The 44900-nt window shown below is 74.9% G+C and carries 45 protein-coding genes and 3 pseudogenes; 28 read left to right on the top strand and 20 right to left on the bottom strand.

The window, feature by feature from the left end; genetic code table 11:
* Positions 1 to 254: 254 nt before the first annotated feature.
* From Q3W71_RS30585 to Q3W71_RS30575, 3 genes are all read left to right on the top strand, one after another.
* On the top strand, positions 255 to 701 hold the full coding sequence (locus tag Q3W71_RS30585; protein ID WP_302922940.1) for an SRPBCC family protein: 447 nt from the start codon (positions 255 to 257) through the stop codon (positions 699 to 701).
* Positions 698 to 1699, top strand: a complete 1002-nt coding sequence (locus Q3W71_RS30580) for an SDR family oxidoreductase (protein ID WP_302922939.1) — start codon at positions 698 to 700, stop codon at positions 1697 to 1699. Before Q3W71_RS30585 ends, Q3W71_RS30580 begins: the two co-directional genes overlap by 4 nt.
* 131 nt (positions 1700 to 1830) lie before the next feature.
* Positions 1831 to 2598 (top strand): polyprenol monophosphomannose synthase, encoded by a 768-nt coding sequence (locus tag Q3W71_RS30575; RefSeq protein ID WP_302922938.1) that lies wholly within the window; start codon positions 1831 to 1833, stop codon positions 2596 to 2598.
* A gap of 140 nt (positions 2599 to 2738) precedes the next feature.
* Here the strand turns inward: Q3W71_RS30575 and Q3W71_RS30570 are convergent, their stop codons facing one another.
* Positions 2739 to 4343, bottom strand: a complete 1605-nt coding sequence (locus tag Q3W71_RS30570) for an NAD(P)/FAD-dependent oxidoreductase (protein ID WP_302922937.1) — start codon at positions 4341 to 4343, stop codon at positions 2739 to 2741.
* 72 nt (positions 4344 to 4415) lie between these two features.
* Here Q3W71_RS30570 and Q3W71_RS30565 point away from each other — a divergent pair.
* Positions 4416 to 5846, top strand: a pseudogene (locus Q3W71_RS30565) (aldehyde dehydrogenase); the annotation flags it as partial.
* Positions 5847 to 5862: 16 nt separating this feature from the next.
* Here the strand turns inward: Q3W71_RS30565 and Q3W71_RS30560 are convergent.
* The gene (locus Q3W71_RS30560; RefSeq protein WP_109905607.1) at positions 5863 to 6282 is read right to left on the bottom strand and encodes a ChaB family protein; all 420 of its coding nucleotides are present in this window, start codon (positions 6280 to 6282) and stop codon (positions 5863 to 5865) included.
* 175 nt (positions 6283 to 6457) lie between these two features.
* Here Q3W71_RS30560 and Q3W71_RS30555 point away from each other — a divergent pair, with 175 nt between their 5' ends.
* The 4 genes from Q3W71_RS30555 (at position 6458) to Q3W71_RS30540 (ending at position 8843) form a co-directional block, all read left to right on the top strand.
* A complete protein-coding gene (locus Q3W71_RS30555) occupies positions 6458 to 7438 on the top strand; it encodes a YihY/virulence factor BrkB family protein (RefSeq protein WP_302922936.1) in 981 nt (326 codons plus the stop codon).
* 46 nt (positions 7439 to 7484) lie between these two features.
* Entirely contained in the window at positions 7485 to 7901 is a 417-nt protein-coding gene (locus tag Q3W71_RS30550) for a DUF2795 domain-containing protein (RefSeq protein WP_302922935.1), read from the top strand.
* A 52-nt stretch (positions 7902 to 7953) separates the two neighbouring features.
* Positions 7954 to 8415: an SRPBCC family protein gene (locus tag Q3W71_RS30545; protein WP_302922934.1), complete on the top strand. Its 462-nt coding sequence runs from the start codon at positions 7954 to 7956 to the stop codon at positions 8413 to 8415.
* 167 nt (positions 8416 to 8582) lie between these two features.
* Positions 8583 to 8843 carry a hypothetical protein gene (locus Q3W71_RS30540; protein ID WP_302922933.1) on the top strand — a complete coding sequence of 87 codons (261 nt, stop codon included), beginning with the start codon at positions 8583 to 8585 and terminating at the stop codon, positions 8841 to 8843.
* A gap of 86 nt (positions 8844 to 8929) precedes the next feature.
* Here the strand turns inward: Q3W71_RS30540 and Q3W71_RS30535 are convergent, their stop codons facing one another.
* Positions 8930 to 10177, bottom strand: a complete 1248-nt coding sequence (locus Q3W71_RS30535; protein ID WP_302922932.1) for a sugar MFS transporter — start codon at positions 10175 to 10177, stop codon at positions 8930 to 8932.
* A gap of 153 nt (positions 10178 to 10330) precedes the next feature.
* On the opposite strand from Q3W71_RS30535, the gene Q3W71_RS30530 reads away from it, so the two are divergent.
* On the top strand, positions 10331 to 10543 hold the full coding sequence (locus tag Q3W71_RS30530; RefSeq protein WP_302922931.1) for a hypothetical protein: 213 nt from the start codon (positions 10331 to 10333) through the stop codon (positions 10541 to 10543).
* On the opposite strand, the gene Q3W71_RS30525 is transcribed toward Q3W71_RS30530, so the two are convergent.
* Positions 10540 to 10989, bottom strand: coding sequence for a hypothetical protein (locus tag Q3W71_RS30525; protein WP_302922930.1), 450 nt, complete (start codon positions 10987 to 10989; stop codon positions 10540 to 10542). The genes Q3W71_RS30530 and Q3W71_RS30525 overlap by 4 nt on opposite strands.
* A gap of 163 nt (positions 10990 to 11152) precedes the next feature.
* Between Q3W71_RS30525 and Q3W71_RS30520 the strand changes: the two genes are divergently transcribed.
* The gene (locus Q3W71_RS30520) at positions 11153 to 11530 is read left to right on the top strand and encodes a DUF6401 family natural product biosynthesis protein (RefSeq protein ID WP_302922929.1); all 378 of its coding nucleotides are present in this window, start codon (positions 11153 to 11155) and stop codon (positions 11528 to 11530) included.
* Positions 11531 to 11591: 61 nt separating this feature from the next.
* Here Q3W71_RS30520 and Q3W71_RS30515 read toward each other — a convergent pair whose 3' ends face one another.
* Positions 11592 to 12434 (bottom strand): hypothetical protein, encoded by an 843-nt coding sequence (locus Q3W71_RS30515; RefSeq protein WP_302922952.1) that lies wholly within the window; start codon positions 12432 to 12434, stop codon positions 11592 to 11594.
* 189 nt (positions 12435 to 12623) lie between these two features.
* Between Q3W71_RS30515 and Q3W71_RS30510 the strand changes: the two genes are divergently transcribed.
* The 3 genes from Q3W71_RS30510 to Q3W71_RS30500 all read left to right on the top strand — a co-directional run bounded on the left by Q3W71_RS30510 (position 12624) and on the right by Q3W71_RS30500 (position 16872).
* Positions 12624 to 14753 (top strand): SpoIIE family protein phosphatase, encoded by a 2130-nt coding sequence (locus tag Q3W71_RS30510; RefSeq protein ID WP_302922928.1) that lies wholly within the window; start codon positions 12624 to 12626, stop codon positions 14751 to 14753.
* A gap of 45 nt (positions 14754 to 14798) precedes the next feature.
* Positions 14799 to 15476 carry an HAD family hydrolase gene (locus tag Q3W71_RS30505; RefSeq protein ID WP_302922927.1) on the top strand — a complete coding sequence of 226 codons (678 nt, stop codon included), beginning with the start codon at positions 14799 to 14801 and terminating at the stop codon, positions 15474 to 15476.
* 106 nt (positions 15477 to 15582) lie between these two features.
* Positions 15583 to 16872 carry a sodium:proton antiporter gene (locus Q3W71_RS30500; RefSeq protein WP_302922926.1) on the top strand — a complete coding sequence of 430 codons (1290 nt, stop codon included), beginning with the start codon at positions 15583 to 15585 and terminating at the stop codon, positions 16870 to 16872.
* A 27-nt stretch (positions 16873 to 16899) separates the two neighbouring features.
* On the opposite strand, the gene Q3W71_RS30495 is transcribed toward Q3W71_RS30500, so the two are convergent.
* Positions 16900 to 17835, bottom strand: a complete 936-nt coding sequence (locus Q3W71_RS30495) for an NAD(P)/FAD-dependent oxidoreductase (RefSeq protein ID WP_302922951.1) — start codon at positions 17833 to 17835, stop codon at positions 16900 to 16902.
* A 190-nt stretch (positions 17836 to 18025) separates the two neighbouring features.
* Between Q3W71_RS30495 and Q3W71_RS30490 the strand changes: the two genes are divergently transcribed.
* A complete protein-coding gene (locus Q3W71_RS30490; protein ID WP_302922925.1) occupies positions 18026 to 18241 on the top strand; it encodes a DUF3072 domain-containing protein in 216 nt (71 codons plus the stop codon).
* 4 nt (positions 18242 to 18245) lie between these two features.
* Here Q3W71_RS30490 and Q3W71_RS30485 read toward each other — a convergent pair whose 3' ends face one another.
* Positions 18246 to 18746: a metallophosphoesterase gene (locus Q3W71_RS30485; RefSeq protein WP_302922924.1), complete on the bottom strand. Its 501-nt coding sequence runs from the start codon at positions 18744 to 18746 to the stop codon at positions 18246 to 18248.
* A 146-nt stretch (positions 18747 to 18892) separates the two neighbouring features.
* On the opposite strand from Q3W71_RS30485, the gene Q3W71_RS30480 reads away from it, so the two are divergent.
* From Q3W71_RS30480 to Q3W71_RS30465, 4 genes are all read left to right on the top strand, one after another.
* Positions 18893 to 20251: a glycoside hydrolase family 6 protein gene (locus Q3W71_RS30480; protein ID WP_302922923.1), complete on the top strand. Its 1359-nt coding sequence runs from the start codon at positions 18893 to 18895 to the stop codon at positions 20249 to 20251.
* A 256-nt stretch (positions 20252 to 20507) separates the two neighbouring features.
* Positions 20508 to 21089 carry a general stress protein gene (locus Q3W71_RS30475; protein WP_302922922.1) on the top strand — a complete coding sequence of 194 codons (582 nt, stop codon included), beginning with the start codon at positions 20508 to 20510 and terminating at the stop codon, positions 21087 to 21089.
* Positions 21090 to 21338: 249 nt separating this feature from the next.
* Entirely contained in the window at positions 21339 to 21827 is a 489-nt protein-coding gene (locus tag Q3W71_RS30470) for a MarR family winged helix-turn-helix transcriptional regulator (RefSeq protein WP_302922921.1), read from the top strand.
* Between the two features lie 11 nt (positions 21828 to 21838).
* A complete protein-coding gene (locus Q3W71_RS30465) occupies positions 21839 to 22825 on the top strand; it encodes a pirin family protein (protein ID WP_302922920.1) in 987 nt (328 codons plus the stop codon).
* 68 nt (positions 22826 to 22893) lie between these two features.
* On the opposite strand, the gene Q3W71_RS30460 is transcribed toward Q3W71_RS30465, so the two are convergent.
* Entirely contained in the window at positions 22894 to 23022 is a 129-nt protein-coding gene (locus Q3W71_RS30460; RefSeq protein ID WP_302922919.1) for a hypothetical protein, read from the bottom strand.
* 142 nt (positions 23023 to 23164) lie between these two features.
* On the opposite strand from Q3W71_RS30460, the gene Q3W71_RS30455 reads away from it, so the two are divergent.
* A complete protein-coding gene (locus tag Q3W71_RS30455; RefSeq protein ID WP_302922918.1) occupies positions 23165 to 24754 on the top strand; it encodes a phospholipase D-like domain-containing protein in 1590 nt (529 codons plus the stop codon).
* On the opposite strand, the gene Q3W71_RS30450 is transcribed toward Q3W71_RS30455, so the two are convergent.
* Complete coding sequence (locus tag Q3W71_RS30450; RefSeq protein WP_302922917.1) at positions 24703 to 25500, bottom strand: hypothetical protein; 798 nt, start codon at positions 25498 to 25500, stop codon at positions 24703 to 24705. The genes Q3W71_RS30455 and Q3W71_RS30450 overlap by 52 nt on opposite strands.
* 378 nt (positions 25501 to 25878) lie before the next feature.
* On the opposite strand from Q3W71_RS30450, the gene Q3W71_RS30445 reads away from it, so the two are divergent.
* Positions 25879 to 26700, top strand: a complete 822-nt coding sequence (locus Q3W71_RS30445; protein ID WP_088994961.1) for a SigB/SigF/SigG family RNA polymerase sigma factor — start codon at positions 25879 to 25881, stop codon at positions 26698 to 26700.
* A 135-nt stretch (positions 26701 to 26835) separates the two neighbouring features.
* On the opposite strand, the pseudogene Q3W71_RS30440 reads toward Q3W71_RS30445, so the two are convergent.
* The 3 genes and pseudogenes from Q3W71_RS30440 to Q3W71_RS30430 form a co-directional block, all read right to left on the bottom strand.
* Positions 26836 to 27021 (bottom strand): annotated as a pseudogene (locus tag Q3W71_RS30440) (N-acetyltransferase); the annotation flags it as partial.
* A gap of 4 nt (positions 27022 to 27025) precedes the next feature.
* Positions 27026 to 27223: pseudogene (locus Q3W71_RS30435) on the bottom strand (hypothetical protein); the annotation flags it as partial.
* Between the two features lie 220 nt (positions 27224 to 27443).
* Positions 27444 to 28052, bottom strand: coding sequence for an ABATE domain-containing protein (locus Q3W71_RS30430; RefSeq protein WP_302922950.1), 609 nt, complete (start codon positions 28050 to 28052; stop codon positions 27444 to 27446).
* Between the two features lie 80 nt (positions 28053 to 28132).
* On the opposite strand from Q3W71_RS30430, the gene Q3W71_RS30425 reads away from it, so the two are divergent.
* The 4 genes from Q3W71_RS30425 (at position 28133) to hrpB (ending at position 33037) form a co-directional block, all read left to right on the top strand.
* The gene (locus Q3W71_RS30425) at positions 28133 to 28927 is read left to right on the top strand and encodes an MBL fold metallo-hydrolase (RefSeq protein ID WP_302922949.1); all 795 of its coding nucleotides are present in this window, start codon (positions 28133 to 28135) and stop codon (positions 28925 to 28927) included.
* A 427-nt stretch (positions 28928 to 29354) separates the two neighbouring features.
* Positions 29355 to 30197 (top strand): helix-turn-helix transcriptional regulator, encoded by an 843-nt coding sequence (locus tag Q3W71_RS30420; RefSeq protein ID WP_302922916.1) that lies wholly within the window; start codon positions 29355 to 29357, stop codon positions 30195 to 30197.
* 43 nt (positions 30198 to 30240) lie between these two features.
* Complete coding sequence (locus Q3W71_RS30415) at positions 30241 to 30441, top strand: DUF397 domain-containing protein (protein ID WP_302922915.1); 201 nt, start codon at positions 30241 to 30243, stop codon at positions 30439 to 30441.
* 28 nt (positions 30442 to 30469) lie between these two features.
* Complete coding sequence (gene hrpB / locus Q3W71_RS30410) at positions 30470 to 33037, top strand: ATP-dependent helicase HrpB (RefSeq protein ID WP_302922948.1); 2568 nt, start codon at positions 30470 to 30472, stop codon at positions 33035 to 33037.
* Between the two features lie 40 nt (positions 33038 to 33077).
* Here hrpB and Q3W71_RS30405 read toward each other — a convergent pair whose 3' ends face one another.
* Entirely contained in the window at positions 33078 to 33803 is a 726-nt protein-coding gene (locus Q3W71_RS30405; RefSeq protein ID WP_302922914.1) for a PP2C family serine/threonine-protein phosphatase, read from the bottom strand.
* Positions 33804 to 34023: 220 nt separating this feature from the next.
* Here Q3W71_RS30405 and Q3W71_RS30400 point away from each other — a divergent pair, with 220 nt between their 5' ends.
* Together Q3W71_RS30400 and Q3W71_RS30395 are read left to right on the top strand one after the other, a co-directional pair.
* Positions 34024 to 36633, top strand: a complete 2610-nt coding sequence (locus Q3W71_RS30400; RefSeq protein WP_302922913.1) for a glycoside hydrolase family 9 protein — start codon at positions 34024 to 34026, stop codon at positions 36631 to 36633.
* Between the two features lie 210 nt (positions 36634 to 36843).
* The gene (locus Q3W71_RS30395; RefSeq protein WP_302922912.1) at positions 36844 to 37386 is read left to right on the top strand and encodes a GNAT family N-acetyltransferase; all 543 of its coding nucleotides are present in this window, start codon (positions 36844 to 36846) and stop codon (positions 37384 to 37386) included.
* Positions 37387 to 37398: 12 nt separating this feature from the next.
* Here Q3W71_RS30395 and Q3W71_RS30390 read toward each other — a convergent pair whose 3' ends face one another.
* Genes Q3W71_RS30390 through Q3W71_RS30370 form a run of 5 tightly spaced genes read right to left on the bottom strand, consistent with a single transcriptional unit; the run spans position 37399 to position 41976 of the window.
* Positions 37399 to 37656 (bottom strand): UBP-type zinc finger domain-containing protein, encoded by a 258-nt coding sequence (locus Q3W71_RS30390; protein ID WP_302922911.1) that lies wholly within the window; start codon positions 37654 to 37656, stop codon positions 37399 to 37401.
* Entirely contained in the window at positions 37656 to 39227 is a 1572-nt protein-coding gene (locus Q3W71_RS30385) for a Na+/H+ antiporter (RefSeq protein ID WP_302922910.1), read from the bottom strand. Before Q3W71_RS30385 ends, Q3W71_RS30390 begins: the two co-directional genes overlap by 1 nt.
* Positions 39228 to 39264: 37 nt before the next feature.
* Positions 39265 to 40230, bottom strand: coding sequence for a TIGR03885 family FMN-dependent LLM class oxidoreductase (locus tag Q3W71_RS30380; RefSeq protein ID WP_302922909.1), 966 nt, complete (start codon positions 40228 to 40230; stop codon positions 39265 to 39267).
* A gap of 57 nt (positions 40231 to 40287) precedes the next feature.
* The gene (locus Q3W71_RS30375) at positions 40288 to 41700 is read right to left on the bottom strand and encodes an NADP-dependent succinic semialdehyde dehydrogenase (RefSeq protein WP_302922908.1); all 1413 of its coding nucleotides are present in this window, start codon (positions 41698 to 41700) and stop codon (positions 40288 to 40290) included.
* 12 nt (positions 41701 to 41712) lie between these two features.
* Positions 41713 to 41976: a DUF6343 family protein gene (locus Q3W71_RS30370; protein WP_302922907.1), complete on the bottom strand. Its 264-nt coding sequence runs from the start codon at positions 41974 to 41976 to the stop codon at positions 41713 to 41715.
* A gap of 217 nt (positions 41977 to 42193) precedes the next feature.
* Here Q3W71_RS30370 and Q3W71_RS30365 point away from each other — a divergent pair, with 217 nt between their 5' ends.
* Both Q3W71_RS30365 and Q3W71_RS30360 read left to right on the top strand, forming a co-directional pair.
* Positions 42194 to 42802, top strand: coding sequence for an antibiotic biosynthesis monooxygenase (locus Q3W71_RS30365; RefSeq protein WP_302922906.1), 609 nt, complete (start codon positions 42194 to 42196; stop codon positions 42800 to 42802).
* 136 nt (positions 42803 to 42938) lie between these two features.
* Positions 42939 to 43778, top strand: coding sequence for a GDSL-type esterase/lipase family protein (locus tag Q3W71_RS30360; RefSeq protein WP_302922905.1), 840 nt, complete (start codon positions 42939 to 42941; stop codon positions 43776 to 43778).
* Positions 43779 to 43889: 111 nt separating this feature from the next.
* Here Q3W71_RS30360 and Q3W71_RS30355 read toward each other — a convergent pair whose 3' ends face one another.
* Together Q3W71_RS30355 and Q3W71_RS30350 are read right to left on the bottom strand one after the other, a co-directional pair.
* Positions 43890 to 44633 carry an EcsC family protein gene (locus Q3W71_RS30355; protein WP_302922904.1) on the bottom strand — a complete coding sequence of 248 codons (744 nt, stop codon included), beginning with the start codon at positions 44631 to 44633 and terminating at the stop codon, positions 43890 to 43892.
* A gap of 40 nt (positions 44634 to 44673) precedes the next feature.
* On the bottom strand, positions 44674 to 44817 hold the full coding sequence (locus tag Q3W71_RS30350) for a hypothetical protein (RefSeq protein ID WP_302922903.1): 144 nt from the start codon (positions 44815 to 44817) through the stop codon (positions 44674 to 44676).
* Positions 44818 to 44900: the final 83 nt, after the last annotated feature.

Genomic DNA, 44900 nt, shown 5'->3' with positions numbered 1-44900 from the left:
AACAGGACGGGCGCGGACCGGCCAGCACCGGCGTTCACCCCGGCTGACCTGCACTGATCCGGCTCCACCTGGTCCTGTCGCACAGCCGGCGGGTTCCCTGCGCCCCGGGGAGTAAACATCATCTTCGACGCGGTGCCGCACCGCGCGCGCCCGGGGCGTCCACCCGTCCGCCCGCGCTGGCCTTACCCGCCGCCCCGGAGAAGCTAACCCGGCCCGGTCGTTAGCGAGGGCGGCCACGCGGGTATGGGAGCGCAGTGGCGATTGTGGAGAAAGTGATCGACGCCCCGCCGGAGCAGGTGTGGGCGGTGCTGGCCGACGGCTGGACGTACAGCGACTGGGTGGTCGGGACGGTGCACGTCCGCGACGTGGACGACGCCTGGCCGCGGGTGGGCAGCGAACTGCACCACCGGGCCGGGCCGTGGCCGTTCTCGCTGGAGGACTCGTCGACGGTGCTGGCCTGCGAACCGCCGCACCGGCTCACCATCTCCGCCGGGCTCTGGCCGGCGGGTGAGGCGATCGTGGCCTTCACCCTGGAGCCGGTCGGCGACGGCAGGACCCGGGTCCGCATCGGTGAGGACTTCGCGGCCGGACCGCTGCGCTGGGTGCGCAACAAGCTCAACGACCTGGTGCTGCACCAGCGCAACAAGGAGACGCTGCGCCGCCTCGCCGACATCGCCACCCGGCAGAAGGCGGACGAATGACGCAGACGGTGGTGGTCACCGGGGCGAGCGCGGGCGTGGGCCGGGCGGTGGCCCGGGCGTTCGCCGCGCGGGGCGCGCGGTTGGCGCTGCTGGCCCGGGGCGCGGCCGGGTTGGCCGCCGCCGAGCGGGACTGCCGGGCCCTGGGCGCCGCCGACGTCAGCACGCACCCGGTCGACGTGGCCGACGCGGGCGCGGTGCAGCAGGCCGCCGACGCCGTGGTGCACCGGTACGGCGGCATCGACGTGTGGGTCAACAACGCCATGGTCTCGGTCTTCGCGCCGGCGTGGGAGATCACCGCCGCCGAGTTCCGGCGGGTCACCGAGGTGACCTACCTCGGCACCGTGCACGGCACGCTGGCCGCGCTGCGGCACATGCGGGCCCACGGCCGGGGCGCGATCGTGCAGGTCGGCTCCGCGCTCGCCTACCGGGGGATCCCGCTGCAGTCCGCGTACTGCGCGGCGAAGCACGCCGTGCAGGGCTTCAACGACTCGCTCCGGGCCGAACTGCTGCACGACTGCCCGGGGGTCACGCTGTCGATGGTGCAGCTGCCGGCGATCAACACCCCCCAGTTCTCCTGGGTGCGCACCCGGCTCCCCCGCCACCCGCAGCCGGTGCCGCCGATCTTCGCCCCGGAGGTGGCCGCCCGGGCCATCGTGTGGGCGGCCGACCACCGGCCGCGCGAGCTGAACGTGGGTGGCCCGACCTGGCGGGCCCGGCTCGGCGACGCGCTGCTGCCCGGCCTGCTGGACCGCAAGCTCGCCCGCGACGGCTACGACAGCCAGCAGACCGGCACCCCGGTCGACCCGGACACCTGGCGGGACAACCTCGACCACCCCGGCGACGACGAGCGGGACCGGGGCGCGGCCGGGGTGTTCACCGACCGGGCCCGCGGCCGCTCCGCCGCGCTCTGGGTCGGTACGCACAAGCCCGCCGTCTCCGGCCTGCTCCTCGCCGGTGTCGGGCTCGCCCTCACCGGGCTGGCGCGTCGGCGTCGCTGACCGGCCGCCGGCGCGCCGGCGGCTGGTGTTCGGCCCGGCGCCGGCCGCCCGGACGGGGAGCCTTTTCCACCGTGATGTGGCAAGTGGCTACCCTCTCAGGGAGCCCTGTCCGCAAACCGAGGATGTCCGACATGATCGAACCCGTGCAGTTGCCCTCGCCCTGGCGGGACGCACGCCTGACCGTCGTGGTCCCCACCTACAACGAGGCGGGCAACCTTCCGGTGCTGGTCGAGCGGCTCCTCGCGCTGCCGCTGCCGGGCCTGCGGATCCTGGTCGCCGACGACAACTCCCCCGACGGCACCGGCGAGGTGGCCGACAAGCTGGCGATCGAGCACCCGGAGCGGATCGAGGTCGTGCACCGGGCCGGCAAGGAGGGCCTGGGCCGGGCGTACGTGGACGGGATCGGGCGCGCGCTCGACGGCGGCGCCGAGTACGTGGCGCAGATGGACGCCGACCTGTCGCACCCGCCGGAGGCGTTGCCCGGCATGCTCGGCGCGCTGCTCTCCACCCAGGCCGGCGTGGTCATCGGCTCCCGGTACGTGCCCGGCGGCGAGCTGGACGAGAACTGGCCGCTGTACCGGCGGGCGCTCAGTGGCTGGGCCAACCTCTACGTGCACACCCTGCTGCGGGTGCGGATCCGCGACCTCACCGCCGGTTTCAAGATCTGGCGGGCGGACGCGCTGCGGGACATCGGGCTGGAGCGGGTGCAGTCCAACGGCTACAGCTTCCAGGTGGAGATGCACTACCTCGCCACCAAGCTCGGGCACACCATCCTCGAGGTGCCGATCCGCTTCGAGGAGCGCCGCGACGGCGCGTCCAAGATGACCACCGCCACCAAGATCGAAAGCGCGCTGATGCCGTTCAAGCTGCGCAGCAAGCACCGCCACATCGAGCGCTGACCGGGCGGCCGGGTCGGCGCCGGGCGCCGACCGGCGCTGGTCCGGTCACGGCTTCACGGGGCCCGGCCGGGCAGCGGGCGCCAGCGGGTTGCCGGGTTCGGCCCGCGCCGCTGCCGGCGGGACGCCGCCGACGGGCGGGATCAGCGGTAGATGGCACGGTGGGCGGCGTCGACGACCGCCGCGTACAGCCGGCCGGTGCCGGCCCGGTCGCGGGCCAGCGCGGCGCGCGCCGCGTTCGCGCCCGGCGCGCCGTGCACCCCGCCGCCCGGGTGCGCCGACGCGCTGGCCAGGAACAACCGGTCCACCGGCGTGTCCGCGCGCCCCAGGCCGGGGATCGGCCGCAGGAACAGCTGCTGGTACGCGGCCGAGGTGCCACCGCCCACCGCGCCGCCGACCAGGCTCGGATCGCCCGCCTCCAGATCCGCCGGGCCGGCCACGTGCCGGCCGACGACCAGGCTCCGGAAGCCGGGGGCGGCCGCCTCCAGCACGTCCTCCATCCGCTCCACCTGGGCCAGCATCTCCTCCGCCCGCCAGTTGCGGCGGAACGGCAGGTGGGTGTACGCCCAGAGCGACTCGGTGCCCGGTGGCGAGTGGCTCGGCTCGGCCACCGACATCTGCCCGAGCAGCAGGAACGGGTCGCGCGGCAGCTCGGAGCGGGCCAGCGCGGCGGCGTAGCTGGTCAGCCCGTCCAGGTCGGCGCCGAGGTGCACGGTGCCGGCGGTGGCCACCGCCGGATTGCGCCACGGCACCGGGGCCGACAGCGCCCAGTCCACCTTGAGCGTCGAGCCGTCCCAGCGGAAGTGCGCCAGGTCCTCCACCAGCCGGGGCGGCAGCGCCGCCGCGCCGACCAGGTCGAGGTAGAGCGCCGGGGCCGGCACGTCGGCGAGCACCGCGCGGCGGGCCCGCCACAGCGTCCCGCCGGCCGCGCGCACCCCCATCGCCCGGCCGCGGGCGGTCAGCACCCGGTCCACCCGGGTGCCGTAGAGGATCCGCCCGCCCCGCTCGGTCAGCCGGTCCACCAGCGCGTCGGTGATCCGCTGCGCGCCGCCGGCCGGCACCGGCCAGCCGACCTGCTGGCCGAGCATCGCCAGCAGCCAGCCATACACCCCGGAACCGGCCTCCTCGGGCGACAGGTCGGTGTGCAGGGCGCAGCCGGCCAGCAGCGCCGGGCCGCCGACGCCGTCGAAGAGTTCGTCACCGAGCTTGCGCACCGGCACCACCAGCCGCCGGGCCAGCCGGAGCGCACCGGAGACCCGCAGCCGGCGCAGCAGCGTGAGGCCGCCGCGCACCGGCGGGAACGGCGTGGTGATGGTGTCCAGCATCGGCTCGGCCACCTCGAGCCAGTCGGTGTACGCGTTCAGCCAGCGCTTGCCGTCGCCCGGCGCGAACGCCTCCAGCGAGGCCGCGGTGACCTGCGGGTCCCGGTTGAGCACCGCCGCCCGGCCGTCGGGGAACAGGTGGGCCAGCACGTCCGGGGCGTGCCGCCAGCTCAGGCCGTGGCGCTCCAACTCCAGCCCGCGCAGCACCGGCGAGGCGTAGCCGAGCGGGTAGAACGAGCTGTAGAGGTCGCTCAGGTAGCCGGGGGCGGTCACCTCGGCCGAGCGGACCGCGCCGCCGGCCGCGGCGGTGGCCTCCAGCACCAGGACGTCCCAGCCCGCGTCGGCCAGCATGTTGGCGGCCACCAGGCCGTTGTGGCCGGCCCCGACGACGACAACGTCCGCGCTCTCCGCGCCGGTGGAACTCATCCGATCCGCCTACCCGACGCGGAACCGGGCGAAACGCGTTTGCCTCGCCGGGACCGGGGCATCCACTGCCGCATGTACACGGTTGCGCAGCTCATAGGTGGCGTGTGGGGCGCGGGTGGCGAAGGGGGCGAGCTGGTCGTACACGACCCGGCGGACGGCACCCCGGTGAGCACCGTGCCGTTGGCGACGGCGGACGAGGTGGGCAAGGCGGTGGAGGCGGCGCGCGGCGTCGCGACGGAGTGGGCGACGACCGATCCGGCCGAGCGGGCCGCGGCGCTGCACCGGGCGGCGGACGCGGTGGCGGCGGTCGCCGACCAGCTGGCCGAGGCGACCACGGCCGAGATGGGCAAGCCGCTGGCGGACGCCCGCGGCGGCGTCGAGGCGGGAATCGGCACGCTGCGACAGTACGCCGAACTCGCCCCGGTGCGGGGCGGGCGCACCCTGCACGGCGGCCACCACGCGCTGGACTTCATGGCGCCGCAGCCGCGCGGCGTGGTCGCCGCGATCACCCCGTGGAACGACCCGGTGGCGGTCTCCTGCGGGCTGCTCGGCGCGGCCCTGGTGACCGGGAACGTGGTGCTCTACAAGCCGAGCGAGCGCACCCCGGCCACCGGCTGGCTGCTGGCCAAGGCGCTGGACAGCGCGTTGCCCGCCGGGGTGCTGTCGCTGCTCACCGGCGGGCCCGAGGTCGGCGCGGCGCTGGCCGCCCAGGAGGTGGACGTGGTGGCCCACGTCGGCTCCACCGCCACCGGCCGGGCGATCGCGGCGGCCGCCGCCCGGACCGGCGCCAAGGTGCTGCTGGAGAACGGCGGCAGCGACCCGCTGGTGGTCGACGCCGACGTCGACCCGGTCTGGGCGGCCGAGCAGGCGGCGATCGGGGCGTTCGCCAACGCCGGCCAGATCTGCGTCGCGGTGGAGCGCGTCTACGTGCACCGGGACGTGGCCGAGGACTTCGTCGAGGCGCTGGTGGACCGCGCCCGGGCGCTGCGGACCGGCCCCGGCCGCGACCCGGCGACCGAGTTGGGGCCGCTGGTCGACCGCCGGCACCGCGACCACGTGCACGGTCAGGTGACCGCGGCGGTGGCCGAGGGCGCCCGGATCCGCGCCGGCGGCACCCTGCCGGAGGGCCCGGGGGCGTTCTATCCGGCGACCGTGCTGGCCGACTGCCGGCACGACATGGCGGTGGTACGCGACGAGACGTTCGGACCGGTCGTCCCGGTGGTGGTGGTCGACTCGTTCAGCGAGGCGCTGCGCTGCGCCGCGGACTCGCCGTACGGGCTGGCCGCGACGGTGCTGACCGGGTCGATGAGCCACGCCCAGCGGGCCTGGCGCGAGCTGCCGGTGGGCACCGTGAAGGTCAACGCGGTCTTCGGCGGGGCGCCGGGCGGTGCCGCGCATCCGCGCCGCGGCAGCGGCCACGGCTTCGGGTACGGCCCGGAACTGCTGGACGAGTTCACCGCGACCAAGGCGGTGCACATCGAGGCCCCGGGCGGCGGCCCCTGGTGTCGTACGCCGGATGTCACCGGCTCCGCGACCGGCCGCTCTCCCGGGCCTTGGCGGTCTGCCGGTTGTTCGCCTTCTCGATCGCCTTGACCAGCTCGGGCTTGGTCATGCTGGACCGGCCCGGGACGTCCAGCTTGCGGGCGACCTTCATGAGGTGGTCCTTGGTGGCGTTGGCGTCCACCCCACCGGCGGTGGGCGCCCGGCGCTCCGGCCCGCCGCCGGCCGCCTGGCGGTCGCTCGGGCCCTTGCGGCCCTTGGGCTCCCAGTGGTCGCCCACCTTCTCGAACTCGTGCTTCACCGCGGCGAAGGCGGTCCGGTGCGCCCGCTCCCCCTCGCCGTAGGTCTCCACCGCCGAGTCGTGCGTCTTCTCCCACGTGCGCTGGGCCTTCGCCGGGGAGCGCCGCAGCGTGCTGGGCAGTACCTCGCGCCCGGGCATCTCGTCCTCCTCCGTTCGACGGTTCCGTGTGACCGGTATGAGTTCCCGAGGATTCCGGGCGCAAACCGCGCCCGCCCGAGGGGCCCGTTTGCCGGTCGGCGGGCCTGGGTACCGGCGGGGCCAGGCGAAGCCGGATGGACCGGTCATCCGGTGGCCGGGGCACAGGGAGCGGGCCATGACGACGACGGAGCCCGGCGCGGCACCCGGCACCCAGCGCGGCCTGCGGATGCCCCGCCGGGTACGCCAACTGAGCTGGCGGACCTGGCGCGGAGTGCTGGTCCGCAGCGCGCGCAACTTCGTCACCGACAACTGCGCGGACTGGGCCGCCGCGCTGACCTACTACGGGGTGCTGGCGCTCTTCCCGTCCACCATCGTGGTGGTCTCCCTGGTCGGGCTGGTCTCCGACGGCGAGCGGACCGTCGACACCGTGCTCGACCTGGCCCGGGAGATCGGCGCCGGGTCGGTGGTGGGCAACGAGAGCTTCGTCGGGGTGGTCCGTGACGTGGTCGACCAGGAGAGTTCGGCCGGGGTGCTGCTCAGCTTCGGCCTGCTCGGCGCGCTCTGGTCGGCCTCCGGGTTCATCGGCGCGTTCACCCGCGCCTCGAACGCCATCTACGGGGTGACCGAGGGGCGGCCGGTCTGGAAGCTGCGCCCGTTGCAGATCGGCCTGGCCGGGGTGTCGCTGGTGCTGCTCGCCGTGGTGGCCACCGGGCTGATCGTCAGCGGCCCGGTCACCGACGCGGTGGGTGACCTGATCAACGCCGGCGGGCTGGCCCGGACGGTGTGGAGCGTGAGCAAGTGGCCGGTGCTCGCCGCGATCATGATGGTGCTGCTCTCGCTGCTGTTCTGGATCGCGCCAAACGTGCGCCAGCCCCGCTTCCGCTGGCTCACCCCCGGCGGCGCGGTGGCCCTGCTCGCCTGGGTGCTGGCCAGCTTCGGCTTCGGCCTGTACGTGGCCAACTTCGGCTCGTACGACGCCACCTACGGCAGCCTCGGCGCGGTGATCGCGTTCCTGGTCTGGCTCTACCTGTCCAACTCGGCGCTGATGCTGGGCGTGCAGATCAACGCCGAGTTGCAGCGCGGCCGGGCACTCCAGGCCGGCGATCCGGACCCCGCGGAACCGGTGCTGCCGCCGAAGCAGCCGGCCGGTACGTGACCGCTTGCCGGGTTTATCGCCGGTCCCCCCGGGTAGCGCAACAGGCATGGAGCGTGGCAACAGCAAGCACGGACCCAGGCTCGACGAGCAGATGAGCCAGGAGGTCAGCGGCCTCGTGCAGGGGCCGGGAACCGGTGGTTCCCGGGTCGACGAGGCCCGGGTGCCGGAACCGGCGGGCGAGGACCAGCCGGAGGCGACCACCGCACCGGCGGGTGAGCTGCGCACCGGCGCGCCGAAGGGGATGAGCTCGCAGGACGTCGAGCGGCGCAGCCGGCTCGGGCGGTTCATCACCATGGCGGCCCTGCCCGGTGACCGCGCGGCGCTGATCGCCAACGCGCGGGACAACGACGCGCCCGACGACATCGTCGCCGAGCTGGAGCGCCTGCCGGACGGGACCCGGTACGAGACGGTCTCGGAGGTGTGGGCCGCGCTCGGCCACAAGAACGAGACGACCCGCTGGTGACCGGACCGCCCCACGATCCGGACCGATCCGGCGGAGAAGAGGAGGATGCCTGATGAGTGGCGTTACCGAACACGTGGACGTTTCCGTCCCGGTGCGCACCGCGTACGACCAGTGGACCCAGTTCGAGGAGTTCCCCCAGTTCATGGAGGGGGTGCAGGAGGTCCGGCAGCTCTCCGACACGATGACCCACTGGACGGTCGAGATCGCCGGGGTGAAGCGTGAGTTCGACGCCGAGATCACCGAGCAGCTTCCGGACGAGCGGGTGGCCTGGCGGTCCACCGGCGGCACCAAGCAGGCCGGGGTGGTGACCTTCCACCGGCTCGACCCGGAGCACACCCGGGTCACCCTCCAGCTGGAGTTCGAGCCGCACGGCGTGGTCGAGCAGGCCGGCGACAAGCTCGGCATCGTCGACCGGCGGGCCAAGGGCGACCTGGAGCGGTTCAAGCAGTTCATCGAGCGGCGCGGTCAGGAGACCGGCGCCTGGCGCGGCAAGGTCGACCGCCCGCAGCCCTGACCAACCCCTCGGAACCGAACTCGGATGGCCGCCGGTGCTCCCGGCGGCCATCGCCGTGTCCGGACCCGCCGGCCGGCCGGTGACCGGCAGCAGGCCGGCGGGTGAGCGGCAGCCCGGCCGTCCCGGGCGTGTCGTTTGCGCCAACCGGGCCGGGGTACCGCGATGGCATGACCGACGACAACAAGGTGTGGCGGAACGAGGAACGGACTTCCCTGGAGGAACTGGACAGAGCCGTCGCGCGGTCGACCCTGGACGGCCAGGCCGACGACGTGACCGCCAACGACGCCGGCGAGGAGGCCGCGTTCGGCCACGGGCCGGAGGCGGTGGACCGGGGTGGGGAACCGGCCGGCGCCGGCCGCGAGCCCACCGACCGGGAACGCGCCTACCGCCCCTCCACCACCGGCCGCACCGGCCCCGACACCCTGTAGCGCTCGCCGGACTCCCGGCGTCGCCGCGTTCGGATCCGCCCGAGCGGGTCAGCGGCGATGCCGGGTGGTCAGCGGCGGCGGGCGGGTCAGCGGCGGCGGGTGCTCGCGGTGTGCAGGGCGACGAGGGCGAGGGCCAGCAGGAGCAGCGCCGGGCCGAGCAGTTCCACCGAGGTGTTGCCGAGCAGCACCCCGATCCCGGCCGGGATCAGCGCCCCGCCCAGCCCGGCCGCGCCGATCTGGAGCCCGATGGTCCGGTCCGCGTGCGCCGGGCCGACCCGGTCGACGGTGGTGAGGGTGAGCAGCGGGAAGACCGGGGCGGCGGCGAAGCCGACGACGGCCAGCCCGGCCACGGCGAGCCAGGCCGGCCCGGGCAGCGCGATCAGCGCCGCGCCGGCCGCCATGCCGAGCAGGCTCGCCCGCAGCACCACCGGCGCACCCAGCCGCTCGGCCACCACCCCCTGCACCACCCGGCCCAGGAACAGGCTGCCCCAGTAGCCGGACACGCACAGCCCGGCGACCGCCGCGCCCAGCCCTCTCCCCTCGGTGAGCAGCAGGAACGCCCAGAGCCCGGCGGCCACCTCGATCGCCACGTAGACGGCGAACGCCAGCGCGCCGAACCAGACCGCCGACAGGCGCAGCGTCTCGCGTACCCGCACCGGCGCGACCGCCACCGCGGCCGGCGCCCCGTCCGGGCCGGCGGCCGGCACCCGGACCTCCGCCGGCAGACCGCCCTCCCCCGGCGCGGCCGGCGCGGCGCCGGGGATTGGCGCACGGTCCCGCCACGCGCGCACGGTCAACGCGAACGCCGCGGCCAGCACGAGCTGGGCGGCGGCCACCACCCCGTACCCCCACCGCCAGGACAGCCCGCCGCTGAGCGCCCCGGTCATGATCAGCGGCCCGATCGCCACGCCGAGGCCGAAGAAGGCGTGCATCCAGTTCATGTGCCGGGGACCGAAGGCGCCCGCCGCGTACGCGTTGAGCCCGGAGTCGATGGCGCCCGAGCCGAGCCCGAGCAGCAGCGCGCAGCCGACCATCAGGGCCAGCGCGGGGGTGGTGGCGTACCCGGTCAGGGCCAGGCTGGCCAGCAGCGTGCTGCCGGCCAGCAGCCGGCCGACCCCGAGCCGGGCCAGCGTGAAGCCGGCGAGCACGCTGGAGCTGAGGTACCCGACGGTGCCCGCGGTGAGCACCAGGCCGACCGCCTCGGTGGGCACGCCGAAATCCACCCGGATCGACGGCCAGCCGACCCCGATCAGGCCGTCGGGCAGGCCGAGGCTGACGAAGGCGAGGTAGGCCAGCAGGAGCAGGGCGGCGCGGGGTCGCGGGGTGGTGGGCACGGACGACAATCCTGCCCCAGCCGCCGGCGCCGGCCCGGGCCCTCCCCCGGCGGGTGCGGAATTACCGTCCGGACGGTCGGGAAAACGGACAGCTCATCCAGAATCGGCCGTTCGGCTGACGGCAAGCCCGGATCACCGCGTAAGACTTTCGGGATGCAACAGGGCTCCGGCATCCTCACCACGCGTCAGCGCCGCCTCGCCTGGCTGGGCTTCCTCCTCGCCGCCATCCAGGCGCCGGTCTCCGCCAAGCTGGTCTCGGACAGCTCCTGGCTGTTCAGCCTCTGCGTCGCGTTGATGGTGGCGACCGTGATCATCGCCGACGACGCCGCCCGGCGCCGGCCGGCCGACGCCCACTCCGGCGACTAGCCCGCGGCGCCCGGCCGCGCCTCGTGTCCGGGGCGGCCCTTGGTCCGGCGGCGTTCCTTCATCTCCGCCTCGTACAGGTGCCGCCGGCCGCCGACCAGCTGGTCGCGGGCCTGCCGGTCCAGGTCCCGGAAGAGCGCGTAGTAGCCGTCGTCGAAGTCCTCGACGATCTGGAAGGTCCACCGCCCGGCGATGACGTTGCGGCCGAGCAGGTCGGTGACGATCCGCTCGGCGATGTCGGGGTGCCCGGCGGCGCGGAACATCTCCACCGCGTCGTCCAGCATCAGGTCGGCGTGCCCGACCAGCTGGTGCAGCGAGTAGAGGTGGCCGCGGACCCGCTCCACGCACTCCAGCGCCTCGCTGAGCTTGCCGAGGGCGGCCACCGTCTCGTCGCTGACCCCGGCCGGCCGGCGGTGGGCCTCGTCGGGGCCGTCCGGCTGCTGTCCCATCCGTCCCTCCCTGGTATCGGTCGGCCCGCTCCGGGCGGTTCTCCTAGTGCCCCGCGAACGCCCGGTTAAGCCCCTCGGCCGGCACCGGCCGACCGGTGGAGGAACCGAGACCGCCCGAGCGGCCGAGGTCGCCGGGGCGATCGGTTGGCTAGCCTCGTTCCCCATGCGTGTGCCGTCGAACCGGGTCGCCGCCCGTGCCGTCGTCGACTCGGCGCGGTCCACCCTCGCCGCCCTCACCGCCGCGATCGGCGCCGACGGCCTGGCCGCCGCGGCCGCCCGGCCGGGCCTGCTCGCCCTGGTCGACCAGCACGCCGCCGCGGTGCGGGACAGCCTGGCCGGCGACCGGCGGCCGCTGAGCGCCGCCGCGCTCGCCGGCTACGCCGAAGGGGTGCGCTCCGCCGCCCTGGAGCACGGCTGGCAGCCGCCGAGCGGGCCGGTGGACTGGTCCGAACCCGACTGGCCGCTCACCCGGCTGCTCGCGGTCTGCGCGCTGTCCAGCGCGCTCGGCAGGCCGGCCCCGGGTCCGCTCCCGGCGCTCTGAGCGACGCCCGGGAGGGCGCCCGCCACCGGCGGACACCCTCCTCGGTGCGTACGGGCGCCGCTCAGCGACGGAACTGCTGCGTCTCGTCGCTCGCCGCGCCGGACTGGTAGGTGCCGCCGCCGGCCATCGACTGCTCGCGCATGGGCTGCGCCGCCCGGTCGGCCATCTGCCGCTCCGTGTCGCCACGACCGGCCGCCTGGGCCTGCCGGTGCGCCTGCACCGCCCGCGACTCCTCGGCCATCCGGTCCAGCCAGCGGTCCCAGCGGTTCTGCATCGGCCGCACCAGGCCACCGCCGACTCCGATGATCAGGATGCCGGCCACGGTGGCGAGCACCGCGATCAGCACCGGCGTGGTGACCGTCGTGGCGATCCCCACCTGGTTGAGCGCGGCGATCACACCGAGCGCGATGACGAAGATCGCCGCCAGGTCGGCCAGGATCCGGCCGTACGACAGCCCGCCGAGCGCGCCGCTGACCAGGTCCCGGACGGCGTTGGCGATCGCGGCCGCCACCACCACGATGACGATCGCCACGAAGGCCCGCGGCAGCCAGGCGACCACGCCCGAGATCAGGTCACTGATCGCGTTCGGGCCCCAGACGCCGAAGGCGAACTGCAGGGTGAACAGCAACACCGCGTAGTACGCCAGCTTCGCCAGGATGTCACTGGCGTCGTACTTCGTGCGTTCCAGTGCGCGCTTGATGCCGCCGCGCTCGACGGCCCGGTCGAAGTTCACCCGTTCCAGTACCGTGTCCACGATCTTCAGGACGGCTCTGGCGATGAGCCATCCGACCACGAGGATCGCGATGAACGCGATGGCCCTCGGTATGAACAACAGCACCGACCTCCACATGTCGGCCACGGCATCGCCGATGTCGACCTGCCTGACCGCCAGGGTTTCCGGCATGATGTCCCTCCTGTCGCATGGTCTGCGCCGCGCGCTTACCCCGTCACTCACCCGGCACGCCGCGCCGGTCACCACGTTTTTCCCGACATGCCGCGGCAGACCGCCCCTGACCTGCATGAACAGGCATACGACGCGACGCGCGGCGGATGATCCGGAATGCCGGACCGGTGCTCGGGCTAGGCTGCGGTCATGCCAGGAACGGTCGGGCGCGTCCCCACGCCACCAGCGCCGGTCTCCGGGGCGCCGACCGCCCCGGGTGCCGCGACCGCCGTCCTCGGGCACCACTGGGCCGGCACCCCGCTGGGCGCGCCGGAGACCTGGGACCCGACCCTGCGCGCGGCGGTCGACGTGGTGCTGGCCTCCCCGGTGCCGATGGCCCTCATCCTCGGTGACGACTTCCTGCTGCTCTACAACGACGGCTACGCCGAGCTGATCGGCGACAAGCACCCGGAGGCGATCGGCCGGCCGGCCCCGGAGGTGTTCGCCGAGGTCTGGCGCGCCCCCGGCTTCGGCGACGCGGTCGAGCACACCTACCGCACCGGCGAGCCGTTCCTGGAGAAGGAGACCACCCTGCCGCTGCACCGCCGCGGCTCCGGGGTGGTCGAGCACGTCGTCTTCACCCGCGGCTATTCAGCGGTCCGCGACGGCGCCGGCCGGATCGTCGGGGTGCTCGCGGTGGCGGCGGAGACCACCCAGGTCACCCAGCAGTTGCAGAGCCTCAGCGACTTCTCCGCCGCGCTCGCCGGCACTCTCACCCTGGACGACGTGGCCCGGGTCGCGCTGCGCTACGCGATCACCTCGTTCGACGCCGACCTGGTCACCTTCGCCGTGGACGAGGGCGGGGGCGGCTGGCGGCTGGTCCGGCGCATCCGCGGGGAACTGCTGGACGAGGCCGACGAGCGGCTGCCGCCGCTGTGGCGGCGTACCCCGGCGGACTGGCCGGCACCGGTGGTGGCCGCGGCCCGCAGCGGGGTGCCGCACTTCACCGCCGACGGGCAGCCGCTGCGGGAGACCGCGGTGGACCGGCACGACCAGAAGATCCGGGCGCTGGCCACCGTGCCGCTGCGCGCCTCGGTGGTCCGCGGCGGCCTGGCGGTCGGCTACCAGGCGGCGCACAGCTGGTCGGCCGCCGAACGCGCGCTGCTGGCGGCGGCCGCCGAGCTTGCCGGGCAGGCGGCCGAGCGGGCCCGCCGGTTCGAGACCCAGCACGGCACCGCCCAGCTGCTGCAACGCAGCATGCTCCCGGAACACCTGCCGGACCTGCCCCGGCTGCGGATCGCCGCCCGGTACGACCCCGGAGTCGACGGCAACGCCGCCGGCGGGGACTTCTACGACGCCTTCCTGCTGCCCGGCGGTGAACTGGGCGTGGTGCTCGGCGACGTCGCCGGGCACGACGTGCAGGCCGCCGCCCGGATGGGGCAGGTACGGGCCGCGCTGCGCGCGCTGGCGCTCAGCGACCCCCGGCCCGACGCCGTGCTGGCCGGGCTCGACCGGCTGGTCACCAGCCTGGGCGCCGAGGCCGGCACGCACGAGCTCTTCGTGACGGTGGTGCTCGGGGTGGTCGACGCCGACCGGCAGCGGCTCACCCTGGCCAGCGCCGGCCACCCGGCCCCGCTGATCCGGCGCTGCCCCCCGAACGGCGAGCCGCTCGCCGAGTACGTGGAGGTGCCCACCGGCGCCCCGCTCGGGCTGGGCTCCCGGCCGGCCACCACCACCGTGCGCTTCGCGCCCGGCGACACCCTCCTGCTGTTCAGCGACGGCGTGGTGGAACGGCGGCGGCAGGGCCTGGCCACCGGCCTGGGCTCGCTGGCCGAGGCGGTGGCCGGCGCGGGCAGCGGGGACCCGCGGGCGCTGTGCGCGGTGGCCAGCGCGGCGGTGCCCGGCGCCACCGAGGACGACGTCGCGGTGCTCGCCGTGGAGCACGCGCTGCGGCCGAGCCGGTCGGCGAGCATGGAGGTGCCGGCGGAGCCGACCGCGCCGAGCCGGGTGCGGCACTGGATGACCGGGCAGCTCACCGAGTGGCAGGTGGCGGAGTCGGTGATCGGCGCGGCGGTGCTCTGCACCAGCGAGCTGACCACCAACGCGCTGCTGCACGCCGGCACCGCCGCCCGGGTGGAGATCGACCTCAGCCCGGAGCGGCTGCTGGTGTCGGTCGCCGACTCCGGCACCCGGGGCACCGTCACCCGGGCGCAGACCGACACGTTGAGCAGCCGGGGGCGCGGGCTCGGGTTGATCGAGGAGCTCAGCGACGCCTGGGGGACGGACCCGACCGTACGCGGGTCGACCGTCTGGTTCGAGATCCTGCTGCCGTCCGACTGACGCCCGGGGGCGTCGGCCGGGCCCGGAGAGGGTAGGAGGCGACTCATGCCTACCGACAACCCCGCCGGTGTCCTCTTCGACGTCGACGGCACCCTGGTCGACACCACCTACCTGCACACCGTGAGCTGGTGGGAGGCGCTGCGCCAGGACGACCGGCCGGTGCCGATGGCGACCATCCACCGGGCCATCGGGATGGGCTCGGACAAGCTGCTCGACCACCTGCTCGGCCCGGAACGCGACCGGGACGCCGACGGCCGGCTGCGCGACGCCCACGACACCCTGTACGGCGAGTACTGGGAGCGGCTCCAGCCGCTGCCGCGCGCCGCCGACCTGCTGCGCGTCTGCGCCGAGCACGGGCTGCGGGTGGTGCTCGCCACCTCGGCCGCCGAACACGAGGTGGGCGCCCTGCGCCGGGCGCTGGCCGCGGACGACGTGATCGACACCGTCACCTCGTCGGCGGACGCCCGGCAGAGCAAGCCGGCGCCGGACATCCTGGTCGCCGCGCTGGAGCAGTCCGGCCTGGACGCCGCCCGGGTGGTCTTCGTCGGCGACTCGGTCTGGGACGTCGCCTTTGCCGGCAAGCTGGACATCCCGTGCGTGGGGCTGACCTGCGGCGGCACCAGCCGGGGTGAGCTGGCCGGGGCCGGCGCGGTCGCCGTCTACGAGGACCCGGCGGCGCTGCTGGCGGCGCTGCCCGACTCGCCCGTGCTCGCCCGGAGGTGACCATCACGCCGTACCGGCGCGGCGGGGAGGAATACCGGCGCCCCCGGCGGGGCATGGACTGACACCACCTGCCCGTGCAGCGCGGGCGCGGCGAAGGGTGGTGGTCGTGGAGCCGGTGGACGTCGCGTTCGCGGTGGTCGGTGTCGGTGCGCTGCTGGCGGGGGTGTTGCCCCGGGCGCTGGAACACCGGCCGCTCTCCATGCCGATCGCGTTCCTGGCGCTGGGCATGCTGGTCTTCCTGCTCCCCACCGGCCTGCCCGACCCCGACCCGCTGCTGCACAAGGAGATCGCCACCCACCTCACCGAGATCGGCGTGATCGTCGCGCTGATGGGCGCCGGCCTGAAGATCGACCGGCCGCTGAGCTGGCGGCGGTGGTCGTCGACCTGGCGGCTGCTGGCGATCGCGATGCCGCTGTGCATCGCGGCGGTGGCCCTGCTCGGCTGGTGGTGGGCCGGCCTGGTGCCGGCCACCGCGCTGCTGCTCGGCGCGGCCCTCGCCCCCACCGACCCGGTGCTCGCCTCGGACGTGCAGGTCGGCGAGCCGACCGACGTGGAGGACTCCGAGGACGAGGTGCGCTTCGCGCTCACCTCCGAGGCCGGGCTCAACGACGGCCTGGCCTTCCCGTTCGTCTACGCGGCGATCGCCATCGCCGCCGCCGGCCTCGCCCCGGCCGACTGGCTGGGCCGGTGGCTCGCCGTCGACGTGCTCTACAAGGTCGCGGTCGGGGTGCTCGGCGGCTGGCTGGTCGGCTGGCTGCTGGGCAAGCTCTTCTTCCGGGCGCCCAGCCACTTCCGGCTGGCCCGGCACGCCGAGGGCTTCCTCGCGCTGGCCGCCACCTTCCTGGCGTACGGGCTGGTGGAACTGGCCGGCGGGTACGGCTTCCTGGCGGTGTTCGTGGCCGCCCGGGCGATCCGGGCCGCCGAGCGCACCCACGAGTTCCACTCCGTGCTGCACGACTTCGCCGAGCAGGTCGAGCGGCTGCTGACCGTACTGCTGCTGCTGCTCTTCGGCGGCGCGGTGGTGGGTGGCCTGCTGGCCCCGCTGACCTGGCCGGCCGCCGCGGTCGGGCTCGCCCTGGTCTTCCTGGTCCGGCCGCTGGTGGGGTGGCTGTCGCTGCGCGGCGCGCCCGGCCGCCCGGCCGAGCACTGGGTGATCGCGCTGTTCGGCATCCGCGGCGTCGGCTCCCTCTTCTACCTGGCGTACGCCACCACCGCGGCGGACTTCCCGCAGGCCGACCTGGTCTGGGCGACCACCGGGCTGGTGGTGATCGTCTCCGTGGTGGTGCACGGCGTCGCGGCCACCCCGGTGATGCGGCTGCTGGACCGGGCGGGCGAGCGCACCGGAGACCCGGGGGAGCGGGCGGCCGAGCCGGTCGCGAACACCGCCCCGGCCTGACCCGGCCGCGACCCGCCGGGCCGGGGCTCAGCTGAGCCGCTCGACCAGGGCCCGGCCCAGGTCACGGCCGGACCGCCAGGCGCTCTGCACCCGGGGCGGGCCGAACGCGTCCCCGGCCAGCCCGACGCCGTCGGCGTCGAGGTGGTACGTCCCCGCCGGGCGGGCGGTCGGCTTGGCGTACGTCCAGCGGTGCACGTGCACCAGCTCCGCCGGCTCGGGCAGCCCGAGCAGGTCTCGGACGGCCTCCTCGACGGCCGGGCCGGCGGCGGTGGGCTGAGCCAGGTGACCGGCGGCGAACCCGGGTGTGGTGTGCGCGACCAGCACCGGAGCGTCGTCGCCGCGCCGGTCGCCGTCGTCGCAGACCAGGCCGAGCACCGGGTGGTCGTTGACGAACGCGCCCCGGAACCGGGGCCACCGGCGCGCCGGGAAGCGCAGCACCGCGGCGAGCGACGGCGACCAGCGCTGCGCCTGGGTGGCCCGGGTGGCCGCGGTGAGCGCCGGGTCGAGCAGCAGGGCGGCCTGCGGGCCGGGCATGGCCAGCGCCACCGCGGCGCAGGGCGTCCCGTCCACCACCGGCCCCGGTTCGACGCCGAGCACCAGCCGGTCCACCGTCACGGGCAGCTCGCGGGCCAGGTGTTCGACCAGGGACCGCAGCCCGCGCGGCGCGGCCCAGCGCATCGGGCCCGGCACCTCCCGGCGACCGTCCGCGCCGTACGCCACGAAGGTGTCGGTCCACTCCCGGACCAGGCCGGCGGCCCGCCACCGGTCGACCACCGCGGCGAAGTCGGGGTCGCTGACGGTCAGGTACGCCGCGCCGGTGTCCGCCGGCCGGCCGTCGAAGCGCCGGCTCGCCATCCGGCCGCCCGGCACCCGGGCACGTTCCCGAATCTGGACCGGGACACCGGCGCGGTGCAGCTCAGCGGCGCAGGCCACCCCGGCGATCCCGGCGCCGACCACCACCACCCGCGCCCGGTCCGCCGTCACCCGGTGATCGTATGCGCCCGACGGGCCTCCCCCGGCAGGCGACGCTCGGCGGGTCCCACCCGGCGGGTCAAGCCGGCGGGTCGCGGCCGGCGGCGAAACCGGGCGGTCGCTCGCATGAATCGCCGCCGGTCCGGGTATTGGCACGCCTGTTCGAAGGAAGGTGGAGATCATGACGGACCGCAGCAACGACCAGCCGGACCCGCGGGGCGCGATCAAGGACCCGGACGAGTGGGTCACCGGCGAGGAGCCGCCGACCGCGGCCCAGGAGTCCTACCTGTCCACACTGGCCCGGGAGGCCGACGCGGAGGTGCCGGAGGGGTTGACCAAGGCGGAGGCCTCGAAGCGGATCGACGAACTCCAGGCGGAGACCGGCCGGGGCCGGTGAGCCGTCACCGCGGTGGCAGGCGGTGCAGCTCGACCTCGTCGAGCCGCCCCGCCGCCACCCGGGCGGTCAGGTAGGTGGCGTACGGCTGGGCTCGGCGGTCGGTCGGCGACCCCGGGTTGAGCAGCCGCAGCCCGCCCGGGGCCACGGTGTCCCAGGGGATGTGCGAGTGCCCGAAGACCAGCAGGTCGCAGTCGGGGAACCGGGCGGCGCACCGCTGTTCGCGCCGGTCGCGCGGGCCGGTCTCGTGCACCACCGCCACCCGCAGCCCGGCCAGCTCCACCCGGGCGATCTCGGGCAGCCGGGCACGCAGCGGCGGACCGTCGTTGTTGCCGTACACCCCGACCAGCCGGCGGGACCGGGCCAGCATCGCGTCCAGCAGCGCCTCGTCCACCCAGTCGCCGGCGTGCAGCACCACGTCGGCGGCGTCGATCGCCGCCCAGAGGGGTGTCGGGAGGTCCTTCGCGCGCTTCGGCACGTGGGTGTCGGCGGTGATGACCAGGCGCATGACCGCATTGTCCCGGCTCGCCGGCGATCCCGCCGGGAGCGCGCGGGCAACCGGGTCTTCACACGGCGGCAATCAGCCCGTAGGTTGACGACCATCCATGGGAGCGCTTCCAGCGGCGCTCGTCGATCTACCTCGGGAGAGAGAACATGAGAAGCAGACCGGCGATCGCCGCGGCCGCCGCCGCGCTCACCGTCGCCGCCACCGTCGGCATCCTCCGGGCCCCGGCGGCGTCCGCGGCCGACTCGACCTTCTACGTCGACCCGGCCACCGCCGCGGCGGCCTGGGTCGCGGCCAACCCGGGCGACCCGCGCGCGGCGGTGATCCGGGACCGGATCGCGAACGTGCCACAGGGTCGCTGGTTCACCCGGACCAACACCTCGACCGTGCGCGGCGAGGTGGACGCCCTGGTCGGCGCGGCGGCCGCCGCCGGCAAGGTGCCGATCCTGGTGGTCTACAACATCCCGAACCGGGACTGCAGCGGGGCGAGCGGCGGCGGCGCCCCGGACCACGCCAGCTACCGGCAGTGGGTCGACCAGGTGGCGGCCGGGCTGGCCGGCCGCCCGGCCACCATCGTGCTGGAGCCGGACGTGCTGCCGCTGATGACCAACTGCCAGACCGCCGCCCAGCAGGCCGAGACGATGGCCTCGATGGCGTACGCCGGCAAGCGGCTCAAGGCCGCCTCGGCCGCCGCCCGGGTCTACTTCGACACCGGCCACTCGGCCTGGCTCTCCCCCAGCGAGGCGGCCGCCCGACTCACCGGCGCGGACATCGCCAACAGCGCGGACGGCATCTCGCTCAACGTCTCCAACTACCGCCGCACCGCCGACGAGGTCGCGTACGCCAAGGCGGTCATCGCGGCCACCGGGGTGTCCCGGCTCAAGGCGGTCATCGACACCAGCCGCAACGGCAACGGCCCGGCCGGCTCGGAGTGGTGCGACCCGGCGGGCCGGGCGATCGGCACGCCGAGCACCACCGCCACCGGCGACCCGGCGATCGACGCGTTCCTCTGGGTGAAGCTGCCCGGCGAGGCCGACGGCTGCATCGCCCCGGCCGGCCAGTTCGTGCCGCAGCGGGCGTACGACCTGGCCATCGCCGCCGGACCCACCACCGCACCGCCCACCACCACGCCACCCACCACCACGCCGCCGAGCACCCCTCCCCCGACCACGACCCCGCCGACCACCCCGCCGGCCGGTGGCTGCGCCGTGACGTACACGCCGAACTCCTGGCCCGGCGGGTTCACCGCCGAGCTGCGGCTGACCAACCACGGCGCCGCCCGAACCGGCTGGACGCTCACCTTCACCGTCGGCACCGGGGTGCGGCTGAGCAACGGCTGGAACGGCGAGTGGAGCCAGTCCGGCGATCGGCTCACCGTCCGCAACGCCGCCTGGAACGCCAGCCTGCCCGCCGGCGGCACCGTCACCCTCGGCTTCCAGGGCACGTACTCCGGCGGCACGCTGCCCGCGCCGGGCGGCTTCGCGCTCGACGGCACCGCCTGCTCCTGACCGCTCGCCGCACGCCGGCCGGGCCCGCCACCGGGCCCGGCCGGCCCCGCCCGTACCGCACGGCCGGTCCCGCCCCGGCACCCCCTGACGGCTGGTCCGCACGTTTCGGGTGCATCCATTGTCGCTGGAACGACAACGGATGCACCCGGTCCGCTCACCGGACCCGGCGTCCGGGCCCCCGCCGCACTCCGTGACCGGGTCGGCGTTACCGGCGCTGGCTGCGGGGAACGTAGCGGGCTGACGAAGGAGGACGCTCATGACCAATCCGACCTCGGCCTGGCGTCCCGGGATGCCGGGCGGTGACACCCTGCCCACCGGGCCGGCGGGCCGGCTGGCGGCGCCCAGCGGCGACGGACACGGGCCGGAGACGGGCCCACCCACCGTGACGATCGGCTCGTATCCGGACTATCCGTCCGCCCAGCGGGTGGTGGACTACCTGGCGGACAACCGGTTCCCGGTGGAGCACACCGCCATCGTGGGCACCAACCTCACCCTGGTCGAGACGGTGCTGGGCCGGATGACCACCGGCCGGGCCGCGCTGGTCGGCGCCGGCACCGGGGCCTGGTTCGGGCTGTTCATCGGGCTGCTCTTCGGCATCTTCACGGTGGGCAACTGGCTCGCGGTGATCCTGGTCGGGCTGGTGATCGGGGCCATCTGGGGCGCGGTCTTCGGCGCGGTGGCGCACGCGATGACCGGCGGCCAGCGGGACTTCACCTCGGCCAGTTCCCTGCGCGCGGGCCAGTACGCGGTCATCGTCGACGTCCAGTTCGCCGAGCAGGCCCGGCAGTTGCTGGGCCGGATGCACCTGACCGGGGGACGCCAGCAACCGGCCACCTGAGCCCCACGGACGACACCGACGGCCCCGGGACACAACCCGGGGCCGTCGCCGTGTGTCGAACCGGCGGGCAACGTGCCGAGCGGGCGGGTCAGGGGCCGGTGGCCCAGCCGGCGAGGACGGCCGGCCCGCCGCGCCCTCCCGAGCCAGTTCTTCAAAGCTGCACTACCGAGTCTTCGCGACCTATCGACCCACCACTGCCTTCCACCTGAGGGCACTAGTCAAAATTTGAAAGAGTGCTACTCTGGTGGCGTGACCGAGAGCCTGGACCAGACCCGCCTCGCCGCCTGGCGGGCGTACATCGAGGCCAGCCAGCGGCTGTTCACCCAGCTGGAGGACGACCTGCGCGCCGACAGCGAGTTGAGCTTCGCCGACTACCACGTTCTGGTGCTGCTCTCCGAGGCGCCGGGGCAGCGGCTGCGGATGGGCGACCTGGCCAGCCGGCTGGTCTTCTCGCCGAGCCGGCTGACGTACCAGATCTCGTCCATGCAGAAGCGCGGCCTGGTGGCCCGGCAGCCCTGTCCGGACGACCGGCGCGGCAGCGAGGCGGTGCTCACCGCCGCCGGGCTGCTCACCCTGCGCGAGGCCGCCCCGCACCACCTGAAGTCCGTCCGCACCCACCTGATGGACGACCTCGACGACGCCGAGGTCGCCTGCCTCACCCGGGTCTTCGATCGGCTCGGCCGGCGCCTGCGCGCCGGACGCGACGCGTCGACCACTCCCGGCGACAGCGACAGTTAAGGAGACCCGCGATGCCCGCCATCACCGTCGACAACGTGCTCGTCCTGCCCCGCCTGCCCCGGCTCGACGACTCCACCACCTTCCGGCCGGTCCGCCGGCTGACCACCGCGCCCAGCGGCTACGAGGGCGAGGGCTTCCCGGTCCGCCGGGCCTTCGCCGGGGTGCCGCTGAGCGAGCTGGACCCGTTCATCCACCTCGACCAGATGGGCGAGGTCGACTACGCCCCGGGCGAGCCGAAGGGCACGCCGTGGCACCCGCACCGCGGCTTCGAGACGGTGACGTACATCATCGACGGCGTCTTCGACCACCAGGACTCGCATGGTGGCGGCGGCACCATCACCGACGGCGACACCCAGTGGATGACCGCCGGCAGCGGGCTGCTGCACATCGAGGCTCCGCCGGAGCACCTGGTGGTCAGCGGCGGGCTGTTCCACGGCACCCAGCTCTGGGTCAACCTGCCCCGGGTGGCCAAGATGATCCCGCCCAAGTACCAGGACATCCGCGGCCGGGAGGCCGCCCTGCTGACCACGCCCGACGGCGGCGCGCTGATCCGGGTGATCGCGGGCGAGATCGCCGGCCACCGGGGGCCGGGCGCCACGCACACCCCGATCGCCGTCACGCACGTGACGGTCGAGCCGGGGGCGCGGGTCGACCTGCCCTGGCGGCCGGACTTCAACGCCCTGGTCTACGTGCTGGCCGGACGCGGCACGGTCGGCACGGACGCCCGCCCGGTGCACACCGGCCAACTGGCCGTGCACGGGCCGGGCGACGCGCTCCGGTTCACCGCGGACGCCCGGCAGGACAGCCACACCCCGGCGCTGGAGCTCTACATCATGGGCGGCGAGCCGATCCGGGAGCCGGTGGCGCACTACGGCCCGTTCGTGATGAACACCCGGGACGAGTTGATCCAGGCGGTCGAGGACTTCCAGGCCGGCCGGCTCGGCGTCATCCCGGCGCAGCGGCTGCCGCACACCGGGGGCCAGGGCCCCCGGCCCTGACCCCGCCGCTCGACTGAGCGCCCCGGCCCAGGCCGGGGCGCTCAGCGCCGTCGAGGGGTCCCCCGGGATCAGGACACGGCGAATATGCCGGCGACGCCGAGGATCACCATCACCAACACGGCCACCAGCGCCCCCCGCTCGCTCTCCACCGCCTGCTCGCGGTACTCGGTCGCGGAGTTCGTCGTCTCGCCGGGCATGGTGGGGCCTCCTCGGTGGTTTCGCGTCGTTTCGTCTCGGTGTGCCGGGGGCGGCCACCGGTCAGCACCGCGCTGCCGGCGTGCGGACCTCCGGCGGGGGTCCTACCGTGAGGACGTCGTCGACCTCGGGAGGGCTGGAGCGGTGACGCTGCGCGACTGGTTCCTCACCGCGCCGGAACGCGCCAACCCGGTGTCTGAGTTACCCGTCTGGACCAGTGGAAACCTTGCCGAGCCGTTGATTCACGGCGCGGCGTACTTCGACCGGCTGGTCGACGAGGTGGAGGCGCTCGACGCCGGCGACCACCTCTTCTTCACCGACTGGCGGGGCGACCCCGACCAGCGGCTGCGCCCGGACGGCCCGACCGTGGCCCAGCTGTTCGCCGGGGCCGCCCAGCGCGGGGTGGTCGTGAAGGGGCTGATCTGGCGGTCCCACCTCGACGCGCTGGCGTACAGCGAGGAGGAGAACCGCAACCTCAGCGAGGCGATCTCCGCGGCCGGCGGCGAGGTGCTGCTGGACCAGCGGGTCCGCCGGGGCGGGTCACACCACCAGAAGCTGGTGGTGCTCCGGCACCCCGGCGCGCCCGAGCGGGACGTGGCGTTCGCCGGCGGGATCGACCTGTGCCACAGCCGGCGGGACGACCTGGCGCACCGCGGCGACCCGCAGGCGGTACGGATGTCGGCCCGCTACGGCGACCGGCCGCCCTGGCACGACGTGCAGCTCGCGGTCCGCGGCCCGGCGGTCGGGGCGCTGGACCGGGTGTTCCGCGAGCGGTGGACCGACCCGATGCCGCTGGACTCGGAGAACCCGATGGCCTACCTGCGGGACCGGCTGCGCGGGGCGGACCTGCGCCCCGACCCGCTGCCCGAGCAGCCGGCCGACCCTCCGCCGCGTGGCCCGCACCACATCCAGGTGCTGCGCACCTACCCCGCCGTGCGGCCCCGGTACTCGTTCGCCCCGGACGGGGAGCGGACGGTGGCCCGCGGCTACACCAAGGCGGTCCACCGCGCCCGCCGGCTGATCTACCTGGAGGACCAGTACCTCTGGTCGCGCGAGGTGGCCGAGCTGTTCGCCGGGGCGCTGCGCGACAACCCGGACCTGCACCTGGTGGCGGTGGTGCCGCGGTACCCCGATGTGGACGGCCGGCTGGCGCTGCCGCCGAACACGGTCGGTCGGGAGCAGGCGCTGTCGCTGTGCGAGCGGGCCGCCCCGGACCGGGTGCACGTCTTCGACGTGGAGAACCACGCCGGCGTGCCGGTGTACGTGCACGCCAAGGTCTGCGTGGTCGACGACGTCTGGGCCAGCGTGGGCAGCGACAACTTCAACCGCCGGTCCTGGACGCACGACAGCGAGCTGTCCTGCGCGGTGCTCGACGAGACGCGCGACGAGCGGGCCCCGACCGACCCGGCCGGGCGGGGCGACGGGGCCCGGTTCTTCGCCCGCGAGCTGCGGTTGCGGCTGTGGCGTGAGCACCTGGACCGCGACCCGGACGGCGGCGAGGACGCCGACCTGCTCGACCCGGCCGACGCGGTCGCCGCGATCACCGCCGCCGCCGAGGCACTCCAGCGGTGGTACGACGGCGGCCGGGTGGGCCCCCGCCCGCCGGGCCGGCTGCGCCCGCACCGCCCGGAGCGGCTGCGCTGGTACACCCGCGCCTGGGCGCTGCCCGCGTACCGGCTGGTCTACGACCCGGACGGCAGGCCGCTGCGGGCGCGGCGGGCCGGCACCTGGTGAGCCGCCGGCGTGCGCTCGCCGCCGCGCTGCGGCTTCACCCGCTCCGCCGGTACGCCGACCGGCCCGGCGTGACCGCCCGGGTGGACGGTGAAGCCGCCGGGATAGGCGAACGAGGCGCGCGGCGCGTAGAAGCCGAAGCCGATGGTGAGCGGGTTCGCCGGGCGGAGCGCGTAGGTGGAGTGCCCGGGTTCGAGGAACTCCACCGACTCGATCAGGAACGGGGTGACCGGCTCGGCGACGTACGGGTACACCGAGCTGAGCAGTTGGCCGTCGCGGGCGGTGAGGTAACGGTGGTGCCCGCTGCTGATCACGCTGCCGGTCTCCCCCACCTGGCAGCGGGCCCGGATCACCGGCACCCCGTCGATCTCCGTCTCGGCGACCAGGCGGCCGCCGTGCACCTCGATGGTGGTCCGGCCGAGCGAGGTCGGGGCGCCCCGGGCGACCGCGTACTCGCGCACCCGGCGGCTGGAGGTGACGTAGTGGGTCCACCAGCCGCCGGCGTTCTCGCCGCCGGGGGCGTCCACCCCGCTCAGTGACACGCCGAGGTAGGTCAGCGAGTACGCCCCGAAGCCGGAGGTCTGGCTGTCGTCCTCGACCACGTACTGGTTCATGAAGACCTGCCGGTCCGGCTGCGCGCGCAGCCCCGGCGGCAGCAACGCGGCGACCGCGTCCGGATCGGCCGGCAGCCAGCTGAAGTAGAGCGTACGGCTGTTCACCACGAGCTGGGGAGCGGCTGGATCGAGCACGACGCCTCCGAACCGGACGATGTACAGGCGACGCTAGGCCGGTCCCGTCGATGGGACAAGGGCAGAAAGTCGACAATCCTGCCGACCTGTCGGATTCCCGGATGCCCGGTCGGCGGGTTCCGGGTGGGCCGGGCGGTCACGGGTGGCGGATGTCCGGGCGGCGGCGCGTGGGCCGTCCGAACCGGTAATCACCCTCACAATCACTCCTGATTCTGTCCGCTTCGCGCCCTTGATGACGGAAAATAACTTAAGTACATCGTACTTTCGGCTAGCTTTGGCCAAGCCGATCAGGCTAAGGTGAGTCGCGAACGGCCCATCTGAAGCTAAACCAAAGCGTCACGTCTCATATCCGCGGACGAGGTGCAGGGAGGACCACCCATGACCGCGCCAACGATCAGCGAGCAGGCGACGAGCGCACCGACGACCGAGAAGCTCGACCCGCGAGCGCTCACCGACAGCGCCGCCGACCTGCTGAACGCGATGGCCGCACTGCCCGCCAACCACCCGTCGCGCGCCGCGCTGCGCGACCGGGCTATCGAGGCCTGGCTGCCGCTGGCCAACCACCTCGCCCACCGCTACAGCGGGCGCGGCGAGCCCACCGACGACCTGGCGCAGACCGCCGCCGTCGGCCTCATCAAGGCCATCGACAAGTTCGACCCGTCCCGTGGCGTCGACTTCGCCGGCTACGCGATCCCCACCATCATCGGCGAGCTCAAGCGGCACTTCCGCGACCGCACCTGGGACATCCGGGTGCCGCGCCGCCTGCAGGAGCTGCGGCTGGCCATCTCCGACGCGAACAGCACGCTGCTGCAGACCCTCGGCCGCTCGCCGACGGTCGCCGACATCGCCGCCCACCTGAAGATCACCGAGGAAGAGGTGCTGGAGGGCCTGGAGGGCGCCCGCGCCTACAACGCGGTGTCGCTGTCCACCCCGACCGGCGACGGCGACCGCGCCACCGAACTGGGCGACATGCTCGGCGGCGAGGACGGCGAGTTCGAGCTGGCCGAGCTGCGGGTGGCCCTCGGCCCGGCGCTCGCCACCCTCGACGAGCGCGAGCAGAAGATCCTCACCCTGCGCTTCTACGGCAACCTGACCCAGTCGCAGATCGCCGAGCAGATCGGCGTCTCCCAGATGCACGTTTCCCGGCTGCTGGCTCGGGCGCTGACCAAGCTGCGTGGGCAGCTCGACGGCACCTACTGACGCCGGTGGTGGACGGTGGCCGGGTCGGCGGGCCCGGCCACCGTCGTGTCCGGCCACCCGGGCCGCCGGGCCACCCGACCCCGGCGGCCCGGTTCGGCCGGCCCTGCCCCAGGCGGCCTGGTCCTCGGTGGCGTGGACCAGGCCGTGCCGCATCGCGTGGTCGACCACGATCTCGAAGTCGCGCGCCAGCACGGCCCGCCGCCGGGCGTCGTCGGGCACCAGCCACCGGGTCGCGTCGAGCACCAGGAACGCCTCCGCGATCCGCCCGGCCATCAGCGCCGTCTCCGCCGGCCCCAACCGCCGCACGGCCACCTCGGCCACCCGGTCACCGCCGCACCGCCGTGCCGGGCTCGCCCGCCCCGGGCTCGCCCGCCCCGGCCACGTCGCCCGGCGCGGGCGCCACGACCGCCGCCGCGCTCTCCGCGCCCAGCCCGATCCGGACGTACGTCTCCGGCCGGCGCCGGCGCAGCAGCAGCGCCTGGAGCACGCCGCGCAGCGCGGCGGTCAGGTAGGTGACCGGGACTGGTTGACGCCGAGTTGCGTGAGCAGATCGGAATGGAGCCCGCCGGGGGCCAAAAGCGACCTGGAACGAACCGGTCCCGCCCCAGCGGGGACGACCGGCGCAGTACGCGGCGTTCTACGAGGGGCTGACATGGTCGAGGGAGTGGTCGACGACGCCCGGCTGCACACGTAGCCCCGAGGATAGCCACCGGCTTGGGGTAACCAGCCCGGGGAGGCGTTTGTCAGTCGGCCTTCGACTGGGTGCGTCGGGCGTAGGCGCGGGCGGCGCGGGCGCGGTCGCCGCAGCGGGTAGAGCACCAGTGGCGGCGGCCGCGGCGCAGCAGGTAGCGATTGCAGGGAGTGGAGTCGCAGGCGGTCAGGCAGCCGGAGTGGGGGCCGGTGAGGAGGTCGGCCGTACTGGCCGCGAGGGCCGCTAGGGCGTGCTCGAGAACCTCGTTGGTGGGGCACGGTGCCGCTCGGTAGGGGCCTTCTTTGTCGTTCCACAGCAGCAGAGCGGCCGTGGGAGCCCTGCTCAGTGCGTCATTAACGGCGGATAGAGCTGCGGGCAAGGGGGGAAGCCCGGCGACGTGGGCGGCGAGCAATGCCCTGACGTGTTCGCGCAGCGAGCGTAGCTGGGTCGCGCACATCTCCTGCACTCCGGCACCGGCCGGAGCGAGGCCGCGTTCTGTGAGCCAGTGATTCGTCGCCTCGGGAGTACCGAGGAGATCGATGAACTGCCCACCGGGTAGCGCGATGGCGCTGTTGACGAAGTCGAGAGCGAGGTACTGCTCCGCCCCCGGCGCGGACGGCAGCACAGGCTCGACAGTCCAGCCCTCTGTCATGGCTCTCATGGTACGGCTTGCGTTCATCCGTGAGGAGCTACTACCGTCACTTCACGGATAGCCAAGCCCCCATCCGTGAGGACTTTCCCGTGACTTCTGCCGACACCACCACTGAGCAGTTCTCCGTCCGCGTCTTCGGCGGCCCGACCGCCCTCTTTGAATACGGCGGGCTGAGGTTCCTCACCGACCCAACCTTCGACGCTCCCGGCGACTATTACGAATCAGGCCAGAGAATCCTGACCAAGACCGCGCCTCCCTCCGGCAGTTCCGCAGACCTCGGCCGCATCGACGTAGTCCTGCTCTCCCACGACGAGCACCCCGACAACCTCGACAACTCCGGCCGGGTCCTGCTCGCCGACGTTCCACTGACCCTCACCACGCCCGAGGGTGGGCGCCGCTTGGGGAATAGGGCCAAGGGGCTGGCGGACTGGGAGTCGATCGAGCTGGACCGCCCCGGCGGCGGCAGGATCACCGTGACGGGCGTACCCGCCATCCACGGACCCGGCGCTCGCGAGGATGTCGAACCGATCACCGGTCAGGTCGTCGGATTCGTCTTGACCGGGGAGGGCCTGCCCACGGTCTATGTCAGCGGCGACAACGCCTCGCTCGACGCCGTGAAGGAGATCGCGGAGCGCTTCGGGCCGGTGGACACCGCCATTCTCTTCGCCGGCGCTCCGCGCTTCCCCGGCGTCCTCTTCGACGGCGCGCTTATCGTCCTCGACAGCGCCCAGGCCGCCGAGGCTGCCAGGATCCTCGGCACTCGCCGGGTGGTCCCCGTCCACTACGACAGTTGGGCCCACTTCACCGAGGGCCGTGACGAACTGGTCACCGCCTTCACCGCCGCCGGGCTAGTTGATCGCCTGGACCTAGGCGACGTGCGCTGATCGAGGCGGGCCGGGCGTCGACATACCACGGCCGGAGCTATCGGCTCGGCCCGCCACAGCGCTCCTTCGCCTTCTCCCGTGTGGCCTAGACGCCGCCCGGCCTGGAGCGGCTGCTCGTCGACGCGCCGCCCCAGCTCACCCTGACGCCGCAGACGGCGGACATGCGGCAGGTGTCGGACTGGTTGATCCACTGGGGAGACCGAGGCCGGTCGCGGTCGGGTTGAGCCGCGCCTTGCCGCGAGAGTCGTTGTGGGCGACCAGGAAGAACTCGTCGGCGGTGAGCAACGGCCCTCCCGGGGTGTCCGTCCACAGTGCTCGCGATCCGGCAGAGGATGCGCCCGCCGCGAACCGCTTTGCAACTCCCGGATCCGGAGGTTGCACTCCGTACTGGCGCGACCTGCGGATCTTGTCGTGACAGACTCGGAGGGTGACCGCGAGCCCCACCGTCCGCCGCCGCCGTATCGCCCGGGAACTGCGCCAGTTGCGCGAGCGCGCGGGGATGACCCTGGACGTCGCCGCCCGGCAGCTGGACATGTCCAAGAGCAACCTGTCCCGGATCGAGACCGCCCAGATCGGCATCAAGCCGCGCGACGTGCGGGCCGCGCTGGCGCTCTACCGGGTCACCGGCGTGGACGCCGAGGGGCTCATCGAGATCGCCCGCGGCGCCCAGCAGCGCGGCTGGTGGCAGAAGTACAGCGACGTGCTGCCCGACTGGTTCGAGTTCTACGTCGGACTGGAGGCGGAGGCGGCGACGCTGCGGACGTACGAGGCCGAGGCGGTGCCCGGGCTGTTGCAGACCGAGGCGTACGCCCGGGAGGTCTACCGGCTCACCGCGGGCGAGGAGGGCATCGAGCGCAAGGTCGCCGCCCGGATGCACCGGCAGAACGTGCTGCACCGGGAGAACCCGGTCGAGCTGTCGGTGGTGCTGAACGAGGCGGTGCTGTGCCGGCCGGTCGGCGGGAACGCCGTGATGGCCGCCCAACTCGCCCACCTCGGCAGGATGGCTCGACTACCGAACGTGACGTTGCAGGTACTTCCGTTCACCGCCGGCGGGCACCCCGCGATGAACTCGCCGTACGTCGTGCTGACCTTTCCGGACACTGCCGACGACGCCGTGGTCTACCTGGAAAACCTCAGCACAGGGCTGGCTCTGGAGGAGGCCGCCCAGGTGCGCGGGTATAGCCTGGTGCACGAGGAGCTGTGCCGGATGGCACTGCCTCCGGCGGCGTCGTTGGCCCGCCTGGAGGAGGCTTCTCGTCACTTTGCGTGACCGCAATGGCTGCGGCACGCCGGCACAGACGAGGGGTACCGCGATGACCGCGCTCGACCTGACCCGGGCCCACTGGCGCACCAGCACGCGCAGCGTGGGCAACGGCAACTGCGTCGAGGTCGCCGCCGCCGACGGTCGGGTCGCCGTGCGGGACAGCAAGGACCGGGGCGGGCCGGTGCTGGCCTTCCCGCGGCCGGCCTGGCACGCCTTCCTCGCCGGCCTGCCCGGGGTACGCCGCGACTGACCCCGCGCCCGCGGTGCGAGACTGGGCCGTGCTCCGCGACGTCTCCCTCGACCTGCCGGTCCGGCCGGTGCTGCCGGAGCTGGTGGCCGCGCTGCGGGCGACCGGGGCCGGGGTGCTGGTGGCGCCGCCGGGCACCGGCAAGACCACGCTCGCCCCGCTGGCGGTGGCCGACGAGGTGCCCGGCCGGGTGCTGGTCGCCCAGCCGCGCCGGGTGGCCGCCCGGGCGGCGGCGCACCGGATGGCCGCGCTGCTCGGCGAGCGGGTCGGCGACCGGATCGGGTACGCGGTCCGCGGCGAGCGCCGGGTCGGCCCGCGCACCCGGGTCGAGGTGGTCACCACCGGGCTGCTGGTGCGCCGACTGCACCACGACCCGGAACTGGCCGGCACCGGCGTGGTGCTGCTCGACGAGTGCCACGAACGCCACCTCGACGCCGACCTGGCCCTCGCCTTCGCGGTCGAGGCGCGCGCCGCGCTCCGCCCGGACCTGTGGCTGCTGGCGATGTCCGCCACCCCGGAGGCGGACCGGTTCGCCGCGCTGCTCGGCGGCGAGGGCGGTCCCGCGCCGGTGGTCCGGGCGCCGGCGGCGCTGCACCCGGTGACCCGGATCTGGGCCCCGCCGCCCCGGCCGGTGACCGCGCCCGGCGCCGGCCCGGTCGACCGGGCGCTGCTCGACCACGTCGCGGCCACCGTCCGGCGGGCGCTGCGCGAGCGCGACGGGGACCTGCTGGTCTTCCTGCCCGGCGCGGGCGAGATCGCCGCCGTCACCGCCCGGCTGGCCGACCTGCGCGACGAGGTGGCGGTCCTGGCGCTGCACGGCCGGCAACGGGGCGCCGAGCAGGACGCCGCGCTGCGCCCGGCCGACCGGCGGCGGGTGGTGCTGGCGACCGCGGTGGCGGAGAGCAGCCTGACCGTGCCCGGGGTGCGGGTGGTGGTGGACGCCGGGCTGGCCCGGGTGGCCCGCACGGACCTGGCCCGCGGGCTCGGCGCGCTGGTCACCGTGCCGGTGTCCCGGGCGGCGGCCACCCAGCGGGCCGGCCGGGCCGGTCGGGAGGCGCCCGGATACGTCTACCGCTGCTGGTCGGCGGCCAGCCACGAACGGCTCGCCGCCCAGCCGGCGCCGGAGATCGCCACCGCCGACCTGACCGGGTTCGCCCTGGAGCTGGCCGCCTGGGGCCGGCCCGACGGCGCCGGGCTCGCCCTGCCCGACCCCCCACCGGCGGCCGCGCTCTCGGTGGCCCGGGACACCCTGGCCGCCCTCGGCGCGATCGACCCGGACGGCCGGATCACCGACCGGGGCCGGGCGATCGCCGCGGTCGGCACCCATCCCCGGCTGGCCCGGGCCCTGCTCGACGGCGCCGACCGGGTCGGTGCCGACCGGGCGGCCGAGGTGGTGGCGCTGCTCGCCGAGGACACCGTCGCCGGGCCGGGCGACGACCTGGCCGCCGCCTGGCGCCGGCTGCGCGCGGGCACCGATCCCGCTGCCACCGCCCGCTGGCGGGCCGAGGTACGCCGGCTGCGCGCCGCACTGCCCGCCGGGGCCGACGCCAGCGGCCGGACCGGCTCGGCGGGCGCCCGGCGCACCAGGGAGGCTGGCCCGGCCGGCCGGAACCGCCTGCCCGACGACCTGGCCGCCGGGCTGCTGGTCGGGCTGGCCCACCCGGAGCGGCTGGCCCGGGTGCGCCGGCCGGGCGGCTCGGCGTACCTGATGACCGGCGGCACCGCCGCGGAGCTGGCGCCCGGGTCGGCGCTGGCCGGATCCGGCTGGCTGGCGGTCGCCGTCGCGGACCGCTCCCCCGGCGCGCCGACCGCCCGGGTGCGGCTGGCCACCCCGCTGGACGAGGCGACCGCCCGGGAGGCGGCCGGCCCGCTGCTGCGCACCGAACGGGAGGTCGCCTGGTCCGGCACCGACGTGGTGGCCCGCGAGGTGGTCCGGCTCGGCGCGGTCGAGCTGGTCGAGCGGCCGCTGGCCCGGCCCGACCCGGCGGCGGTCACGGCGGCCCTGCTCACCGGGCTGCGCCGCACCGGCCTCGGCCTGCTGGACTGGACCCCGGCGGCGCGGGCGCTGCGCGAGCGGCTGGCGTTCCTGCGCCAGGCGCTCGGCCCGGACTGGCCGGAGGTGACCGACGAGGCGCTGCTGGCCGCCGCGCCCGACTGGCTCGGCCCGGAACTGGCCACCGCCCGGCGCCGGGCCGACCTGGCCCGGGTCGACGTCGCCGCGGCGCTGCGCCGGCTGCTGCCCTGGGCGCGGGCGGCCCGGCTGGACGAACTGGCCCCGGAACGGATCACCGTGCCGAGCGGCTCGCGGATCCGGGTCGACTACACCGACCCGGCCGCCCCGGTGCTCGCGGTCAAGCTCCAGGAGACCTTCGGCTGGCAGGACGCGCCGCGGGTGGCCGGCGGCCGGGTGCCGGTGCTGCTGCACCTGCTCTCGCCGGCCGGGCGGCCGGTGGCGGTCACCGCCGACCTCGCCTCCTTCTGGCGGTCCGGCTACCCGCGGGTGCGCGCCGAGTTGCGTGGCCGCTACCCGCGCCACCCGTGGCCGGAGGACCCGACCACGGCCGAGCCCACCCGGCGCACCACCCCGCGCCGCCGCTGAACGCACCGCCGTGCGGTCGGGGCGCCTGGTCCGCGCGCGCTCACTCCTCGACGACGTCGGCGATGACCACCGTGACGTTGTCCGGGCCGCCGGCGCGCAGCGCCAGGTCGATCAGCTTCCGCGCGCACTCCTCCCGGTCCGGTTGCTCGGCGAGCACCTCGGCGATGGTGTCCGGCCGGACCACGTTGGAGAGCCCGTCGCTGCACAGCAGCCAGCGGTCGCCGGCCCAGGGCACCATCGTGGCGTACGTCGGGGAGACCTCGTCGCCCTGCAACGCCTGGGTGACCACGGCCCGGCGGGGGTGGCTGCTGGCCTGGTCGGGGGTGATCAGGCCCTGGTCGACGAGCATCTGCACGTAGGTGTCGTCCCGGGTGATCTGCTTGAGCACCCCCTCCCGGAAGAGGTAGGCCCGGGAGTCGCCGACGTGGGCCAGGGCCAGGCAGCTGCCCGTCCGGGCGAAGAGCAGGGCGGTCAGTGTGGTGCCCATGCCCTGCCGCTCCGGGTCCTCGCTGACCGCCTGGCGGATCCGCGCGGTGGCCAGCTCGATGCCGCTCTGCAAGGCGGCCACCAGGGCGTCCTCCGGGGTCTCCACGTCCAGCGGAGCGACCGCGGCGATGGCGATCGCGCTGGCCAGGTCGCCGGCCGCCATCCCGCCCATGCCGTCGGCGACGGCGACCAGCCAGGCGCCGGCGTGCAGGGCGTCCTGGTTCCCGCTGCGGATCAGCCCACGGTCGCTCGTTCCGACGGAACGCAGCTTCAGGGTCATGGGAGGCAGCCTGCCAGGAGAAGGCCGCAGTTGTCTCTAGGAGATCAGGACGACGCGGGCGTGGCGCGGTGAATCTCACTGCCGGCGGGGGTGGTTCGCCATCCAGGTGGATCGATTGACACGACGGCCGGCGGCTGGAACCATCGAGCCCGACAATTGGGAGCGCTCCCAGGTCATCACCGCCGCACGCCCGTCCCCCGCCGTCCCGGAAGGACATCCCGTGACGCCATCCCGACGCCGCCTCGCGTTGCTCGCCGCGGCCACCCTGGCGCTGACCGGCGGCACCGCCGCCCCGGCCCAGGCCGATCCCCCGCCCGACGCCCCCGAACAGATCGACAACGGCGACTTCAGCGCCGGTGTCTCCCCGTGGTTCTCCTACGGCACCGGCCCGCTCGCGGTGACCGACGGCCGGCTCTGCACCACCGTCCCCGCCGGACTGGCCAACCCCTGGGACGCCGGCATCGGCCAGGACGGCGTGCCCCTGCTGGCCGGATCCGAGTACACCCTCGGCTTCGACATCTCCGCCACCCCCGGCACCCCGGTCACCGCCGTGCTGCAACTGGGCAGCGCCCCCTACACCACGTACGCCAGCGTGACCGCCACCGCCACCGGCACCGCCCAGCGGGTCGAGAAGACCTTCACCGCGCCGGCCGACAACCCGACCGCCCAGCTCATCTTCCAGGTGGGTGGCAGCGCCGACGAGCAGACGGTCTGCCTGGACGACGTGTCGCTGCGCGGCGGCGAGCCGCCCGAGCCGTACGAGCCGGACACCGGGCCGCGGGTCCGGGTCAACCAGGTCGGCTACCTGCCCGGCGGGCCGAAGCACGCCACCGTGGTCACCGAGGCGACCGACCCGCTGCCGTGGGAGCTGCGCTCCGCCGCCGGCACCGTGCTGGCCACCGGCAGCAGCACCCCGCGCGGGGTGGACGCCGCCTCCGGGCAGCGGGTGCAGACGGTGGACTTCTCCGCGTACCGCACGCCGGGGGCCGGGCTGACGCTGACCGTCGACGGCGAGACCAGCCACCCGTTCGACATCTCCGGCACCCTCTACGAGGCGCTGCGCGCCGACTCGCTCCAGTTCTTCTACGCCCAGCGCAGCGGCATCGCCATCGACGGCGACCTGATCGGCCCGGCGTACGCCCGCCCGGCCGGGCACCTGGGCGTGGCGCCCAACCAGGGCGACACCGACGTGCCCTGCCAGCCGGGCGTCTGCGAGCACCGGCTGGACGTGCGCGGCGGCTGGTACGACGCCGGCGACCACGGCAAGTACGTGGTCAACGGCGGCATCGCCACCTACCAGCTGCTGAACACCTTCGAGCGGACCAAGACCGCGCGCACCGCGGGCGGCGGCGCGGGACTCGCCGACGGCACCCTGCGGGTGCCCGAGCGCGGCAACGGCGTGCCGGACATCCTCGACGAGGCCCGCTGGGAACTGGAGTTCCTGCTGCGCATGCAGGTGCCCGCCGGCGAGCCGCTGGCCGGGATGGCCCACCACAAGGTGCACGACCGGAACTGGACCGGGCTGCCGCTGCTGCCGCACGACGACCCGCAGCCCCGTGAGCTGCACCCGCCGTCCACCGCGGCCACCCTCAACCTGGCCGCCACCGCCGCCCAGTGCGCCCGGCTCTACGCCCCGTACGACGCGGCCTTCGCCCGCCGCTGCGCGACCGCGGCGCGGACCGCGTACGCCGCCGCCAAGGCCAACCCGACCCGGTACGCCGACCCGCAGGACGGCAACGGGGGCGGCGCCTACAGCGACGGCGACGTCAGCGACGAGTTCTACTGGGCCGCGGTGGAGCTGTACCTGACCACCGGCGAGCAGCCCTACCTGGCCGACCTGACCGCGTCCCCGCACCACACCGGCGAGGTCTTCGGCGCCCAGGGCTTCGGCTGGGCGAGCACCGCCGCGCTCGGCCGGCTCGACCTGGCCACCGTGCCGAACGGGCTGCCCGCCGCCGACCTGGCCCGGGTACGCACCTCGGTGACCGCCGCCGCCGACTCCTACCTGGCCACCTCGAACGGCCAGGCGTACGGGCTGCCCATGCCCGGCGACCGGGGCAGCTACTTCTGGGGCGCGAACAGCAACATCATCAACAACGCGGTGGTGCTGGCCACCGCGTACGACCTGACCGGGGACGCGCGGTACCGCGACGGCGCGGTGCAGGCGATGGACTACATCCTCGGCCGCAACGCGCTGAACATCTCGTACGTGACCGGCTGGGGCGACCGGACGGCCCGCAACCAGCACAGCCGGATCTTCGCCAACCAGCTCGACCCGGCGCTGCCCAACCCGCCGGTCGGCTCCATCGCCGGTGGCGCGAACGCCAACCTGGAGGACCCGTTCGCCGCGCAACTGCTCGCCGGCTGCGCGCCGATGTTCTGCTACGTCGACGACATCAACTCGTACGCGACCAACGAGGTGGCGATCAACTGGAACTCGGCACTCGCCTGGATCGCCTCGTTCCTGGCCGACCAGGGCCACGCCGGGGCGGTGCCGGCCGCGACCTGCACGGCCACGTACACCAACTACGGGACGTGGCACGGCGGCACCGGCTTCACCGCCCAGGTGACCATCCGCAACACCGGCGCCACGGCGGTGCAGGGCTGGACCGCCCGGTTCGCCTTCACCGGTGACCAGAAGGTGCGGGAGGCGTGGCTGGCCACGGTGACCCAGTCCGGTGCCACGGTGACCGCCCGGAACGAGTCGTACAACGCCCGGATCAACCCGGGCGGCACGGTGACCTTCGGGTTCAACGCGGTGACCGGCGGCGGCGCCAACCCGGCGCCCGGCCTGATCACCGTCAACGGCGCCCCCTGCACCACCGGCTGACCCGCACCCTCACCACGCAGCGGTGGTGGCCCCACGCCCGGGGCCACCACCGCCCACCCGCACCCGCACCCGCACCCGAAGATCCGCGCAAATTCAGTGAAAGAGTGGCCTCCGGACGCCGGAAGGCCACTCTTTCACTGTTCGTGCGGGAAGGAGCCGCCGGGCGGGGCGGGTGGGGTGGGGAGATCGACGGGGATGGGGTGTAGGAGCATGGCGGGCATGATCGACGGGCAGGGTCTGACGGTGCGGCGGGGTGGGGCGGGGGACGCGGGGGCGGTGCTGCGGCTGCTCGACGACGCGACCGCGTGGCTGGTCGCCCGGGGCCGCACCGGCCAGTGGGGCACCGAGCCGGCCTCGACCGACCCCCGGCGCATCGCGCAGGCCGACGCCTGGGCCACCGGTGGCGGGCTGTGGCTGGCCGTGCTCGACGAGCGGCCGGTCGGCGCGCTGGTGGTGGGCGCGGCCACCGAGTACGTGCCGCCGGCCACCGAACCCGAGCTGTACGTCAACCTGCTGGTGACCGACCGGGCGCACGCCGGGCTGGGCATCGGTGGCCGGCTGCTGGCGCACGCCGCCGACCTGGCCCGGGAGCGCGGTGTGGGCCTGCTCCGGGTGGACTGCTACGCGGGCGACGACCGGGCCCTGGTCGGCTGGTACACCAGGCAGGGCTTCACCCCCACCGACCCGTTCACCGTCGAGCGCCCGGGGCGTCCGCCGTGGCCCGGGCAGGTCCTCGCCCGCCGGCTCGACTGACGGCCGCGCCGCTCAGCCGATCTCCTCGTCCACGAAGCACCAGCGCCAGGACTCCCCGGGCTGGACCGAGCGCATCACCGGGTGCCCGCTCTGCTCGAAGTGCTTCGTCGCGTGCTGGTACGGCGAGGAGTCGCAGCAGCCGACGTGCCCGCAGGTCAGGCAGGCGCGCAGGTGCACCCAGTCGGGGTTGCCGATGGCCACGCAGTCCGGGCAGACCTCGGTGGTGGACGGCTCGGCGGTGCCCGCCTCGGTCAGGTGCGACCAGCTCATCAGTCGATCTCCCGGCGCAGCATGGACTCTTCCAGGTCAAGGTCTCGGTAGGCGCGCACCAGCACCTCCTCGGGAATCCGGCCGGCGTCCCGGGCGGTGCGGAACACCTCCCGCTCCGCGTCGATCATCTCCTGCCGCAGCCGACCGTACGCCTGCGACGGCGTCTCCCGCGCGGTGCCGCCCAACTGTTCCCAGGCCATGTTGGTCCGCTCGTCGAGCAGCCGGCGCAGCCGCTCGACGACCGCGGCGGGGGCGGTGTCGGCGAGCGCGTCGAGGCGTTCCCGGGCGGCCCGGCTGGCCTGCTGCTGCGCGCCGGCCGCGGAGAGCGCGTCCTGCACCGGGTCGTCCGGCGGCAGCCTCAGCCGGCGGGCCACCGCCGGCAGCGTGGCGCCCTGGCCGACCAGGGTCGCCACGATCACCGCGAACGCCAGCCAGACGAACAGCGCCCGCGGGTAGGGCTGGTCGTCGGCCACGGTGAGCGGCAGGGCGAGCGCGCCGGCCAGGGTGACCACGCCGCGCATCCCGGCCCAGCCGATCACCAGCGGGTAGCGCACCTCCTTCGCGGCGCCGCGCTGCCGCACCCGCGGCACCAGCCGGGTCAGGTAGGTGGCCGGGAAGAGCCAGGCGAACCGGGTCAGGAAGACGGTGGCCAGTACCGCCACGGTGATCACGGCCAGCGAGCCGAGCGGCTCGTCCAGGTCGCGCAGCACCTCCGGCAGTTGCAACCCGACCAGCAGGAAGACCAGCCCTTCCAGCAGGAACCGGACCAGCCGCCAGACCGCGGCGAGCTGGAGCCGGGACGCCGCCGACATCAGCCGGGGCAGCTGGTGGCCGAGCGCCAGCCCGGTCACCACCACGGCCATCACGCCGGAGGCGTGGATCGCCTCGGCGGCGAAGACCACCGCGAACGGGATGATCAGCGACAGCGCGTTGTCCAGCAGCGGGTCGCTGATCCGCCGGTGCAGGAAGCCGAAGAGCAGCGCGCCGAGCGCGCCGACCAGCACCCCGCCGCCGGCGGACCGGAGCACCTCCAGCCCCACCTCGCCCACCCCGACCGCCGACCCGACGGCGGCCAGGGAGGCCACCCGCAGCAGCACCAGCGCGGTGGCGTCGTTGAGCAGGCTCTCGCCCTCCAGGATGGTCAGCACCCGGCGGGGCAGGCCGATCCGCCGGGCCACCGCGGTGGCGGCCACCGCGTCCGGCGGGGCGACCACCGCGCCCAGCGCCAGGCAGACGGCGAACGGCGCGGCCGGCACCAGCAGGTGCACGACGAGGCCGACCGCGAACGCCGTGAAGATCACCAGTCCGACGGCGAGCAGCAGGATCGGTCGCAGCGCGAGCCGGAACGCCGGCACCGAGGTCTCCAGCGCCGCGACGTAGAGCAGTGGCGGCAGGATGCCGACCAGGACCAGTTCGGGGTCCAGCCGCACGTGCGGCACGCCGGGCACGTAGGAGAGCCCGAGGCCGACCACCACCAGCACGATCGGCGCGAGCAGGCCCAGCTTGCGGGCCAGCGCCGCGCCGATCGTCGCGATCGCGAGGAAGACGACGACCTCGAACAGTGCCTCCATGGGGTACGAGCCTAGGCGGCCCCATCCCACCGGAGGATCATCGGGCGGCGCGCACCTTCGGCAGCACCTCGGCGCCGAACGCGTCGAGGAAGGCGCGCTGCTCCTGCCCCACGTGGTGCAGCGCGATCTGGTCGAAACCGAGGGCCAGGTACTCCTCCAGCCAGCCGACGTGCCGGCCCAGATCGGCGGAGACGTTGACCACCTGGGCCACCTTCGCCATCGGCACGTCCGCGGAGACCGCGTCGAAGTGCTCGGCGGTCTCCAGGTCCCAGCAGACCGGCGGAGCGAAGACGTTGCTGCGCCACTGGTCGTACGCGATCCGCTCGGCCTCGGCCTGCTCCGGCGCCCAGCTCACGTGCACCTGCAGGTGCAGCGGGCCGCGGCCGCCGGCGTCCCGGTAGGCGTCGATCATCTCCCGCAGGTGCGGCAGCGGGGCGTTGACGGTGATCAGGCCGTCGGCCCACTCGGCGCACCAGCGGGCGGTGGCCACGCTGACCGCCGCGCCGACCAGCGCCGGCGGCTGCTCGGGCCGGGTCCACAGCCGCGCCCGGTCCACCCGGACCAGGCCGTCGTGGCTGACCTCCTCACCGGCCAGCAGCGCCCGGATCACCTCGACGCACTCGCGCAGCCGGGCGTTGCGGACGTCCTTGCGCGGCCAGCCGTCGCCGGTGATGTGCTCGTTGCTCGCCTCGCCGGTGCCCAGCGCGGCCCAGAACCGGCCCGGGTACATCGCCGCCAGGGTGCCGATCGCCTGGGCGATGATCGCCGGGTGGTAGCGCTGGCCGGGCGCGTTCACCACGCCGAACGGCAGGCTGGTGGCCTGCAACGCCGCGCCGAGCCAGGACCAGGCGAAGCCGGACTGGCCCTGCCGGGCGCTCCACGGCGAGAAGTGGTCCGAGCACATGCCGGCGTCGAAGCCGACCCGCTCCGCGTGCGTCACCGCGTCCAGCAGGGCGCGGGGATGGATCTGCTCATGGGACGCGTGGAAGCCGAACACCGTCATGGGGTCGTTCCGTACCCATGACGGCGCCCGGCTACGCAGCGAATCCCGCCGGCGCCCCTACTCGGCGTGCGCGCCGGCCCCGGCCGAGGCCGCTCCCTCGCCCACCCAGACCGTCTTGGTGTTGCAGAACTCGCGCATCCCCAGCGCGGACAGTTCCCGGCCGTAGCCGGAGTTCTTCACCCCGCCGAAGGGCAGTTCGGGGAAGGACGTGGTCATCCCGTTGACGAAGACGTTGCCGGCGTCCAGGTCGGTGGCGAACCGCTCCTGCTCGTCCGGGTCCCGGGTCCAGGCGTTCGAGCCGAGGCCGAAGCTGGTCCCGTTGGCCACCTCGATCGCCTCGTCGTACGACGACACCCGGTAGAGGCCGGCGACCGGCCCGAACACCTCCTCGCGCCACATCCGCATCTGCGGGGTCAGGTCGGTGACCACCGTCGGCGGGTAGTACCAGCCCGGGCCGGCCGGCGGCTCGCCGCCGCAGAGCACCGTCGCGCCCCGGTCGACCGCGTCGCGCACCTGGGCGTGGATCTCGTCCCGCCCGCCCTCGCTGGCCAGCGGCCCGACGTCGGTGTCGTCGTCCATCGGGTCACCCACCCGCAGCGCGGACATGTTGGCGGCGAACCGCTCGGCGAACGCGTCGAAGACGTCGGTGTGCACGATGAACCGTTTCGCGGCGATGCAGGACTGCCCGTTGTTCTGGCAGCGGGCGGTGGTGGCCACCTCGGCCGCCCGGTCCAGGTCGGCCGAGGGCATCACCACGAACGGGTCGCTGCCGCCGAGTTCCAGCACGGTCTTCTTCAGTTCCCGGCCGGCGATCTGGGCGATCGACCGGCCGGCGCGCTCGCTGCCGGTGAGCGTGGCGGCCCGTACCCGCGGGTCGCTGAGGATCCGGTCGACGGCCTCCGAGCCGACCAGCAGGGTGGTGAACGCGCCCTCGGGGAAACCGGCGCGGCGGAACAGGTCCTCCAGCAGCAGCGCGGTCTGCGGCACGTTCGAGGCGTGCTTGAGCAGGCCGGTGTTGCCGGCCATCAGCGCCGGGGCGGCGAACCGCATCACCTGCCAGAGCGGGAAGTTCCACGGCATCACCGCCAGCACCGGCCCGATCGGCTGGTAGCGGACGAACGCCCGGGTCGCCTTGACCGCCGGCGCGTCGGCCGGCTCGTCGGCGAGGAACGCGGCGGCGTTGGCGGCGTAGAACCGGCAGGCGGTGGCGCACTTGGTCACCTCGGCCCGCGCCGCCGCGTACGTCTTGCCCATCTCGGTGGTCATCAGCCGGGCGGTGGCGTCGCGCTCCGCCTCCAGCAGGTCGGCCGCCGCGGTGAGCCACCGGCCCCGCTGCTCGACAGTGGTGCCGTGCAGCTGCCGGAAGGCCAGGTCGGCACGCTCGATGGCGGCGTCGATCTCCTCCTCCGGCATCGCCTCGTACGTCTTGAGCACCTGTCCGGTGGCCGGGTTGGTGGTGGCGATGGGCATCTCGTACTCCTGTCACTCGAAGAGTGAGTGCCGCGCGCCCGGCTCCTCCCGGCGGCGCGCGGCGCGGCGGCGCTGGATGACGACCAGGTCGACGACGGCGACCACCGCGAAGACCACGCAGAGGACGCCCAGCCAGACCAGGTCGGCCCGGAACGCCAGCACGGCGAAGACGGCCATGGTCACCAGGCCGAAGCCGGCGAGCACGAGCCGGAGGTTCAACGCGCTGTAGGCGTGGCCGACCGTGCCACGGGCGCGTCGGGGCTGCGCTCTCGTCATTGCCTCGACCTACCCCCGCAGCGCCGCGGCTAACCGGCGTTCCGGGCAGGTCCGGTGGCGGCGGCGGGTCGACGCGGACCGCGCGGTGTCCCGGCCGCCGGAGCGGGTAACCAGGGCGCGCCCGCCGCCGGTCGACCCCGTGCGGGACCGGTGGGGTGCGTTACAGCGGTGCGCCGCGACCGGGGCCGCCCCGGCCGGGCCGGGGAGGATGGGGGGCATGACCACGACCCACGCGGCGCCGGTGACGGTGGCCATGACCCGGCGCGTCGATCCCGCCCGCAGCAGCGAGATGGTGGCGTGGATGCGGGCCGGCACCGCGCTGGCCGAGGCGTTTCCGGGTTTCCTCGGCGCCGGTTGGGTGCAGACCGCGCCCGGCTCGCCGGAGTGGCACATGCTCTACCGCTTCGCCGACGCCGAGACGCTGCGCCGGTGGGAGGAGTCCCCGCAGCGCCGGTGGTGGCTGACCTCGGCCCAGGGCATCGTCGAGCACACCCGGGCCGAGCGGCGCACCGGGATCGAGGGCTGGTTCGACCCGCCCCGGGAGCGCAGCGTCGAGGAGCTGGCGGCCGCGGTCCAGCCGCCCGTGCCGCCGTCGCCGCCGCGCTGGAAGCAGGCGGTGACCATCTGGCTGGCGTTCTTCCCGCTCAGCCTCACCGCCACGCTGCTCACCGGCCGGCTCATCGCCGACGTGCCGGTGGCCGCGCGGGTGCTGCTGATGACGCTCTGCCTGACCCCGCTGATGACCTACCTGGTGCTGCCCCGGATCACCCGGGCGCTGCACTGGTGGCTGCACGGCCAGCCGATGCCCTGGCGCACCCGCCGCTGACCGGCCGGGGCCGTTACCACGTACGGCTCGGGGGCGGCAGCCGTCTGCCGTATAGCCGACACGAGCCGACCCTTCCCCGCCGACGCGCGCATAGGGTTACCGAGCTGTCGCTCTCCGCTGCCGGACTGGGGAAGCCATGCCTCGACGCTGGGTCGCCGCCGTCGCCTGCCTGCTGGCACTGGTCGCGCTCGCCTGCGAGGGTGGCCGGGCCGCACCCCGGCCGACCGGCGCCCCACCGGGCGCCGGCGGGATCGCCGCGCTCGGCGACTCGATCAGCACCGGCTTCGGCTCCTGCCTGGTGCTCACCTCCTGCGCGCGCAATTCCTGGTCGACCGGGGACGGGCTGCGCGTCGACAGCCACTACCGGCGGCTGCTCGACCGCGACCCGGCCATCCGGGACCGGGCCTTCAACCACGCCCGGCCGGGCGCCCGGGCGGCGGCGCTGGCCGGGCAGGCCGAGGCGGCGGTACGCGACCGCCCGGACCGGGTCACCGTGCTGATCGGGGCGAACGACGTCTGCCGGGGCGGGGTCGAGGCGATGACCCCGGTGGCGGAGTTCCGGGCGCAGGTCGACCGGGGGCTGCGGGTGCTGCGCACCGGCCGGCCGAAGGCGCGGGTGCTGGTGGTGAGCCTCCCGCACCTGTACCGGCTCTGGCAGGTCGGGCACACCGACCCGCGGGCGGTCCGGGCCTGGAACCGGGGGATCTGCCCGGCGCTGCTGGCCGCCCCCACCTCGCCGGCTCCGGCCGACCGGGCCCGCCGGGCGGCCGTCCGGGACCGGATCACCGCCTACAACGCCCAACTCGCCGCGGCATGCCGGGCGTACGGATCGCGCTGCCGCTACGACGGCGGGGCGGTGCACCGGGTGCGGTTCGGCCTGGACCTGGTCAACCCGCTGGACTGGTTCCACCCGAACGCGGCCGGGCAGGGCCGGCTCGCCGAGGTCACCTGGCGCGCCTGGGGCCGCACCGACTGACCGCCGTGGCGCGCGCGCCACGGCACGTGTGCAGCCGCCGCCGGCACGCGCTCGTCGGCGGCCCGGAATGACCGACCGGTGGCCGGCGGCGGTTCCCGCCGGCCACCCGGGTCAGGGCTGACGGGGTTCCGGGACGGCGGTGCCGTGCTGGCGGTACAGGGCCCGGGACCGTTCGGCGAGGTCCTTGGTGGCCGACGAGTTGGCCCAGGTGCCGAGGATGATCGCGGCGCCGGGCACCACCTTGGCGAAGACCCGCTTCGCCGCCCGCACCCCGGCCATCTGGGCCAGCCGCACGCCCAGCCGCAGCATCACCTTGCCGAGCGCCTGCTGCCCGCCGGAGCCGAACAGGGCACCGGCGCGCTCCCGGCCGGCGGCCACCCCCAGCGCGAGCCGGGCGCTCTCGGCGACCTTGTGCACCCGTTGCAGGACCAGCAGGTCGGTGGCCCGGTCGGGGTGCACCGGGTCGACCCCGTACGCGGCGGCGATGTGCAGCACCATCCGGGCCTGGGTCCAGGCCAGCACCCCGACGTCGATCACCGCGCCGGGCAGGCCGGCCGCCCCGCTCACCGCGCCGGAGAGGCGGGCCCGGTTGACGAACCGGCGGGCCGCCTGGTCGGCCAGCGCCTCGGCGGGCACGCCGGGCTGCTCGTACCGGACCCGGGCGGCCCACTGCGCCGCCTCGGGGCCGAGCCGGCGGACGGCCTCCAGGGCGAGGTGCTCCGGGGCGTACTGCGGGTCCTCCCGCATCCGGTCCCAGAGTTTCGCCGGCGGCCCCTCCGGGGCGTCCTGCGGTGGCGCGGGCACCATCGCGGGCGGGGTGACGGGCTGGCCGTCGGCGGGCGCGGGATCGGTCACGTCATCTCCTGAGGGGGTCGGTGCGGGCGGAGACGGCGGGTCAGCGGCGCTTCTGCAGCCTGGCCGCGAGGCCCCGCAGCTTCTGCTGGGTGGCCGGCTTGGCCAGCTCCCGGCGCCCCCGGTCGACCAGTTGCTGCCCCTTCGGCGAGCGCAGGAACGCGCTGATCCGTTGCATCAGAGCCATGACGTCCTCCTGTCGGTGGTGCCTCACTCATGTGTACCCCGCGCCGACAAGGTGCGAACCCCGGAACCGCGGATCCGCCTCCG

It is taken from the genome of Micromonospora sp. C28SCA-DRY-2, assembly GCF_030519475.1.
GTDB lineage: Bacteria > Actinomycetota > Actinomycetes > Mycobacteriales > Micromonosporaceae > Micromonospora.
This window is presented reverse-complemented; position numbering and strand designations above follow the sequence as displayed.

Bases quoted from the DNA above. Each gene is read 5' to 3' on its own strand.
- Q3W71_RS30515 (WP_302922952.1), bottom strand. From the start codon at position 12,434: ATGCCGGAAACCCTGGCGGTCAGGCAGGTCGACATCGGCGATGCCGTG.
- Q3W71_RS30570 (WP_302922937.1), bottom strand. From the start codon at position 4,343: ATGAGTTCCACCGGCGCGGAGAGCGCGGACGTTGTCGTCGTCGGGGCC.
- Q3W71_RS30465 (WP_302922920.1), top strand. From the start codon at position 21,839: ATGCCCGCCATCACCGTCGACAACGTGCTCGTCCTGCCCCGCCTGCCC.
- Q3W71_RS30485 (WP_302922924.1), bottom strand. From the start codon at position 18,746: ATGCGCCTGGTCATCACCGCCGACACCCACGTGCCGAAGCGCGCGAAG.
- Q3W71_RS30350 (WP_302922903.1), bottom strand. From the start codon at position 44,817: ATGGCTCTGATGCAACGGATCAGCGCGTTCCTGCGCTCGCCGAAGGGG.
- Q3W71_RS30545 (WP_302922934.1), top strand. From the start codon at position 7,954: ATGAGTGGCGTTACCGAACACGTGGACGTTTCCGTCCCGGTGCGCACC.
- Q3W71_RS30560 (WP_109905607.1), bottom strand. From the start codon at position 6,282: ATGCCCGGGCGCGAGGTACTGCCCAGCACGCTGCGGCGCTCCCCGGCG.
- Q3W71_RS30475 (WP_302922922.1), top strand. From the start codon at position 20,508: ATGACCAATCCGACCTCGGCCTGGCGTCCCGGGATGCCGGGCGGTGAC.
- Q3W71_RS30505 (WP_302922927.1), top strand. From the start codon at position 14,799: ATGCCTACCGACAACCCCGCCGGTGTCCTCTTCGACGTCGACGGCACC.
- Q3W71_RS30380 (WP_302922909.1), bottom strand. From the start codon at position 40,230: ATGACGGTGTTCGGCTTCCACGCGTCCCATGAGCAGATCCATCCCCGC.
- Q3W71_RS30555 (WP_302922936.1), top strand. From the start codon at position 6,458: ATGACGACGACGGAGCCCGGCGCGGCACCCGGCACCCAGCGCGGCCTG.
- Q3W71_RS30365 (WP_302922906.1), top strand. From the start codon at position 42,194: ATGACCACGACCCACGCGGCGCCGGTGACGGTGGCCATGACCCGGCGC.
- Q3W71_RS30460 (WP_302922919.1), bottom strand. From the start codon at position 23,022: ATGCCCGGCGAGACGACGAACTCCGCGACCGAGTACCGCGAGCAGGCG.
- Q3W71_RS30525 (WP_302922930.1), bottom strand. From the start codon at position 10,989: ATGGGACAGCAGCCGGACGGCCCCGACGAGGCCCACCGCCGGCCGGCC.
- Q3W71_RS30530 (WP_302922931.1), top strand. From the start codon at position 10,331: ATGCAACAGGGCTCCGGCATCCTCACCACGCGTCAGCGCCGCCTCGCC.
- Q3W71_RS30520 (WP_302922929.1), top strand. From the start codon at position 11,153: ATGCGTGTGCCGTCGAACCGGGTCGCCGCCCGTGCCGTCGTCGACTCG.
- Q3W71_RS30510 (WP_302922928.1), top strand. From the start codon at position 12,624: ATGCCAGGAACGGTCGGGCGCGTCCCCACGCCACCAGCGCCGGTCTCC.
- Q3W71_RS30580 (WP_302922939.1), top strand. From the start codon at position 698: ATGACGCAGACGGTGGTGGTCACCGGGGCGAGCGCGGGCGTGGGCCGG.
- Q3W71_RS30430 (WP_302922950.1), bottom strand. From the start codon at position 28,052: ATGAGAGCCATGACAGAGGGCTGGACTGTCGAGCCTGTGCTGCCGTCC.
- Q3W71_RS30370 (WP_302922907.1), bottom strand. From the start codon at position 41,976: ATGACGAGAGCGCAGCCCCGACGCGCCCGTGGCACGGTCGGCCACGCC.
- Q3W71_RS30405 (WP_302922914.1), bottom strand. From the start codon at position 33,803: ATGACCCTGAAGCTGCGTTCCGTCGGAACGAGCGACCGTGGGCTGATC.
- Q3W71_RS30360 (WP_302922905.1), top strand. From the start codon at position 42,939: ATGCCTCGACGCTGGGTCGCCGCCGTCGCCTGCCTGCTGGCACTGGTC.
- Q3W71_RS30480 (WP_302922923.1), top strand. From the start codon at position 18,893: ATGAGAAGCAGACCGGCGATCGCCGCGGCCGCCGCCGCGCTCACCGTC.
- Q3W71_RS30490 (WP_302922925.1), top strand. From the start codon at position 18,026: ATGACGGACCGCAGCAACGACCAGCCGGACCCGCGGGGCGCGATCAAG.
- Q3W71_RS30390 (WP_302922911.1), bottom strand. From the start codon at position 37,656: ATGAGCTGGTCGCACCTGACCGAGGCGGGCACCGCCGAGCCGTCCACC.
- Q3W71_RS30445 (WP_088994961.1), top strand. From the start codon at position 25,879: ATGACCGCGCCAACGATCAGCGAGCAGGCGACGAGCGCACCGACGACC.
- Q3W71_RS30540 (WP_302922933.1), top strand. From the start codon at position 8,583: ATGACCGACGACAACAAGGTGTGGCGGAACGAGGAACGGACTTCCCTG.
- Q3W71_RS30550 (WP_302922935.1), top strand. From the start codon at position 7,485: ATGGAGCGTGGCAACAGCAAGCACGGACCCAGGCTCGACGAGCAGATG.
- Q3W71_RS30375 (WP_302922908.1), bottom strand. From the start codon at position 41,700: ATGCCCATCGCCACCACCAACCCGGCCACCGGACAGGTGCTCAAGACG.
- Q3W71_RS30415 (WP_302922915.1), top strand. From the start codon at position 30,241: ATGACCGCGCTCGACCTGACCCGGGCCCACTGGCGCACCAGCACGCGC.
- Q3W71_RS30575 (WP_302922938.1), top strand. From the start codon at position 1,831: ATGATCGAACCCGTGCAGTTGCCCTCGCCCTGGCGGGACGCACGCCTG.
- Q3W71_RS30385 (WP_302922910.1), bottom strand. From the start codon at position 39,227: ATGGAGGCACTGTTCGAGGTCGTCGTCTTCCTCGCGATCGCGACGATC.
- Q3W71_RS30395 (WP_302922912.1), top strand. From the start codon at position 36,844: ATGGCGGGCATGATCGACGGGCAGGGTCTGACGGTGCGGCGGGGTGGG.